Source organism: Mesorhizobium sp. WSM4837, assembly GCF_055811435.1.
This window is the reverse complement of sequence record NZ_JBVVQE010000046.1, coordinates 1-54978: the sequence shown is the minus strand read 5'-3', so window position 1 is coordinate 54978 and position 54978 is coordinate 1. Positions and strand designations below refer to the sequence as shown.

Genomic DNA, 54978 nt, shown 5'->3' with positions numbered 1-54978 from the left:
GCCACAGCTGAACAAGGAGACGGAACGACTGAAAGATCACCTTGACAAAGATTAGCCCATACAAGCGAGCGAGCGGCTTTGCGGTCGTCATCGATACTTCGTCGGTAAGGTCGGGTTGCTGACCCAACTAATTCGAAGGACGATCGATGACCGACGGCATGGTGAACCTGCGCGCTCGTGGAGAAGGCTCCGGATCCCGATCTCTTGCGCGAGGTGATTTGTATGCGGTCGAGCGCCTGAGCGAGTCGGAGACGGGGCCGCGATCGGCCGCGCCTATGGCAAGAAGAGGGCCCCACGTCCGCCGGCGCCGAGGCCATCAGGGCGCCCGCAAATAGCTCACTGCGGAGATCGGCAGCCCCAATTCTTCTGCGTCAGGATCACATCGGCCTGGCGAGGCGATCGCCTCGTGGGGGTATCTGCTGGTAGCCGGAGAAATCCTCGACCGCACTGGTCGCATCGGCAACCTGGCCGTTGACTGCTGTGTTGCTGCTCTTGGCAAGAATCTAGCCGCGCTGAGCCGAGAGCGCAAACAGGATGCGCTAAGCGTTCCTTGATAATGCGGGCTGCTTTCGGGCGGCAGCTTTGCATCCGTCTCGGACGTTACCTTTTCGAGCTTGGCATGAGACGCCGAGGGCTCTTGCCGGCGAAGGATCATTCGAGATGCCTTTGTGGAGGCCGTCCTCTGGAATCTTGACGGAGGGACCAATCGACTTCACTTCGAGCAATTCCTCCCGCCCGCTGCCGTACATCTGGGATGTTGGACAATTGACCGACAACACACCCGTCCGGGCAGCTGACGCATTTGCCTGCATTGAGTAGCTTTACCGCGGAGTTCAGGTTGTGGCTCATCGCAACGGGAGCAATGATGGCGATCCTCGCCAAGCGCGGTGGTCCTCGGGAATGGCGCCGTCGATCGAGGTGATCCTCGGCGGGCCGCAAAAGGCAGCTGTGCCCTCGTTGGCCTCGGCAGGCAAAGCGGTGGTCAGCAAAATCCAGAGTAGCGGCGCATGCCGAGCGAAACGGGAATCGATATGCATCGGCCTCACCTCAAGCGGCGGTTGAACGGGGAATGCGCGGCAGGTTCTCGGCCAGTAGCCGCCAGTCGTGGCGCTCGGGTTCGCCTTCCTTGCGCGTCCCGAAGAACTGGACGATCATCTTGCCATTGGCGCCATAGGCTTCGAGTGACGTGACGTGACCGTCCCTGGTCGGCTTGCGCACGGCCCAAACCTCACGGATGTGGTGGGCCCTGAGATGCAGGTGGAAAGTCTCGTCGAGCACATTGATGCAAGGCCCGATCTGCTTGACCGACTTGATAGGGCCGGAATGAATCTGGATGCAGCCACGATTGCCGACGAAGCACATGATCGGCATCTCGTCCTCGGCCGCACGATGGAACATGGCGCCAACGGCAGCATTGTCGAGCAGCCAGGCGTAATCCTGGCCGACCATGCGCACCGCCTGGCGGCGGCTGAGGTTCAGGGCCTTCAGCATGCCGAAGAACTGGTGCACGTCGGTCAGCCGACTCCAGTGCTCCCGCAGGTCATCGACTGTAGCGGCTTGGTCCGCAATCTTTGCGAGGTTTTCGGCTGACCTCCCCTCAACCGACACGATCGGCTCCTGGTTCGAGGATTGGAGCTCGTCTGTCAGTTTTTGATAGGCATAGAGGTTGGAGGACGACCTCAGATGCACCTTGTGCACTGCCTCGCCTGCGGCGTCGAAGAATTGCAGGCTGCGGTGGATCTCCCCGCCATCGCGTGCCTCGACCGCAAAGCCGTGCGCCCACACGTTCGCGAAGATGCGCAAATCAATGTCCTTGCCGAGCACCATGGCGTGACGCTTTCCGGTGAACACCTTATCGTAGATGCCTATCTTCTCATGCACGGCACTGGCATTGCGGGTCAGCGCCATCACCTCGCCGACCGCCTCGAGACCGGTCAGCATATCATTAACGCGTGGCTGGATGCGCACCGTGCCAAAACCGCAATGTGCCGCGGAAAGCTCCGCTTCCGAAATGCCCAATTGGGCGGCGAGATCGTGGTCGCGGATTTTGGGGCTGTCTTCGCGTGCCCGCCGGATTCTCTCCGGCGACGGTTTCTCGTGCTGGTGCATGTCTTCACCCCTGCTTGCGCATACTGTCGGTAGGGCGTCTTCGCCCTCGCCAAAAAAGAGCTCAAAAGTCGTGCCAATTTCTCGAAGCGTCTCGGAAGCCCGGCTGACGAGCCAGTTCAGAGGGAACTCGAGCCCACCCCCCTGTGGCGGTCTCGACAAATCCGACAATGCTGTCGGTTGCCCAACGCCTTCGCGGCAACAGCCGAACCAGAATCGTGGCCGCGTTGGCGATGTCGCACTGTCCGGAAACGGTTTTTCCCATTGGCACGGTCCATGCACGGTGATGCCCAAACCGTCACGCACTGAGGAGAAACGAGCAATGATTACGCTCACCGACAAGGCCGTTGCCGCCGTTAAAACCGCTCTTTCCGCCGCTAGTGAGCCGGCAGAAGGCTTTCGTATCAAGGTCGAGGCCGGCGGCTGCTCCGGCTTCAAATACTCGATGGGCCTGGAGAGCGTCCCGCGCGAGGGCGACGCGATCATCGAGACAGATGGGATCAAGGTGTTCGTAGACGCCGGCACCCAGCCGCATGTAGCCGGCATGGCCGTCGACTTCGTCACGGGTCTCGAAACCTCCGGCTTTGTCTTCGACAATCCGAATGCGAGCGGGAAGTGCTCCTGCGGCAAGTCCTGTAGTTGATTGCCGAAGAAGGAGAGAGTGCGCCTGAGGTGAGCTTGTCGGTGCGATGGCGGCCCAATCTGCGCCAATTTGTGGGGCACCTGCACCGCTTCTGGATCGTCTCCGCCAGCAACGGCATGCGCAACGCTCGATGCGACCGGGTTTGCGCCTCCCTTCCACTCCATTGAGGACCACAGCCCATGAAAGTTGTCTATCTCGACAACAACGCAACGACACGGGTCGATCCTGAAGTCTTTGAAGCGATGTTGCCGTTGCTTACGGATCAATTCGGCAACCCTTCGTCGGCGCACGGTTTTGGCGCCCTTGCCGGTGCCGCGTTGAGAAACGCGCGGCGCCAGCTGCAGGCGCTGATCGGCGCGGAGTTCGACGACGAGATCACCTTCACCTCGGGTGGAACGGAAAGCGACAATGCTGCCATTCTTTCGGCGCTCCAGGTGATGCCTGACCGAACAGAGATTGTGACTTCCGCCGTCGAACATCCGGCCGTTCTGACGCTCTGCGCGCATCTCGAGGAGACGCGCCGCGTCAAGGTGCACAGGATCCCGGTGGATTGCCAGGGCCGGCTCGACGTTGACGCTTACCGGGCTGCTCTCAGCCCAAACGTGGCAATCGTCTCGATCATGTGGGCCAACAACGAGACTGGTACGATCTTCCCTGTCGCCAAGCTCGCCGAATTGGCCAAGGAAGTCGGCGCCCTTTTCCACACTGATGCCGTGCAGGCAGTCGGCAAGTTCCCGATCGACCTGAAATCAACCGCCATCGACATGCTGTCGCTCTCCAGTCATAAATTTCATGGACCAAAAGGGGCCGGCGCACTTTTCGTCAAGCGCGGCGTGCCGTTCCAGTCCCTGATCAAGGGGGGTCACCAAGAGAGCGACCGGCGCGCGGGCACCGAAAACACGCCCGGCATAGTCGGGCTCGGCATGGCCGCCGAACTCGCCTTGAAATTCATGGATGAGGAGACCCCACGGATAAAGTGGCTCCGCGACCGGCTGGAGAACGGGCTTGTCCAGCATGTCCCAAACAGCTTCATCAACGGCGATCCCCTGGAGCGCTTGCCGAACACCGCAAACATTGCCTTCGAAGGTTTTGAAGGCCATGGAATCCTGCATCTCCTCAACCGCGAGGGTATCGTCTGTTCCTCCGGGTCCGCCTGCACATCGGGCTGTGCGGAGCCAAGTCACGTCCTGAGGGCGATGAAAATGCCACATGGGGCGGTCCGCTTCTCTTTCGCGCGTGACAACGGACAAGAAGAGGTAGACCGGGTGCTAGAGGTCTTGCCTTCAATTGTGGAGAAGCTGCGCGACGCCCACAGTTCCGGGTCGAATATACGGAGCGCCGAAGGCCTTCAATGCGTACCAGGTCTCAGCGGCAGATGAACCGGCGTCCATTCATGAGCGGTCGGGTCTTTCTCAAGGATACTACCCTGCGCGAGGGCGAGCAGGCATCCGGCGTTGCCTTGACGGTGGCGGAAAGCTTGCGATCGAGATCGACGCAATTTGCGCCGTGGTCGCACGGAGTGTTCCGGTGCGGTTCACGGCAGGGCGCCGGATGACCTCACGGGATTTCCATGCATCAGTCGAGAGCGGCGTCCGTGCCCTCAATCTGTCGTTGCCTGCATCGGATTTCCAGCTTGCCACGAAGCTGGGGCTAGTCCGGGAAGGAGCGCTAAAGCTCATCGAGCATATGGTCGGGCGCGCGGCCGCCAGCGGCTTTTTCCTCGCCCTGGGCTCTGAGGATGCTTCGCATACCAACCAGGACTATCTCGCCCGCCTTATTAAGACGGCGGCGCGCGCCGGCGAAAGCCGCGTCAGCCTGGCCGATAGTGTCAGCGCCCTCGATCCCTTTTCGACCTTCGAGCTTGTCACCCCGCTCGCAGCGAAGTCTCCCGTCGACCTCGAATTCCATGCGCATAACGATCTCGGCCTCGCTACCGCCAACACGGTGGCCGCGTTCCGCGCCGGCGCGCGCCATGCCTCGGTCGTCCTTGGAGTCGGCGAGCGCGCGGGCAATGCCGCACGCGAAGAGTTGGCCGCCGCGATGGCTGTCCTTCAGGATGCAGATACCGAAGTCGGCCTCACCGCATTGCCCCCCTTGGCGGCCGAGGAGACCTCGGGCGGGGCCGAGCGCCAGGTCGAGGGCCAATCCGGAGACAGTCGAGCCCATCCCGCTCGGGCCCTGCGGGCCCTTGCGTCAGCCCACCTCGCTCGCTTCCAAGCGGGGCCGGCTGCCTCCATGGAGATCGACCAGTTGTACCGCGCGCCACGTCCGGCCTCGGCACCGGAGGCAGTTGTGTCGACCAGGCGATTGCCGCGCTGGCTCAGCGCATTCGTTCATCAAACCGCGGCTTTCGGGGCTGCATGTCGAATGTGCGACCAACGCACCAGAACCACCGTTTCCGACAAAGGGAGAACGCAATGAGTTGTTCCGCTGACAGCAGTTCCATCGACGTCACCAACATCCTCACGCGACTGAAAGGCCTGTCGTCCGCGGAGGAGTTCTTCGCTGTCCTTGGCGTCTCGTATGATCCGAAGGTGCTCAATGTCTCACGGCTCCACATCCTCAAGCGTGTGGGCCAATACCTTGCCGGGGAAGATTTCTCCGGTCTGCCCGACCAGGTGATCGCCGCGCGCATGCGCGCCATGCTGGAACGCGCCTACGAGGAGTTCGCGCTTTCCTCGCCGCTCACGCACCGGGTTTTCAAGGTGCTCAAAGATCACAATCCGAACAAACCTCACACGCCAGGCCGCACATTCGTTCCGTTCGACTCCGTCCTGAAGCGGTTCGGCGAATAAACGCTACATAGTTGCGACGCGACAATGTCGACAAGCCAACAATTCGGGCACCGAAACCGGGGGGCCTCAGAAATGATCAATGGAATTTAAAAGGAAAGACGCTCGCAAAACACTTGGCACGAATGATGCAAACAAGAACTCGCACCGCCAGCTCGCCTCGGGATAACAGCATAGAGAACGCCAATGCACATTGTCGTCAGCATCAAGCAGGTGCCGGACTCGGCACAGATACGGGTCCATCCGGTGACGAACACCATCATGCGTCAGGGTGTGCCGACCATCATCAACCCTTACGACTTGTTCGCCCTGGAAGAAGCACTCAGGCTACGCGACGCTTATGGTGGGGAGGTCACAGTGCTCACTATGGGTCCACCCATGGCAGAGGACTGCCTGCGCAAGGCGCTCGGCTACGGCGCCGATCGCGCGGTGCTTTTGACCGACCGCTATTTTGCCGGTTCTGACACGCTGGCCACCTCCTTTGCTCTTTCCCAGGCAATCGCGAAGATCGGCGAGACGTTCGGCACACCGGACGTGGTCTTCACGGGCAAACAGACGATCGACGGCGACACCGCCCAAGTCGGGCCCGGCATCGCCAAGCGTCTCGATCTCCTTCAACTCACCTATGTCGCGAAAATCGCCTCCATTGATCTTGCTGCAGGCGAGATCACGGTCGAGCGCCGTTGCGAGGGCGGCACCCAGAAGCTGAAGAGCAGGCTGCCTTGCCTCATCACCATGCTGGAAGGCACAAACGAGATGCGCCGGGGCTCGATCGAAGACGCGCTTTGCGCCGCGCGCAGCCAGATTGTGAAATGGAGTGCGGCCGAGGCCGGCATTGAAGACCTCACCAAATGCGGCTTGCGTGGCTCGCCGACGGTCGTCAAACGCGTTTTCGCCCCTAGCGCCCGTTCGGAAAAGGCGGAGCAAATTGAGACCGCCGAAAAGACGCTGCGCGATACCGCAGACGAACTGATTGGTGCAATCTTCACCCGCCAGCCGGCGCTGGAACCGGAACTCGCCTTCGAGGGCGCGTGACGGCAAGGAGCAGACCATATGTCGAGCACGAACTCAGACACCCCTCGCCAGCCCCCCGGCCGTGCCGGGATGAAGAAGGAGCTTCCTGAGCGTTTCAGGGACTATCGGCATGTCTGGGTTTTCATCGAGCTCGAACGTGGCCAGGTCCACCCGGTATCTTTCGAACTGCTTGGCGAGGGCCGCAAGCTGGCGGACAAACTTGGCGTCCAGCTCGCGGGCGCTGTGCTCGGACCCCCGGGAGAAGCGACCCAGAACGCAGTCGCCGAGGCCTTCGCCTATGGCGCCGACCTCGTCTACTTCGTTGAGGCGCCGGTGCTCGCCGACTATCGCAATGAGCCTTTCACCAAGGCGATGACAGATCTGGTTGCTACTTACAAACCCGAGATCCTGCTTCTCGGTGCAACCACGCTCGGCAGGGATCTCGCAGGTTCCGTCGCAACCACCTTGCTGACAGGGCTAACGGCCGACTGCACCGAACTTGACGTGGATGCTGACGGCTCGCTCGCCGCGACTCGCCCGACTTTTGGCGGTTCGTTGCTATGCACGATCTACACGCTCAATTACAGGCCGCAGATGGCGACGGTGCGACCGAGGGTCATGCCGATGCCCCAGCGGGCCGACAGAGCGATCGGGCGTGTCATCCCTCACAAGCTGTCGCTAGCCGAGGATGAAATTGTCACCAAGGTGCTAGGATTCCTTCCGGACGGCCAGTCGGGTATCGCCAATCTCGCCTATGCGGATGTGGTGGTTGCGGGAGGGCTCGGTCTCGGCGGAGCGGAGAACCTGCAGCTTGTGAAGAGTCTCGCGCGAGTGATAGGCGCCGAATTCGGCTGTTCGCGGCCGCTGGTCCAAAAGGGCTGGATGTCGGCCGATCGGCAGATCGGCCAAACAGGCAAGACAATCCGGCCGAAGCTTTACATAGCGGCCGGTATTTCCGGCGCCATCCAGCACCGCGTTGGAGTTGAGGGAGCCGATCTCATCGTGGCCATCAACACCGACCCGAACGCGCCGATTTTCGATTTCGCTCACCTCGGGATCGTCACCGATGCGGTCCGTTTCCTGCCCGCGCTGACCGAGGCCTTCACCCGGCGGCTGTCACCGCACAGTCGCGACAAGCTTGCGAGCTAAGGGAGATGGAAATGATCAACGAAGAGTTCGACGCCATTGTCATCGGGGCCGGCATGTCCGGGAACGCAGCTGCTTACACTATGGCAAGCGACGGCTTGAAGGTACTCCAGTTGGAGCGAGGTGAATATCCGGGCTCCAAGAACGTCCAGGGCGCCATCATGTACGCGAACATGCTGGAGAAGATCGTCCCGGATTTCCGGGATGATGCACCGCTCGAGCGGCATCTGGTTGAACAGCGGCTCTGGGTGATGGACGACACCTCCCACACCGGGATTCACTATCGGTCGGACGACTTCAACGAGGTGAAGCCCAACCGCTATACGATCATTCGTGCCCAGTTCGATAAATGGTTTTCGCGCAGGGTGCGCGAGGCCGGCGCGACGGTTCTGTGCGAGACGACGGTGACGGAACTCGTCCGTGACGCCAAGGGCAAGGTGATCGGCGTCCGCACGGACCGGGCCGGCGGAGCGATCTACGCGGACGTAGTTGTTCTTGCAGAAGGTGTCTGCGGGCTGCTTGGCACGCGGGGCGGTCTTCGCAAGATGCTGAAACCGGAAGCGGTGGCGCTCGCAGTAAAGGAGATGCATTTCCTGCCCGAAGAGGTCATTGAGCAGCGGTTCGGCGTCAAAGGGAGTGAAGGCTGCGTGATCGAGGCAGTCGGCACGATATCCCACGGCATGGCCGGGCTCGGATTCCTCTACACCAACAAGGAATCGATCTCACTGGGCATCGGCTGCCTCGTCTCGGATTTCGCCGCGAAGATGGAGAGCCCTTACGCCCTTCTCGATGCGCTGAAAAACCATCCTTCGATCCGGCCGCTGATCGCCGGTTCGGAGGTGAAAGAATACGCGGCGCATCTCATTCCCGAAGGTGGCTACAAGGCTATTCCGCAGCTCTTTGGCGACGGTTGGGTCGTTGTCGGCGATGCCGCGCAATTAAACAACGCCGTTCACCGCGAGGGTTCGAACCTCGCCATGACCTCCGGTCGCATTGCGGCTGAGGCTATCATACAGGTGAAGAGACGCAACGATCCAATGACCAAACGGAACCTCGCCCTTTACCAGACGATGCTGGATAAATCCTTCGTAGTCAAAGACCTGCGGAAATACAAAGACATGCCAGCTTTACTCCACACTAACGCCTGCAATTTCTTCACGACCTACCCGCGGTTGATGTCGCAAGCCGCGCAAAACTTCATGCGTGTCGACGGCACGCCAAAGATCGAAAAGGAAAAGGCGACCACGGCAGCCTTCATCAAGGCGCGCTCGCGGTTGGGGCTGGTCAGCGACGCGATCCGGCTGGCATTGGCGTGGCGGTGAGGCACTGACGACATGACGAACCCAGGGACAGAATTACGTGTCGAAGACAAGCTTTACCAGAACCGCTATCTTGTGGACTCCGGCCGTCCGCATATAAAGGTGCGACCGCACAAGCAACCAAGCGCGAATCTGCTCGCGCTGACACGCGTCTGTCCGGCGAAATGCTATGAATTGAACGACAAAGGTCAAGTTGAAATCACCGCCGATGGCTGTATGGAGTGCGGCACCTGCCGCGTTTTGTGCGAGGCCAGCGGCGAGATCGAATGGAATTATCCGCGTGGTGGCTTCGGCGTCCTCTTCAAGTTCGGATGATCGGCTTTGGCACCGTTTCGGCGGGTGTGCACCTGTGTACTCCCGAACTCGCGACAAAGCGCAATCTTGCCGGCACCATCTCGCCAAATTGCGGAGCGAATGAACTTCCTGAACTGATGAAAAGGCGCTTGGGAGGAGCACCCTGGACCACAACCGCTGAGGTGTTTCCATGGCTCACATACGGCCGGATGATCGGGTCAACGGAGTAGGACCTCGAGACACCTTCCGCAAACCCGCCAGTGATGGGATGTTCGAAGCAGATGACTGGCTCAAGGGAATCTATGAGGTGTCGAAGGCGCTGACGGCTCCCGCCCGGCTGGAGGTTACGCTGGCCAATGTCGCGAACACTCTCCCGTCGTTTGTGCAAATGCGTCATGGAGCAATCTTTGTCCTGGACTCTGAAGGTGAGCCGGAGATCGCCGCGAGTGCCGGCAGCGGCCCATCAAGCACTCACCCCATCATACCAAAGGCGGCAATAGATCAAATCGTCGCTACGGGCACGCGGCTCGTCATCGCGGACCTCAGCACGTCCGAGTTGTTTCAGGCCGAGCCTCAAACACGTCCTGGTGTCAGTTCCCTCCCGATGGCCTTTATCGGCGTCCCGGTTAAGGCTGAGGACAGGATCCTTGGGACGTTGTCGATCGTAAGAGACAGCGTACACGGGTCCCGCTACGATGAGGACATCTGCTTCCTGACGATGGTGGCCAACCTCGTAGGCCGCACTATTCGCCTCCATCGCGGCTTGACTAGGGATCGTGAGCGGCGCGCCGATGAGAGCTGGACAGCGGAGAATTCGTCCGATGAGGACCGGACCGACCCCGTCCCGCATGCACCCGTCAAGATGGATGGGATCATCGGGGAGAGCCCCGCACTCAAGCAGGTGCTCGAAACCGTCTCCATTGTAGCAAGGACGAATTCCACCGTGCTCCTGAGGGGCGAGAGCGGCACCGGCAAGGAGTTTTTCGCGCAAGCCATACATAGGCTCTCGCGCCGGCGGAGGAAGTCTTTCGTCAAGTTGAACTGCGCCGCACTGTCGGAAAGCGTTCTGGAGTCGGAGCTGTTCGGACATGAAAAAGGCGCCTTCACAGGGGCAATTTCCCAGCGCGCCGGCCGTTTTGAATTGGCAAACGGGGGAACGCTGCTACTCGACGAAATCGGCGAGATTTCACCTGCATTCCAAGCCAAGCTGTTACGTGTCTTGCAGGAAGGCGAACTGGAGCGCGTTGGCGGTACCAAGACGCTGCAGGTCGACGTGCGACTTATATGCGCCACCAACAGGGATCTCGAGTCGGCTGTCGTAAGCGGGGAGTTCAGGGCCGACCTTTATTATCGCATCAATGTGGTGCCAATCATCCTGCCTCCGCTCCGAGAGCGACCGGGGGATATCCCTCGCCTTGCGAACGCCTTCCTCGAACGATTCAACAAGGAGAACCATCTCGAACTCGCCTTTGCGCCGTCGGCGCTCGAGTTTATCTCGCAATGCTACTTCCCTGGAAATGTCCGCGAATTGGAGAACTGCGTGCAAAGGACGGCCACGCTAGCGCGTTCAAGGACAATCGCTCCATCAGATTTTGCCTGCAACAATAACCAATGCCTATCTTGGCTCCTCTGGAAAAGAGCTGATCATTCGCACAGCGGCAATACCGGCAACCAGCGCTTTCGAAGCAATATAATGCCCGCCGGATTGCCGATGCCGGCCGGGCGCTTCGGCGCCCCGCAGGATAACGTGCGACCCCATACTGCCGACCCTGCAAACGATCCCGCTCTCCCTGCAATAGGCCCGCGCCTGACGGAACGCGACCGGCTGATCGGCGCGATGGAGAAGGTCGGCTGGGTTCAGGCCAAGGCCGCCCGTGTCCTCGGTGTTACGCCGCGACAGGTCGGATATGCTTTGCGCCGACACGGGATCGAGGTGAAGAAATTCTAGCGTTCTCATGAGGTGGAGAACGAGAACACTGCGCCAGCTACGCGAAATGTGTCGGAGCCCGGGCCAAAGCTGCGCGAGTGTGTGATGCTGTCACCCCTTCATCACCCGCCCTTGCCGACGTCTTGCCGATCGCAGAAAGGAGTCACCCCACTCTCCTGAATCGGAACCATGCAGACCCAAGTGAGCAGTGGCAACTTCACCGCGGACGAGCTCGCCGTCGCCGAGACCGACATCCTCGTCGGAAGACCGGTCGGGAGTTGTGCCGAGGGCGATCACGGCCGAGCGGTCGACGCGGGATTTCTATCTTGAACTGATGTCCGGCCGGGTCGTCTTCCTCACCTTCTAACATAGTCCTGTTAGAAGTCCGACAAAGCTATGTCGGAGCAACTCCATGATATCCGACGCGCAAAGCCAATTCGTGAACTAGCGCCACTTTTTCAGTTGGCATTGCTCTTGCGCTTCGAACCGCGACGTTAACCCGTAACGGAGCCGTTCAATGGCCGCACCGGCGATTTCAGTTGAGAGCCTGACCGGCGCAAGGGTCTCCGACCAGTTGCTGGTGAGCGCCAAGTCGGGTGGCTGTGCATCTTCCTCCTGCGGATCGTCGACAAGGCCGGACGATGTGGACCCGGCCATCTGGGACAAGATCAAGGATCACCCGTGCTTTTCAGAAGAGGCGCACCACTATTTCGCGCGCATGCACGTCGCCGTCGCGCCGGCCTGCAATGTCCAGTGCAACTACTGCAATCGCAAATATGATTGCGCCAACGAAAGCCGGCCCGGGGTTGTCTCGGAAAAGCTGACGCCCGATCAGGCAGTACGCAAGGTGATCGCGGTCGCCAATGAAGTGCCGCAGCTTTCCGTGCTTGGGATCGCCGGACCGGGCGATGCCTGCTACGACTGGGAGAAGACGAAGGCGACGTTCGAACGCGTCGTCAGGGAAATCCCCGACGTCAAGCTTTGCGTCTCTACGAATGGGCTCGCGCTGCCCGACCACGTCGACGAGCTTGCCGACATGAATGTCGACCACGTGACGATCACGATCAACATGGTCGATCCGGAAATCGGCGCAAAAATCTATCCCTGGATTTTTTACGATCACCGCCGCTATTGCGGCATAGAAGCCGCCAGAATTCTGCACGAGCGGCAGATGCTGGGATTGGAGATGCTCAGCGCACGCGGCATCCTCACCAAAATCAATTCGGTGATGATCCCCGGAGTGAATGACCAGCACCTGATTGAGGTGAATAAGTGGGTCAACCAGCGCGGCGCGTTTCTGCACAACGTCATGCCTCTGATTTCGGACCCGGCGCACGGCACGCACTACGGATTGACCGGGCAGCGCGGCCCAAATGCAATGGAGATGAAGGCTCTTCAGGATCGTCTTGAAGGCGGCGCCAAGTTGATGCGCCACTGCCGGCAGTGCCGGGCAGATGCCGTCGGCCTGCTGGGCGAGGATCGTGGCCAGGAATTCACGCTCGGCCACATCCCCGGTGAGCTCACCTACGATGCCAGCAAACGCGAAGCCTATCGGGAGCTGGTCGCGGACGAGCGCCGTGATCACCTCGCGGCTAGGAGCGAAGCGATCGGAATGGTCAAGACTGCGAGCTCCGGCAAGTCCCTCCTCGTCGCGGTGGCAACTAAGGGTGGCGGCCGCGTCAACGAACACTTCGGCCATGCCAAGGAATTCCAGGTGTATGAAGCCTCGGCGCGGGGGATCAAGTTTGTCGGGCACCGCAAGGTTGAGCAGTATTGCCTCGGGGGTTGGGGCGAGAAGGCCACTCTCGACGGGGTCATCACTGCGCTGGAAGGCGTAGACGTAGTGCTTTGCGTCAAAATTGGAGATTGCCCCAAGGATCAGCTCGCGGCCGCCGGTATCCGAGCAACCGACGCTTACGGCCATGACTACATCGAAACGGCAATCGGCGCGATTTACGCCGCCGAGTTCGGCGTCCAGGCACTCGCGGTGACAGCCTGAACCCATCTCATTTACTCGAATCAGGAGTCAAAATGGCTTTCAAGATCATCGCATCCCAATGCACACAATGCGGCGCCTGCGAATTCGAATGCCCGTCGGGTGCGATCAAGTTCAAAGGCGAGAGCTACGTGGTCGAGCTGCAGAAGTGCACCGAATGCGAAGGAGCTTTCGACACTCAGCAATGTGCTTCGGTGTGTCCTGTGCCGAAGACCTGCGTTCCTGCCTGAGTCCACTGGGCACCCACACAAGTGGCTGCCCCGGGGAATGCCTGCGCGCCTCATCAATGACAGTAGCTCAGAGAACCAAAGGAACCGCCATGTGGCTCGCACGCGAACAGGAGGTGGAAATCCGCAGACCCCCCCAATTTCAGCCGGGAGAGCGGGTCCGTGCCACTCGCCACATTAAGAATGACGGCACCTATCCTGGCAGGGAGATCGGCGAAAATCTCGTGCGCAAGGGCGAAGAGGGTTACGTGCGAGACATTGGCACGTTTCTCCAGCAGTTCTTCATCTACGCGGTCGAATGGATCGACCGTGGGACGGTCGTCGGCATGCGAGCGCGTGAATTGACGAGCCTCGACAAAGCCGACGCTTCCTGCAGTGCCGAAGAAAACGCCAATAAAGGAACGGCCGGATGAAAGTAATGATCCGCAGGACCGAGGCCGGGTTGTCGGCGTATGTCCCCAAAAAGGATCTCGAGGAGCCGATTATCAAGTTCGAGAACCAGGACCTGTGGGGCGGGATCGTAACGCTCAGGAACGGCTGGCGGCTCCTCCTTCCCGATCTTCCGCCGCATACGCGTCTGCCGATCACCGTCGAGGCAAGGAAGCTTTCCGACGGGGACTGATGCCGCCCGTCAATGAGAGGCGTCAAGAGGAAACGAGCATGAACACGATCCCGACCTCGGGCCACCTAGTCGTCGTCCGGGACAGTTTTGCCCGAAAGCTGCTTGAGCTGGCCAGACGAGCGTTAGTCTCCGATCAGGTGATCCCATATCTCGGTCCGGGTCTCCTCCGGCTCAGCTCTGCTGAGCCGCCTGTGCCGTGTACCCCCGAAGCCGTTGCCGAGGCACTCAACACGCGGGCGCCAGCCCCCTCGAAGATCCGCACCAATATGTGGTCGGTCGCGCAGTTCATTGAACAGCGCCGGCATCGCCGCACACTTCAAGCTTGGATGACTGATATATTTGCGGGGCCGGCGGCGCCGAGCATCCTCCACGCCTGGCTCGCAAAACTCCCGCTCTCCCTCATCATCGACAGCTGGTACGAAGGCGCCATGCGCGCGGCGCTGGCAGAGGCCGGCCGAACCGACGTCGTCGAGATACAAGGCGTTACGCGGGCGAACGAAGTTGGCGACATTTGGACCAGAACTTACGACTTGTCGGGAAGGGAACTCGAGGCTGGAGCAGCGACGAAGACGGTTCTCTATGCGCCACATGGCAGTATTAGGCCGGCCGCAAATTTCCTCATCGCCGATTCCGACTATGTCGAAGCCCTGACTGAAATCGATATCCAGACGCCTATCCCTGACGTGGTCAAGGAACGACGCGTCGACCGGGGTTTTTTCTTCGTCGGCTGCCGCTTCAATGATCAGATGCTGCGCACTTACGCCAGCCAGATCATGAAGCGCTCAGAAGGCCCTCGTTACGCGATAATGGACGGGCAAACGCTGACCAGAAACGAAGCCCGTTTCCTTGCGGCGAGCGGAATCACGGTGATCGACATGCCAGCGAGCGAAGCCGTGGCGCAACTCGCCGGCTCAGCATGTTGAGCCGATGGTGGCCAGGATCAACTTGGAGGGACGTCTTTGATGTGAGTCGACCGGCTCGCTTCCGAAGGCGGAAAATTCAGTCGGGGGCACTCGGTGGGCAGTGATGCTGTTGGCACGACCTCTCTCAAATCGTCCGCGCATGTAAAAGCGGCCGGGTGGGGCCGGGGCTTGAGCACGCTACTGCGCATTACGCGCATGAATTTGAGGCACCCGTGGCAGGTCGCGTTAGCTATCGGTTCGACGATGGTAGCCGTAATCCTGCAGTTGCTCATTCCCCAGCTTCTCGGCCGGGCTGTCGACCAGACCCAAGTAGCCATCGGGGGCGGTGTCACGGTGACGGCTGCAGAACAAGCCCTCTGGACTCCTGCTCTCCTGCTGCTCGGCGCGAGTACGCTACGCGGCCTCTTTACGATGGCGCAAAACTACTTTGCCGAAGCCGTCGGGCACCACGTCGCGTACGAACTGCGGCTTGCTTGTTACGACAAGGTCCAGCGCCTGAGCTTTTCCTTTCATGACCGGGTGCATTCAGGCGACCTGATCACCCTCGGCATCCTCGATCTCGACGGCGTGCGGATGTATTTTTCCACCGCCCTGGTTAGGTTCTTTCTGCTCACCATGCTGATCGGGATAGGCGCCTGCATGATGATCTCAACCGACCCGGTGCTCGGTTTGATCGCGCTGAGCTTCGTGCCTTTCGTAGCCTGGCGATCGTCGGTCACCCAGCTTAAGCTACGCGCCATCTGGCTCGACCTGCAGGAGCGGCTTTCCGTCCTGGGCCGCGTGATGGAAGAAAATCTCGCGGGCATCCGCGTTGTCCGGGCGTTTTCGGCACAGGCTCATGAGATGGCGAAGTTCGACATCGCCTCGACAAACGCGCTCGAACTCGCGCACGAGCAGGTTGACGTGTACGTGCCCAACACGTCGGCAATGACCCTCGCCTTCTTTGTCGCCATGGGGTTGGTCCTCTGGGTCGGTTGCGACAAACTCATCGCCGGCCAGATCAGCGTTGGAACGCTCACGACGTTCCTGACGTTCATGACGATCCTGCAAATGCCCGTCCGCCAGATCGGACTGATGGTCAACGGCTTTGCCCGCGCTTACACTTGCGGTTCGCGCCTCTTCAGTCTGCTCGACCAGGACATCACGATCGGGGATGCTTCCGGTGCAAGACCGCTCGAGATCGGTGAAGGAACTCTGCGCTTCGACAATGTCTCGTTTGCATATCCCGGCACCGGAAACCGCGTCATTCTAAAGAATATTACCTTCTGCGCCCGTAGGGGCGAGACGATCGCGATCGTGGGTCCGCCGGGTTCTGGCAAGTCGACGATTGCTCACCTGATCCCCCGCTTTTACGATGTCACTGGTGGCACCATCATGCTTGACGGGCAAGACATCCGCGGAGTCACCCTCGCATCGCTTCGCAAGGCGGTCTCGGTCGTACAGCAGGATGCATTCCTGTTCACAACCACGATCGAGAACAACATCGCTTATGGCGACCCCTGGGCGAAGGAACAGGCGATCGAGCGCGCTAGCGAATCCGCGCAGTTGCACAATTACATTCTCGGCCTCCCCGCTGGCTACAAGACGGTCGTCGGCGAACGTGGCGCCTCTCTCTCGGGCGGCCAGCGTCAGCGTCTCACCATAGCTCGCACGATGATGTTGCGCCCATCAATCGTCGTTTTCGACGACTCAACGGCCGCGATCGACGCCGCCACAGAGCAGCGCATCCGCGCGGCGATACGGCGTTTCGCCAAGGATAGGGTGACGATCATCATCGCCCACCGGCTGAGTTCACTCAAGCACGCCGACCGGATTCTGTTTGTCGACAACGGCGAGATCGTGGAACGCGGCACCCATCAAGAGCTTTTGGCCAAGCGAGGACGCTATAAGGCGCTTTATGATCTTCAGTTGCGCCCGGGAGATGACATTGCGACCACGTTTGGAGGCGCGCCCTGATGGCCAAGCGGCACGCCAACGAACTCGAAATCGAACCGAATGATAGCGGTAGACGCCCTCCGCGCGCGGTCGTCGGGTCCCATCGCATCGAGGAGGAGATCTTTGGCCGGGCTTTCGACAAGAACATCATTCGCCGCATATGGGCCTTCGTTCGTCCCTACCGAGCCATGGCGGTCGTCTCGCTTGCCGCATTGCTGATTTTCACTGGCACGCAGCTTCTCATCCCGCTGATCATCCGCTACGCGATCGACCACGCCATAACTCCGGTAGGCGCTGATGCATCCGCCCTTCTTGAGGCCGCCCTCGCGTTTGCGCTTGCCATTCTGGTTAATTTCGGCGCCGCCTACGCGCAAGAGACCGTGGTAGGGAAAATGGCCGAGAACGTCCTCTTCGACATCCGCCGCGCCATGTTTGCCCATCTGCAGAAGGTATCGCTTTCCTTCATGGACAAGACCGAGGTAGGACGCCTGATGTCTCGCCTTCAGGGCGACGTCAACTCTATCCACGAATTTCTCGAAAACTCGATCTACTCCGTAGGCGACATTGCGCTTCTCTTCGGCATCATCTTCGTAATGCTGTCGGTCAACTTCAACCTCGGCTTTCTGACGCTCTCGGTCTTGCCGGCCCTGTTGATTATCCGCATCGTGTGGCTGCCGCGTGCCCGCGAGGCCTTCATGGCTGCACAAGAGACCAATTCAGTCGTCAACGGCGCATTGGCCGAAGCGATTCAAGGCGTCCGAACCGTCCAGTCCATGGACCGCCAGTACGTCAACTTCGTATTGTATGACGACAAGGCACATGCCGACCTCACGACCCACCTGACCGCTGCCAAATATGCACAGGTCATGGTCCCGATCGTCGATGGCCTCACCGGCCTCGCCATGGCTGTCGTCATTGTGGTCGGCGGCTCCATGATCATGAATAGCCGCGTCGATGTGGGCGTATTGGTTGCCTACATATTCTATATCCAACGCTTCTTTGACCCAATTCGCTCACTTACTCTGCAATATTCCGTCATGCAGCGCGCAATGGCCTCCGGCAAGCGCCTGACCGATGTGCTCGACGTCAGGATCGAGGTCCAGGACAAACCGGATGCCAGGATCCTTGCGCCCGAAATGGACGGCTCGGTCGAGTTCAGGAGCGTCACGTTCGGGTACGATCCCAAACAGCCGGTGCTGAAAAACGTCTCCTTCCGGGTCAATCCCGGCGAGACGGTCGCCTTAGTCGGGCCGACCGGCTCTGGCAAATCGAGCGCGATGGCCCTCGTCCACCGCTTCTATGATATTCAGCAAGGCCAAGTGATGGTCGGCGGACATGATGTGCGCGATCTCACCCAGGAATCGCTCGGCACTCAGATCGCTATGGTGCTGCAGGAACCGTTTCTGTTCACTGGGACGGTTTTTGAGAATATCCGCTACCACAAGACGGAAGCCACGAGGGAGAAAGTGATCGAGGCCGCCAAGGTGGTCGGCGCCCACGACTTCATCATGAGACTTTCCGACAGGTATGAAACCCAACTCGGCGAACGCGGCGGCAACCTTTCTCTCGGCCAGCGCCAGCTTGTCAGTTTCGCCCGCGCTCTCGTCGCCGACGCCAAGATCCTTGTTCTTGACGAGGCCACCGCCAACATCGACAGCTACACGGAAATGCTCATCCAGAAAGCTCTCAGAAAACTCCTGGAAGGCCGCACCGGGCTTGTCATCGCCCACCGTCTCGCCACAATCCGTGGTGCCGATCGCATCATCGTGCTTCAGAACGGCCAGGTTATGGAGACCGGCAGCCATGACAAACTGATGGCTATGGGCGGGCTCTATTCCAAACTCTACAATCTGAACTACTCGTCATTCGACGACATTCCCGAAGAGGAAGCCGATCCGACCGGACAAGCCGCCTCTCGTACCTGATGCTCCTTGCGAGCAGTATCTGACCGTCCAGGGCCACCGGCGAAAGCGCGGACAGCGATTGCGCTAAATCCCGGACGGCCATGGGAACCTGATCATCACAGGCCAGATCGGAACCGGCAAGTCGTGGCTGGCCGGCGCCTTCGGCCGGCAAGCAGCAGGGCTCGATCGTTTCGTGCTCTATGTGCGCGTGGCCATGTTGGAGGATTGCGCTCCCCCATCTCGATGGACGCTTCCCACGCCTCTTCGACAAACTCACCCGCGCGCCTGCTCGTCCACCGCGATCTTCTCTCCATCCAGAACCCGCGCGACGAATTTCAGCAGCTCATCCATTTGGCTACACTCCTTCCAAGGCACCCTTGCTCTCCTTGCAAAGGGGCCGAAAGTGTAACCCATGTCTCCGGAATGAACTGAAGTGCATCTCTCGGGAAGGGCACAGTCGCTTAGCTGGGCTTTCGAGCAAATCTGCCACTTGGTCCCACACCAAATCTCCCACCCAGCGCCAAATGCTGCTAGAAGCTGGTGACTTCCATAAAGGGGACTTTCAGGGCGGCACAGAGGCTTCTCATTGACGAGGAGTGGAGTCCGTTATCGCCGGATACAAGGTGGCATGGCGGCTTAGCGCCATTTTGCGCACAATGGACGAGCGCTATGACGGGGACCTTTTCGTTTGCGGCAGCGTTTAACCGATGCCCTGAGGTCATAAAGATTTCATTGAGTGCGCCAGCGGCGACGTATACATCGGAATCGAGTTCGACAATTTCGATGTCCGACTCCAATATTTCATCGGCCAAGCTTTTGTCGAAGATGCGAATCTGGTCGAAAACCTCTTTGGGTACCGCAATGCGTTCGACTATGGCTCGTTGGAACAGAGCGGCTTTCAGGTTTCCGCCAGCTTCGCTAAAATAGAGACATGCCTCTAGATCCAGCACAAAATTGATGCCGCTATAGGCCATGCCGTTATGGCCCCAGCCGGTTAACACCGATGGCGGCGATCTGCTTTATCGTACTTGGCTTCAGATTGGTGAGCCGGTACGCATCGAACTGAGAAATTGCCTTCCTGTCGACGGCGGCAGTGAGCATGTTAGGCAGAAGATATCCGAACCTGGCAATCTGCGAGCTGATCCCACCGCCCCCGCTGGTTTCCTCACCTTCATCTTCTTCTTCGATCATGGGGATTTTAGACGGCAGCGTCGCAGACCACGCCCCGTAAAAGCCTTTGCTCAAGTCCAGATCAGAGACGCGTAAGGCGCTCGCCTGCTTACTGGCGCCAAATCGTCTGGAAAGGATATCAACGACGGCCCTGGGATCCCTTCCCGCGACCCTTTTATACGCTTGGGAAAATTCCTCTGCAGGCATCATGACCGAGGCAGTTACCGAGTTGCAGAATCTTTCAACCTGGTTGTTGAGAATGGCCGGGTCCGAAACTCCCGTTTTGCCAAGGAGCACATGCACTACTTCATGCATCAGTGTGAACAGCTTGGTAGCGGGCCGCTGTCCGGTTGTGTTCACGAAGATGATAGGAAAGTCACCGGTGGGAGAGTAACAAAACCCACGGAACGGGTCCGCTACCCTATCGCAGAGCACGATGATGCCTTTCCGCTCTAGCGATACACGCGTCTCTCTGAACGTCAGGGTCGGATCTACCGATCCGTCGGGGCGCTGGACGGGGACATAGAGCGATTTCAGTAGCTTTTGCGCGGTCGACTGCTGATTGATGGTCACGCTATTCGTATTGGCGAACCTGGTGCAGTCTTCGAACGCTCGGTCCGCCAGGTAGGCGGCAATAGAACGAGCGCGCGCGATTCGCGTCAGTCCTGCCGATGTAAGAACCGCTGGCCTGTTATTGGCGGTGCGAAAATCGGGCATATTGGCGTCGATTTTTACGTCTTTGGCGAACAGGAACTGGACCGGTACAGCCAGAGCGGAGGCAAGTGAGAACGCCACCCGCTTGCTCACATCGGTCGGGGTCGTTTCAATTTCGGTCAGCAAATCTGGTCGGATATTCGCCTCAATCGCGATCGCTTCGATTGATAATCGTCGCGCGCCGCGGATGCTTTCGACGGCCGAAGGTCGGGGGGTAAGTTTCAATGGCATCTCAGTCGCTCGCAATAGAGTGTTTTCGGCTCAATGAGTTTTCCGGACTGCTTCAACTAGCATTCGGATTAAATTTGGCGCTGTCGATTTTCAAAGAGCTAGCAATTGTCCCTCGAGGCCCGCTTGCACGCCAGATCGCGGCAATCGAAACGTTAATCGCATCAAGAAAGGTGAGAAACCCCTCATCAGCCGGCAGCCTTCGGGCACGTTTGGAATCGGCAAAGCGAGAGATCGTAATCAATGACGATAGCTTGGCCACCTGGGTAACGTGTTGCGCGGCCGTCACATCCTTGTTCGGGCTGACGGCGCTATATTGGTCGTTCTACGCTGCGGTGGACCAATCTTGCATGGGCGAGCCGCTTGCTCTCTTTACGACCATTGTGCATTTCGTTCCCCTCCCATTGGCTATTCTAATCCTCTACGCCAGAGCCCATTTTGTCTATAAAGACGTTTGGCAAAAGATCAATTTGCTTAAGCAAGATGCACTAGCATAGCGCTTGGCTGACTCTAACACAGCGTCTCGCATGCCCTTCCGTCGCCATCGCGGTCCAGCCTGCCACCCCACGGACAGTTGCTGAGATACCACTGGGCTTCATCGCATGAGCTGATTTTCGAGCAAGTCCGCCGCGGCTGGCACGAGTAACTTTGCACTACCTGTCGGCTGATGATGCCGAGAGGCTGGCTGACGGCCGGTCGGGCATGGTCCGCTTGCTCAGCGCGCCAATCCCATGGCGCCTCGAACTCGCCAGCCCAAAGACCGACCTTCGCCGCCTTGGCCTTCGCCTGCTGCCCTGCATAGCCGCCTCGGCTGTAACGGGGCCAGTCGAGCGCCTGGCCGTTCTCCACCAGCCACGAGGCAACGCTTTTCCCGTCGGCCCGCGAGCAGTCGGCAACAAAGCGGCTGTAGCGGTCCCAAGCGACAAAAGTGCACCGGACCGGCCTCGAGGCTGCCAGGAAGGTGTCAAGGGCGGCGGCGGACTTCGCACCGCACTGGTAGCGGAAGCCCTTGGCGTCATCGCACTGTTGCGCGGCCTCCGGGGCGTCGATTCCACTGAAACGAATATGCTGTCCGCGGATTTCGATCGTATCGCCGTCGATTACGGAAGCAACACCCGCTATCGGAGCGGGCGCCGGGCCGATCCATTTCACTGCTTCTTGGAAACCGTCGGTGTGCTGCAGGAAGTACTGTGTCGCGAATGCGGCCACTGCCGCGATGGTCACATACACCAGCCGCATCGGCACGCCCGAGAATAGTCGCGCACGATACCGCCTTAAGCCAGCGCGCTTCCTCCACTGGCCAGACCGATTATTATATCGAGATTTGTCCAAGTCCCCGCTCCCTCGGGAACAATGCGTTACTGGCTCCGGAGAGTCCAGTGGCCCTTCACGGTCGCGCGGACAGGTCCGTGGCAAGAGCGTTCGGCTTCGTGGGCATGAAGCCATTGACCTCGTGGTCGCCGGGACCACCTTCCTGGGCCTTGCGCCCCCCCAACAAGGAACGCGACGGCCCACCCGATCGTTGACGTCTTTTGGTCGAGCCGCCGTCATGCCATCCCTGGATACGCAAAACGGCATACGATCCGGACAGCAGAATCCTTTCCGTGTGGCTCGTCGCCAGCGGCAAACGATAAGTTTGAGGACATCCCACCGGAGACCTTTGCCGCGTTCAAGGCCGCGTTTGCCAAGGGCCGCTTCTTCAATGACCACATCCGCAATCACTTCCGCTACCGTCTGGTTGGCCCCGCGGTCGGCTGAGCAGCATCAGCGGACGATCTCTCTTTTGGCAGTGAGGCGGCTCATTCATCGCGGCTCCCCGGCCCAACCCTTTGCGAGGCAAGGTCGGACATCGGAACGAAAGGCGGATTCGCGAATTTCTACTGCTAGATAATCGGAATCGTCGCCCATGAGGCTCGCGACCCTCCACCTTGAAAATACGGCGATCTATATCGCGCGGAAAGGCTCGCGCGGTTGAGGCAGCAATGATCCGGCACATCAAGCGCACTGACGCCTCGGCTCAAAAAGTCGAGCAGTTTGGCCGAAGCAAACGCACCCATGGACCGGCTCGCGCGGCATCAGTAGGGCCGCTCCTATGTGCGCTCACCCCCGACGACGTAAGGAACGAGGCTGCTGCCAAGGAGGAGGGGCTGCTACGCTCCTCTACCTAGCGCTCGATACTTCCAACTGCCGGTTGGTAGACGCGTCCTGACGGCGTGCATAGGTTTTCGGTTCACCGGGCACACTACCCCCGCCCACACCCCTGCGCCTGGTGAACGCTGAGAAGTCTCGCCCGCGGTGCCGAAAGGTGCGGCGGGCTTTTTTTGTTGTCCGAGATGTCCTGAATCGTATTAGTTGCGCAGAATTTGGCCGGAGGGGGTGGTATGCCGATTAATCGAAAGGCTAAAGAATTTGGCGTCTTCAGTGCATCCGAAGTAGCTACGCTGGGCCGCGTGTTCGACCGGCTCAAGAGGGAGGGCGACTCCGAACACCTCCGTGAGGCTCTCGCGTCCCGGATCCTGGCAAATTATACGGCCGGTATCACTGACGAGGACGAACTTGTCTCAGCGTCAAAGCTGCCGTTGGGTCGGTAGGCGCACGCAAATAGGTCCTGCTTTCACCGCTTTTTTCGGCGGAGGCCATCGATCCCGCGCGAATGGGAACGCTGGCCGGCATGTTTTTGTTTCCGCAGCCCTGCGGAATCACGTTCCGTTCACTCTGGCTAATATAAGCTTGGTGCCTAGAATCGAATAAGTGCGTAAAATTGTAAGTACCGGCGTTGGCCGGCTTGAGTTCATTCCGCCAATGATGCCTACCTTGGTGGCAAAGCCGCCCCAAGGCGACGACTGGATGCATGAAGCCAAATTCGACGGCTACCGCTCCCAAATCATCATCGACGCCGGCGGTGTGCGGATCTTCACCCGCCGCGGGCTCGACTGGACATCGAAGTACCGCGATCTGGTCGAGGCAGCCAAAGGTCTCAACTTACAGAACGCCATCATCGACGGCGAAGTCGTCGTGTTGAATGAGGCTGGCCTTTCGGATTTTGCCGCGCTGCGCAAGGCAATCACCAGGCGCCAGCAAGACCTCTATTTCGTCGCGTTCGATATGCTGCATCTCAATGGCCACGACTTGCGCGACATGGCGCTTGAGGATCGGCGGGAAATCCTCGCCGGCCTTATAGGGTCTGATAGCCGCATCCAGTTCAGCGAGACCATGCCGGGAGGCTAACGCGATCTATCATCTGATCGACGCGGCCGGCCTGGAGGGGATGGTATCGAAGCGTCGAGACAGCAAATATCGCAGCGGGCCGACCACCAATTGGCTGAAGACAAAATCCTTCACCGAAAGCGAGTTCGAGCTTCTTGGCGTCGAACGCGAGCGGGGTAAGCCGGCCTTTGCTCTGATGGCCGAGCCGGAGACCCGCAAGTATGTCGGCAGCGCGTTTGTCAGTGTAAATCGCGAGATGCGGGAGCGGCTTTGGAAACGCGTCCAGGAACATGCCGGGCCACCGCCAAAGGACATGCCAAAGCGGCCGGCAACGCAGTGGGTCAAACCGGGCATCAAAGCCCGCGTGAAGCACCTCAGAGGCGAGGAAGATCTTCGGCACGCATCGCTGCAGGATTTTTGGGATGAAGGAATTTAATGCGCTCCGTCCGAGCGCCTAGCGCGAGGCAAGGGACGGGCGCTAGAAGGGAGGCCCTATGAAACGCAAGCCCAGTAAATCCGGATTCAACAAACTTCTCGACGTCGACACCACACTCCTATCAGCAGAGCCTTTGATCGGATTCCTCGAACTGGAGACCGACACCGGCACGATCGAGCTGGCTATGAATAGGACCTTGGCCGAGCAACTTCTATTTGCCATCGCAAGGGAGATGATGCCCCAACATTTGCGGTCGAGCGTTCGCAATAGGGTCGCTGAACCGATGGCCGGCAACAACTGGCAAGAAGATATCGCGGCCCGCTGCGCCAGCGCAGTTGATGAGCGAGATCAGTCGTCTTCCATTTCAAGAGTCCGATACTCGCCGCTTTCGTTGTCGTAGACCTCGACTTCAACTGTCGATCCGTGTCGCCGGATACTTTCGACGGTTACGTCTCGATATTCGCCAGCACCACTATCAAATATTTCGATGTCCCTGCCCGTCCTGACAAGATTACCCTTGCCAATCTCAACAGACTCGCCAGTCGTCGTATCCGTCCCATCCCAAGCATATGCATCGGACGCGCCGAAAACGAGTCCGATTGCGAGCGCAAAACATTTGATCATAGTAAGCCGCCCTAATGGCAGTGATATTGGCCAGTTTTATGATTCGTATGGCAGCCGTTTGAGTCTGTTCCGCCGCCATGGCTGAACGCCGGGGCAACGCTATAGGCGCCAAAAAGAACACTAAGAAAAATCAGATATTTCATTCCGCCCTCCCAAGTAGATGGCTATTCGGCGCTCAATCTTGGCGAGAGTCAAGAGAACACGGAAAGGCGGTCTGTGTGGCGGGCTCGTCGACGATCATAGACGAGTTGCGCTCGATCGGTGCCGTAGGACTTCTGCGCTTGCTCGTGATCCATGCTTGCGACCTGGGAGCGTTCATTCGATCAAATGGGTTCAAGTTCCACCAGGAATTCCGGCATGGCTTCGGCTATTCGACTGTACGCAAGTTTCGAACAAGCCGAACGAGCCAAGCAGCGCATTGGCGATCATGTCGACGGTGCTCTTTGTATCCCTCAATCCGCGTCCGAAATCTGTCAAATACCGTGCAGGGTCGGGCTTGGAATATTGTCCGGCGACGCCGGACCAATTCGGATGTGCGATTTCACTCAGGCTCTCGTAGCTGGCAAGCACCCCGGGTACGGCTTTGTCCATGCGGTCGATACAGCTCAGGATTTGCATGGCCTGTGGCCCATCCGGCCATTTACGTGAGTCCACGAGCAGCCGTATCAGCAGATCGTTCAGGTCTTGCGGTGAATGGGTATGCCGCGCATCGAGAATTTCCCAGAGTTTCCACACCAGGGCAGCATTCTCGGTGAGCCGCTCGGGTCAAAAGGGCGGCAACGCTCAGGTCCTCGCGTCCAAGAGCATCGCATGCATTGCGCGCCAGCTCTTCGCTCCGCCAGATCAGCGCTTCGCGTGGGCACAGCAATTGGAATGGCGCTTTGGACCAAACCCCTAAAGCGGCAGCGTCGATACGAGCCTGGCAGATTTCGCGCAGCCTGTTTGCAAACTCGCGCGCTTCGACAAGCTCTGCAGAGACCATGTTTGGAGCGCCCTTCATTCTACCTGCCCCATCTTATCTGAGTCCCGCCGATCGGCGAACTCCGGCCAAAGATCGGCCAAGTATCTCGCAATCTGAAGGCCAAGTTCCTCGACTTAGAGAACGCCATCCGGCACTCGCTGAAGTCGTTCGGCACCCGCTTGGGCAAGGTCGGACGCGGGGCGTTCGAGCGGTCGGTGCGCCAAGCGGTGGCGGACGATCCGCTGCCGAGCGAACTGTTGGACGCGATGCTGGCGGTGCGCGACGCGGTAGAAACAGTATTGCCGGCTGCACGATCTCGTCGTGCAGATTGTCGGGCGTAGTGAGCCGTGCCGGCGTTTCATGGCTATCCCAGGTGTCGGTCCGGTGACGGCGCTTTCGCTCATGACTTCGATCGATGATCCGACGCGCTTCCGTCGCTCGCGTGACGTTGCGGCCTACTTCGCTGACGTCGCGGCGCTGGCAGTCGATGGCCATGAAGCGCCGGCACCGCTTGCTGCGAGATGCAGCAAGAGACCTACCCATCAGCACGCCGGCTAGCATCAGCCGGGCGCAGCTGCTCACCCAAAAGGGCAATCGCCAGAAATGCCCCGATAAACGGCGCGGGCGAATAATAAGCGCCGCTTCGATGCGAATGGTTGTTGCTCATCGGCCATCCCAAACGACATAGAAGGCGGCAATCTATACCCCACCTTTCCAGCGCAACAGCCGCATGGCGTTGGCTGTCACCAGCACCGTCGCGCCTGTGTCGGCGAGAATGGCGGGCCACAGGCCGGTGATGCCGACTACGGTCGTCACCAGGAACACCGCCTTCAACCCCAACGCCATGGTGATGTTCTGCTTGATGTTGGCCATGGTCGCCTGAGACAGTTTTATCATCGCCGCGACATCGCCGACGCGGCCATGCAGCACCGCCGCATCTGCCGTCTCCAGGGCGACGTCGGTGCCGCCGCCCATGGCAATGCCGATGTCGGCCGCGGCGAGCGCCGGCGCATCGTTGATGCCGTCGCCGACCTTAGCGACCGTCAGCCCCTGCCCTTTCAACTCGCCGACAATGCGCTGCTTGTCTTCGGGCAGCAGTTTCGAGCGCACCTCGATACCGAGCTGCTTGGCGATTGCCACCGCCGTGCGCTGGTTGTCGCCAGTCAGCATGACAGTCCTGATGCCAACATCGGTCAGCGCCTTGAGGCCGGCCTGCGCGTCCGGCCGAGGCTCGTCGCGCATGGCGATGAAACCGGCCAGCACATCGTTGATCAGCAGCACCGACACCGACTTGCCCTGGTCGTTGAGTTCGGCGATGCGGGCCGCCTGCTCGGCTGGCAGCGCGACCTTCTCGCCTCCAGCGATCGGCGAGCCCAGGAAGACGCTCTTGCCGCCAATGCGACCGACGACGCCCTTGCCGCCGAGCGCCTTGGCCTCCGCCGCCGGCGGCACCGGCACGCGATCGGCCTTGGCCTTTCGCAGGATAGCCAGGGCAAGCGGATGGCTCGATCCGGTTTCGAGTGCAGCGGCCAGCGACAGCACCTCTTTTTCGCTGATCCCGATGGCCACGACATCCGTCACCACGGGCTTGCCTTCAGTCAGCGTCCCGGTCTTGTCCAAAGCCACGGCGGTGATCTTGCCCAAGCCTTCCAGCACCGCGCCGCCTTTCATTAAAAGACCACGCCTGGCGCCGGCCGAGAGCGAGGCGGCGATTGCCGCCGGCACCGATATGACGAGCGCGCAGGGGCAGCCGATGAGCAGCAGCGCCAGGCCTTTGTAGATCCATTCGTTCCAGTCGCCGCCGAAGGCCAGCGGCGGGACGACGGCCACCAGAGCCCCCACGGCGACGACGGCGGGCGTATACCAGCGTGAGAAACGGTCGATGAAGCGTTCCGTCGGCGCCTTGCTTTCCTGGGCCTCCTCGACCAGCTTGACGATGCGGGCGATGGTGTTGTCGGACGCCGCAGCCGTGACGGTTATGCGCAACACGCCGTCGCCATTGATGGTGCCGGCGAGTACGTCCGCGTCGACGCCCTTGCGCACCGGCACGCTTTCCCCCGACACCGGCGATTCATCGATAACGCTTTCGCGCTCGATGATCTTGCCGTCGGCTGGAATGCGATCGCCCGGCCGCACCAGAATGATGGCGCCAACCCCAAGGGCTTCGGCCGGAACTTCGCGCGTGGCGCCATTCTCCTCCAGGAATGCCGTCTTGGGCACCAGCGTGGTCAGCGCCTGGATGCTGGAGCGCGCCTTGCCAGCGGCCACGCCTTCCAGCAACTCGCCGACGAGGAACAGGAAGACCACGGTGGCGGCTTCCTCGCCGGCACCGATGATGACGGCGCCGATCGCGGCGATGGTCATCAGCATTTCGATGGTGAAGGGAATGCCGGCGAGCGCGGCCATCACAGCTCGCCGTGCAATCGGCACCAGTCCGATCAGCATGGCGGCAATGAAAAGCCAGACGCCGGTGGCCGGCCAGACATAGTGAATCGCAAAAGCTGCGGCCAATGCGGCGCCGCTGGCGATGCTCAGTCGGCCTTTGGCGCTGTCCCACCACGGCCCCGTGGCCGGCGTGTGGTCGTGGCCGTGCAACCCCTCCAGGTCGTCGTGGTCATCTTTGGCTGTGCCGGCATGGTCGCGGCCAGCATGGTCGTGGCCAGCGTGGTCATGGCCGCCTTTGGTGCCGTACCCGGCCGGCTTGGCAATCTGGCCGGCTTCGCTCGTGAGCTGAGCCACAGAATAGCCGAGACCCGTCACCTTCTTTTCGATCGCGGCGAGGTCGCTTTCGGCAGTGTGCCTGACGGTCATGGTGCCGGCAGTGACCGAGACGTTCACATCCTGGACGCCATGCATGCGCCGCAGCGCGCTATGGATTTTCGTCGCGCAGCCTGCACAATCCATGCCTTCGACGCGATAACGGGTTTGTGCGGCGGTTGCAGCCATCGTCTCACTCCTTGAACCATTCCAGCGGCACGCTACATTCTCTAGCGACTAGAGGAGCAAGCGAAAAATCATGCGCAGTATCCCGATTGGCGAAGCGGCACGACAGAGCGGCGTGAAAGTGCCGACCATCCGCTACTATGAGCAGATCGGCCTGCTGCCCGCGCCGAACCGCAGCGAAGGCAATCGACGGCACTATGAAACCAGCGATTTGCGCCGGCTGGCGTTTATTCGCCATTCACGCGAATTGGGGTTCGGCATCGAAGCCATCCGCACCCTGCTGACGTTGCAGGATAATCCCAGCCAGCCCTGCGCCACGGCCGACACCATAGCCCAGGCGCGGCTGGCCGACGTCGTTCAGCGGATACGCAGCCTCACGGCATTGAAGGCCGAACTTGAACTCATGGTCGAAGGCTGCCGGCACGGGAAGGTCGGCGAATGCCGGGTGATTGAGGTGCTGGCCGATCACAGCCAATGCGAACACGCCCGGCACTGACTGGACCCGATCTCGAACGATCTAATCATTCGTGAGCCGGCCTTTCCGCCACCATCCAGGTCATGAGGCGCGACTGCACGGCGAGGTGATGATTTTGACCCCGGCTAAGCCACGAGCTGAAGTGCGGCTTGCACTCCGGCAATTGTCCGGAATCGGTAGCAGCGGCCCTCTATTCCTTTGCATCGGCGCGTCAGAAGGACGTGATTTGCTTTGCCCATGTAACAAACCAGATGGGCCAGACCGAAGGTGATTTTGAGAAAGGCGGAGCGGCACCGCCGATGCGTTGGCCGTATCGCTTCGGTCGCCCGAATGCCATGAACATTGCCGACACTTGAAGATAAAAACACGCTGGGACCGCAACCGTTGCCCTGAAATTCTCAGCGAAATGCAGACGGGCCAGTTTAAGTCGGACTTGGTGCGCTCAGGCTTTGCCCAGCGCGATCCTGAATTCATAGACCTTTTTGCTCAAAACTTCGCACGTGTCGCTGCGCGAGTAAGGTGGCAATAAATCCGTGCTGCGGTTTACCTGCGGTCATCCAGAATGTTCAGGGCGTAACGCGTGTGTCGCCGTTCGCCAGTTCTAATCATCGCGCCCTTGGAAACGAGGTCTTGCAGATCTCTTGTCGCCGTCGCGCGCGATGCTTGAGTGATGGCGATATAATTCTCGGCGCTGAGCCCTCCTTTGAACCCGTCGATGCCTTCGCGGAACATTCGGGCGATGACCTTTTCCTGCCGCTCGTTGAACAGGTTTCGGTAGCGTTCGTAAAACTTGGCTTTAGCTACGGAGAATTCGACGCGGACCAGCGTTACGCGTTGCGCTTCAAGGATCGTGTTGGCAAAGTAGAGCAGCCAATTTGTTACCGCGTTGCTCTTATTGCTGGCCTGCAGGTTGTCGTAGTAGGCCTTGCGGTGGCGTTCGATCGTGTATGCCAAAGCGATGAGACTTGGTTCACCCAGGCTTTGAGCAAGCGCCTTTTCGCAGAGGGCACGGCCTATGCGGCCGTTGCCATCCTCAAATGGGTGGATGCTCTCGAAATAAAGGTGCGCGATACCGGCTCGCGTCAACGCCGGGAGCGGCGTCTTACCTTTAGGCGCGGTATCGTTGAACCAAGCGGTGAAAGCATCCATTTCGGCTTTGACCCGCGCTGAGGGAGGTGCCTCGAAATGCACTTTGGGCTTATCCAGCCGATTGGAAACGATCTGCATGACGTCGGCATGCTGGCGGTAATTGCCAATGGTCTCAATACGCCGTTCCCCCGACATCACCATCTTGTGCCAAGCGTAGAGAGTGCGATGCGAGAGGGCATGGCCAAAATGTAAATACACGTCGGCCATCATTTCCGCGATGCCGCGCTCGGCACGCGGAATGCGCCTGTTCTCGCTGCCCAGCCCAAGTTGCTGGCGCAGGGATGATTGCAGACTCTCGCGGTTGAGGTATTCCCCTTCAATCGCGGATGTCTTCAAGGCCTCCTCACTGATAAGATCGATGCGTATCTGGTCGCGATCGTCAGAACCGACGTGCCGAAAGACACCCAGGAACTCACCCGATCGGAGCAGGAATTCGCTTTCCAGCGGTTCCAATTCTTCCTTATCGTAGGTAAAATGCGGCCAGTCAGCCTGCTCCCAATTCCATACCATGAGTTATAGCGTACCTTTCTATAACTCATAGTGCCTTAAATAATGAGCTATAGCAATCCTCTCTATGCCTCAGAAACCGGGGTTTTGCCCTGGTACGCACAAGTTCGCCCTCTCTCGCGAAACGAAATCGGGGCGATTTCTTAATCGGCAGGCCGGTCGCTCCAAGTATCTAGGGCCTCCACAAGCGTGCGCGCCCTCCACCCACACACCAAGCACTATATCGGCATCATGCGCGGGACCGGGAAGGTGATGGTGCGCCGGAGAAAATTCAACTCCGAAGGCGGAGCGCGCATTCCACGTCAGGTAACTCGAGCCATGATTTCAGATTGGATCGTCCTTGCGGTATATAGCGATGCGTCTAAGGACAGATTCCCAAATGCAAGTTGGCAAAGTAGATAATTAGCACCGGCCTCTTCGAGCTGATCAAGAAGAGCTTGTCGCGCGGAAGATGCCGTTCCCACCACGCACAATTCGCTTTCGATTGCTGCATCCAAGCTCAGCGGCAGATTTGGGGGCGTCTGGAGCGCATTGAGGTCGTAGAGGAACCTGAAGCTCTTGAGCCATCGTTCGTAAGCGGGTGCCGCGAGCGCATATGCATCTGTTTCCGATCGCGCGATCACGACCATGCGGAGCATTCCAAGAAATGGCCCTCGCTCGTCCGCGTCGGCACTGCGCTCCCGGCAGGCTCGGAATGCATCTGTAATTCTGCGAACAGAAGAGGCAGGTCCAAGGCACGCGATATTGGCGCCACTTGAAGCGGCCCAGCTGGCCGACTCGGGTCTATTGGTGGCGATCCATGTCGGTGGATGGGGGCGCTGATAAGATCTCAGCGTCAAAGGGACGTCATTCAGCTCAAAATGGCGGCCGCTATAGGACAGCGTGTCGCCCTTCATCGCCTTGATAAGGATTTCGCTGGCTTCCGCATAGTGACCTGGCGCCGCCTCCGCAGCAATCCCGAAGTAACCCAGTTCGACTGGGAGAGAGCCGCGCCCTATACCCAGTTCGACCCTGCCACCACTCAACTGGTCCAGCATGCAGATCTCCTCGAACGCACGCAGCGGATGATAAAGGGCAAGGAGCATTACCATCGGGCCGACGCGGAGGTGCCGGGTGCGCTGGACGACGCTAGATAAGAACAGATTCGGCGATGGGCCCCTCCCGTGCGGAGTGCAGTGGTGCTCTGCCAGATGATATGCGCAGAAACCAAGGTGATCGCACGCCTCTGCCAAACTCAGGCGATCGGCGTATTGTCGGGCAATCTCGCAGCCATCCTCGTCCAGGTGGTCGAATATGCCGAAGGTCAGGCCCAGGGGGAAGGCATTCTTCACGCGATTTCTCCAACTCTTTGCAACAGTTCATGGCTCGCAATGATGCAAGCAAATTCAAATTATCGGTGCGCTTAATGGCCGGGGAACTATCGACTGGTTAAGGCAGAAGCAGCAGCCGCTGACGGCCGGCACAGCGGGATCGTTTTCTCCGCCCTTCCAGCTATCTCTCTGGCGGCCTCAAGGAATTCATCCATCTCGGTTTTCGTACCGATGCTGATGCGGATGTAATTTTCCAGCCCTGCATCCGGAAAGAAGGCGACGAGTATCTTTTGCCTTTCCAAGGCTGCTTGCCACCATGAGCCTTCCTGCCCCGGTGGCACACGCGCTAGCAGGAAATTTGCGTGAGAAGGTATTACGGAAAATCCGAGTTTCGACAGTGCCACCGTCACTCGCTGTCTTTCATCCCTGATGTGCTTGTGGTTCTCGGCATAGGCGCCGCGGTGCCCAAGCACACTGATGCCAACAGCCTGGCCGATCACGTTCATGTTGAAGACGTTCTGGAGATCCCGCAGCCTGCCAATGACTTCGGGGTGGCCAAGTCCGAAACCGACGCGAATGCCGGCGGTGGCATAGCTTTTCGAGAATGTTCTCAAGATCAGGAGGTTTGGATAGCGATCGAGGAGATGCAGACCATTGTCCGGTGCAAAATCGACATAGGCCTAATCCAAGACAATCAGACGGTCTGATTGTGATACCAGGCGTTCAACATCGGCCACAGGAACAAACGTTCCGGTCGGATTGTTTGGGTTGGCCAGCAGAATGAACTTGGCATCTTTTGCCGGTCCCAAAAGCAAGTCTTCGACGGGCAAGGAATGATCTGCGCACCATCCGATTTCGAGAAATTGAGCACCCTGCAAACGGGCAAGTTTGCGGTTGAACGAAAACCCCGGCGACATCATCGCCATTCTGTCTCCTGGAACCAGGAAAGCTCTGTAGATAAGCCCGAGCAGTTCAGACGATCCGTTTCCGGCGATCACCTGATCCTTCGAGACGCCGTAGGCTTCCGACGCTGCTTGCCTTAAGCTGACGTTGTCGTCTTCTGGATATAGATATTGCCGTTCAAGAGCCGCCATCGCACTTTGCATTATGGCTTTCGGCAACGGAAACGGGTTCTCGTTCGTGTTTAGCTTGACGCAACAAGGATCCGGCGCCGGTTTGTCGGACAGCAGAACATCTAACTGTCCCGCTACCTGCGAAAGGGAAGAAAGCACAGTTTGCAGTTTTGCATCAGACATCAATTTTTCTCCGTTTCAGTCTCAGTGCGTCCGGCACGAGCTGGTGATCAAGACAGGGCCTGGACCACCGACGATAGCGCTGCCGTGAGACCCGGGTGCACGGTGGGGCGACGACCGCGGGGGCAGCGCGGTCTGTGCGATCGGATCGGAATTGCAGGAGCCCCGCATCACTCCTCAAGGGCGCCAAGGCACGAATACTTGATTGTCCCAGCTACTCGGCTCGGTGATTTGTTCAAAGACGTTTGATCACGATGCCGTATTTCCTCAACACGTAGCCGATCTGGCGCGGCGTCAGTCCGAGCAGGCGTGCCGCCTTTGCCTGGACCCAGCCACATCTCTCCATCGCCTGGATGACACGTTCGGCATCGGCCATTCTCGCAGAGTGGACTACCCCGACTGGGTCCAGCGGCGGCTGCCCTTCGGTCGCTGACGGCGGTGGGACGGCGGCAGAACTAACCCCAGCAGCCGGCGGTATGGCCCGAACCACTGGTAGCGGCCCGATCGGCGAAGGTTGCAGCGCGACTTTGCCAACTCTGCAAGTATGCAGCGCCTCGGCGAAGCATTTGCCCTGGCAGCATGCAAAGTCGTCTTTCCCGATTGATGGCCCCGCCGCCAGAACCGCGGCACGATACACGCAGTTTTCCAGTTCGCGAATGTTGCCGGGAAAGTCACAGTTTATCAGTACTTCGATCGCGCTCGGATCGAAGGTCAACATAAGGCCATTCTCATCGTTGAAATTCTTGAGAAACTCAGCTGCAAGTAGCGGAATATCGCTGCGCCTTTCGCGAAGCGGCGGCACCAGCAAGGGAACAACACTGATGCGGTAGTAGAGGTCGGCACGGAACTCGTTTCTGGCAACTGCCTCTTCCAGGTTCTTGTTCGTGGCGGCAATGATGCGGACGTCGACTTTAATGGTCTGGTTGCCCCCGACCCGCTCAAACTCCTGCTCCTGCAGCACGCGCAAGAGCTTTGCCTGGAACGAGGCCGAAATCTCGCCAATCTCGTCTAGGAACAATGTCCCCTTGTCGGCGAGCTCAAAGCGCCCCTTGCGCGAGTTGAACGCACTTGTGAATGCACCCTTCTCATGGCCGAACAATTCGGATTCCAGCACAGTCTCGGGTAGCGCCGCGCAATTGAGCTTGATGAAGGGCCGCTTGGCGCGCGGGGACAACTCGTGGATAGCCTTGGCGACCAGCTCCTTACCGGTACCGGATTCGCCTCGCAACAGAACCGCAATCTTGGCCTTGGCTACGAGCGCGACCTTCTCAAGCAGACCTCGCAACGCCAAACTGTCGCCAATCATCCCCTCCACGTGAGTGTTACGCTGCGGGGCCAGGCGCTTCTGCTTTGGCAGGGAGTCCTGCTTTGCCATCGGTTGCTCGCGGTCGCCCTCGAAAGAGCGATGCGACTTCACTGCCTGCCCTACCAGGTTGGCGACTAGCGGGAGCAGACAGAGGCTGTAATCGAGCCAAACTCTTGAGCCATGGCGCAGTACGTGGTCGATAGTCAGCGTGCCCACGACATTTGCATCGACGCTAATGGGAACGCCGATGAAGGACACTGGTATGTCGTCGGAAGCCCCGAGCACGTCCATGTCGGCGGCGGTGAAAGCCGGATGAACCGCGATGTTCTCGGTGGCCAGGGGCTTGTCCGTCGCCAAAACCTGGTCGATTGCATTCCGCGGAAGGTACGTCCGGCAGCGCTCACTGCAGCTCTCGGTCCGGCCAGCGCCTGCGATGATTTCCAGTTCGCCATCACCGTCGAAAAGAGAGATGATGCCGTGCCTCATCTGCAGAAACGATCGCAGCAGGTCTACAACCTTGGCCAGCCTGACCTCGAGCCCGGAGGGGGCGGTGAGCGCTTTCGAAATTTCGTAGATGCCGGCAAGCGCGCTCGCGCGCGACGGCAGAATGGCGGGTTCCAAGTCATCCCTTTTGGTGTCGTGGAGTGATGTGCAGCTTGACGAAGTCTGCTCAGCACTTTCTTCAGATTGGCGACCATTGTCCTGATCTAACATGTCATCCTCGATCTTGGGGCGCGACAGCAACGCCGCGCCATCTGGATCTGCGATGTCCCCGGCGTAGACGCATCGTCAGATGGCATCAGGGCCCGAGCCAACGATGGCCGGCACCAACAAGAATTTCTTCGCCCCGCGAGCCGCAGCATGATTGGCGCACTTGCTTGCGGGTGGGAGCCGCTTACCGGAACGCTTGAGACGTTGATGCAGGTAGTCGTGAGGTGTCGGCGGCAGGACGCCAGAGTTCCGCAGGCGACATACTGCCTTGCATAAGATCAAGTGTGGGTCACGGTTTTGGGCGTCGGTCAGGCCCTGACGAGGGGCAAGCCCGAAAGACGCCGGAGGCAAGGCTTGATGCATGGCTCGGCTATTCCTTACTGAACTGGGGCGCGGTTCAGGCTTCCGGAGCGCAGCCACACGTTGCCCTACAGAGCGGGAATGAGGATGGCTAGTCAACCGAGCTTTCCTCGCATTTCTGAAAGGAAAGCACGAGGACATGATAGAATTCCATCAACTTAGATTTGCCGACGGATGGACATCGAACGGCAGAGTAACCGCGGCGTGTTCACGGAGGACCGGCGCGGTGAGCGTACAAGGTCGACGCCCCCGGGATGCTGTCGGCATTAGGGCGGCTGCGTCGACACTACGGCCCGAAGTGTCGTCGAGCGGCTAAAGTGTTCGCGCTATGAAGCATCTTCTGAGTCGCACCGATGCGCACCAAGTCCCGTGAATCATTCCGTCTTATCGACGACCCGTCGAGAAGCCACGGCTGCAGCGGGAGCGCGGTAAGAGCCCGCTCGTGTAGGGAATCCTCCACTTCCGTGCCCGGCCGGGTCGCAAATGCGACAAAGAAGCGAGCGGGCACAGCGGATCGCAGAGTTACCGACTGGTGGCTGTCAGGCTAAAGCAATGGGTGCAAAGCTGGCGTTAGTGCGGGATTTCGCCCGAGATGACGGCAACAGTGCGGAAGCTCGCACAACCCGCCCTTACTGAGGCTGCCTCACCGAGCGGAGGAATACCTTATTGGGCGCGGGCCTCCACTTGGCACAACACTTGCTGTCGACATGCCAGCAGCGCGTGACCGGAGCGCCGCGATGGGAGAAGCGCGGGAAGGGAGGAGGCCCCACCCCGATCCGGTCAGGGAGAGAAAAGCTGTTGGCTCCACCAATCCGAAGCGCGGGTCCCGTGCCCCGCAAGGCCTTCTACGCCCAGCTCTACATTCAGGTGCTTACCGCCATCGCCCTCGGTGTCGCAGTTGGCTATTTCTACCCGGAGGTCGGCGAGAGCCTGAAGCCGCTCGGCGATGCTTTCATCAAGCTTGTCAAGATGATTATCGCGCCGGTGATCTTCCTAACCGTGACGACCGGCATTGCCGGCATGAATGACCTCAAGAAGGTCGGCCGGGTCGCCGGCAAGGCAATGATCTATTTCCTCACCTTCTCGAGCCTCGCATTGATTGTCGGTCTCATTGTCGCAAATGTCGTTCAGCCGGGTGCCGGCCTGAACATCGATCCGGCGTCGCTCGATGCCCAGGCCGTGAAGGGCTATGCCGCCAAGGTCCACGAGCAGTCGGTGACCGGCTTCCTGATGAACATTATTCCCTCGACGATCGTTAGTGCCTTCGCCGAAGGCGACATCATGCAGGTCCTGTTCTTCTCGGTGCTGTTCGGCATTGCCCTGGCGATGGTTGGCGACACGGGCAAGCCTGTGCTTTCTTTGCTTCAGGCGCTCCTCGCGCCGGTGTTCAAGCTGGTCGGCATTCTGATGAGGGCCGCGCCCGTCGGCGCTTTCGGCGCCATGGCCTTTACCATCGGCAAATATGGCATCGGTTCGGTGGCCAACCTCGCCATGCTGGTCGCCACGTTCTATTTCACCGCCTTCCTCTTCGTATTCGGGATTCTAGGCGCGGTCTGCCGATACAACGGCTTCTCGATCTTTTCTCTCGTGTGCTACATCAAGGAAGAGCTGCTGCTGGTCCTAGCAACGTCCTCCTCGGAGGCCGCGCTGCCTTCGCTCATCGCGAAGATGGAGAACGCCGGCGCGAAGCGTTCCGTCGTGGGTCTCGTCATCCCGACTGGATATTCCTTCAATCTGGACGGCACCAATATCTACATGACGCTCGCCGCCCTCTTCATCGCCCAGGCAACGAACACGCACTTGTCGATTCCCGATCAGATTTTCCTATTGCTTGTCGCGATGCTTTCCTCGAAAGGTGCCGCAGGTATAACAGGGGCCGGCTTTATCACCTTGGCTGCTACGCTCTCCGTAATACCAAGCGTTCCCGTTGCTGGGATGGCCCTCATCCTTGGCGTGGACCGCTTCATGTCCGAATGCCGAGCGCTGACGAACGTAATCGGCAATGCGGTGGCCTCGCTGGTTGTCGCCCGCTGGGAAGGCGAACTGGATGAAACGCGCATGAAAGCTGCCTTCTACGGGAGCTTGCCGAGAGATTAAACCGACCACGCGCCCCAGCAAGATTGCTGCAGCGCGACCAGCCAAGTCGCCGGCTCATCAGCCACCAAACAATCGGCTCGCCGGGTCTAAACAGCGGTTCGCGGGCCACAGATCAGAAGCATCAAATGCGGTGAGGACAAGAAACATGGACGCCCTATGGAAACGGACCGCAGACCGAGACGCGCCCGGGTGCGCCTGGAGCGCTGATCAATGTATAGGCCGTCGATCGGGGAGGATGCCGAAATCACTTTGCCGCCCCAATCCGTCGCCGGCATGCACCGGATGACGGAGCGCCAGCCGATCAAAATCGGAGCGACGGCAAAGCGCCCTACAATTGCCGATCTCGCCCGCGAAGCGGGGGTGAGCGTGGCAACGGTCGATCGGGTGCTGAACGCTCGCCTTCCGGTGCGGGAGGAGACCGCGCGTCGCGTCCACCACGCGGCCCACGCGATCGGCTATCATGCTGCGGGACTTATCAAACAGCGCATGGGAAAGGACCTGCCCCGCTACCGGCTGGGCTTCATCTTGAGGAAACCGGCCCAGCATTTTTACCAGGAGTTCGCGCGCGAGATCGAGGCGTCGGTCAGTTCGGCCCACTGCTTCCACGGCATTCCGCTCATCGAATTCGCGCCGTCACATTTGCCTGGGGATCTGACGGCACTGCTTAAGGATCTTGGTAGCCGATGCCACGCAATCGCCATGGTGGCGCCAGACCACCCGAAGATCACGGCAACAGTCGAGGAGCTCAAGGCGAAAGGCATCCCCGTCTTTTCGCTACTTTCTGACTTCGCCGCCGGCGTGCGCGAGGGCTACATAGGTCTCAATAACCGCAGCGTCGGTCGGACGGCAGCTTGGATGTTCTCCAAGGTCGCTAAACGGTCTGGCAAGGTGGCCGTGTTTGTCGGCAGCCACCGTTTCCAGGGTCATGAGCTGCGGGAAAGCGGGTTCCGTTCCTATTTCCGTGAGAACGAGCCAGCATTCGAGGTGCTGGATACGCTCGTCAATCTTGAGAAGCGACAGATCACTTACGAGGCGCTGCTGGATCTTATGCAGCGGGAACCTGAGCTCGTCGGCTTCTACATGGCCGGCGGTGGCATGGAGGGAGCTATCTCCGCGCTCCGGGAAGAGGGCAAAGGCCAGGATCTCGTTGCGATCGTGAATGAAATCACGCCGGAGTCGCGGGAGGCCCTCGCGGACGACATCATCACGATGGCGGTGGCGACGCCACTGCGCCGACTTTGCCAGGAGCTGATGTTGCTGATGGATCGCGCCATCAAGACCGGCACCGCGGAGACGCCGGGGCAGACATTTCTCCCGTTTGACATCTATCTGCCGGAAAACATCTGAAATGATGTGATCTATCGCCATGGCCGACATTCCTTTCATGAATGCCTCGCAGTCCACTCCACTCGGGACGGTGTGCGCATTTCAAATGAAGTGTTCGCTCTGCTCATTCAGATCGAGAGCGAAGCCGTGCTGGGGGGATCTCCTCAATTCAATCACGTTAGATGAAGCTAAGCGTGAAGCTCTTACAAAGGAGCTTCGTCAGTTGTGGGAGCAGCGCTGCATTCGGCTGCATCCCTCACAAGCTGCTCGCGTCCGTCAAGGCGCCGATCGTTTGCTGGACGAAGCATAACGGGCCCACCAAAATGGCTCTTTCGCTTCATGCGGTGTTCCGAACAGGAGCGGTGTGTTGCCCAGAGTCGGCCCGCTCACTAATGGTCAGGCGACGCCGAGGCCGATCGGGGGCAGTTTTTGGCGCCGTTTTGCAGCAATGCTTGCTGATGGCTCAGCGAAGCCCCCCGTGATCGCCGGGCTGCCGGAGAGGCAACCAGGCGTGCGCCCTTCAGCATTCCCAAACCTGATCGTCGTCGGCCTTGAGAACGCGCCATCGATCGAACGCGAAAAGCGGGTTGGCCGGCCTTCAGGAGGAGGCGAACACAAGTGAAGCGGCTTGAAGCTCGGCGTGAAAGGGGAAACAACTTTTCCGGACATATCGTGAGCGCGGCAAACTCGCTCCCAAGAAGTATAGCGGCCCGGTAAAGGCTCGGGGAATTCATGCACTCCGCGGGCCACGAAAACGTCCTGCCCAGGGCAAGCCTATATTGGCTTTCCCGATTGCGCACGACGCCGCTGCGTGGCTCCGCCAAATCCACTCGGTCAGTACCGGGACGACGTTCCGACCAGGCGGCCGCCGCGGTACTCGTGGAAAAAGGGTCGCCCCAGCGACGACTGCGACGACGAGTAGCTTCGGTCAGGCTCCGTTCTTGTCGAAGGAGCCTGTCATGCTCTGCCGCTGCCGGACGACGCTCGATGCGAGTTCGACTCGGCTCGTGCCCTCCACTCTCCCAGCGCGCCAATTCTGCGCAGCTGTCCGTTCTTCTGCGCCAACCGATGTCGGTTCATGTTTTTAATCAGCGGGCTAGCGTCGGTAGCACCGGCCTTCGGAGGGTATGCCGTCCTGCACTGCCAGCGCAGATTGGATCGCAGCTCTTGAGCAGCTCCTTTCAGTTCGGATGCCAGCCGTCGCTCTACCATCGAAAACACGGGAGATAGCTTTTGCATGCTGCAGGAATCCACCACCTCCTCGGTCCCGAGATGGCATTGCTACTTGCTCTTAGGTGCTCATAGGAACCGGTCTGTTCCGGGGTGTGCGTCGCCAGCGGGGCTTGCTCGGGCGGTCGGATGCATATAGCTCGGCTACAGAAGAAGCGGCCAGACCTTCATTCGCCGTCTGCCGCGACTTCCTGCATAATTCGTGTTCACAAGGAACGACCTATGAGGCGGCAGCCCCGAGCATTCACGGTGGAGATCAGACAGAAGCGCAGTTCTCAAAAACGGAGTCGTTCGATCTGGAGCGATGTCGATCTTACCGCAGCAATGGCCGAGACAACAAGGGAACTCGAGGAGATGGAGTTGCCAAATGGTCGCCCTGTTGACTCAAGTGTTGTAGCGCTTGATGCTGAACGCTTGCACAAACCGCGAGCGGAGTATCTCATGGCAAATCCCCTGGACGCAGAACCAGAAATAACTGCAACGCAACCGGCAGCGAAGGTAGAGGGGCCTCAAAAGAAGAAAGCCAAACGGTCGCCGAGAGCGAAGGCTGAGCCTAGGCCGCCTGCTCGGAAAGCGCCCAATGCGGCGTCTCAGGCGGAGGAAGCACCAGCAGCGACCGTGCGGGCCGGACGTAAGATCTACTCTGAAAAGGAGCGCGCCCAGATGCTCGCCCTGATACAGAAGTCCATCAGTGGCGGCGCCACCATCAAGAGCGCCGTAAAGCAGGCCGGCATTTCGGAACAGACCTACTATCAATGGAAGAAAGCTGCGTTGCCCGCATCGGTTGGTGACGATCTGAAGGACCTCGTCGCGCTTGAGGAAGAAAACAAACGACTGAAGAGCCTGCTCGCGGAACGCCTGCGCAAGGAGAACGCGGAACTGAAGAGGAAGCTGGGGTTTTAATAACGCTGAATCGCAGATCGGAGCGCCAGAATTCTTGTCCGACGCGCTATCGAGAGCTCATAGCTACGGGTCTGGTATCGGCAGTTCTGGCCGGAGGAAGCGGTCGTCGGTGATCCCGGAGAGGCCGCCGAGGTGAAGCAGCAGCTGCGCGACCGCGGTCCTAGAAAAAGATCACCTCAGGACCACCTGCGGTTGGCTCGCGCACTCGCCCTGTCCGCCACCAGTTGCTCTTCGTCCGAAAATTCCGATAGTCCGCCGCCCTCAGCATCAGATCCAACCATCGCCTTGCGGGCCCATCGAACTGCGCGGCCGCCCAAGGCAGTCCAATGGCCAGTCTTGACAATGGTGATCCGGCAAGCATCCGCATGAGCGGGATACAGGAGCGATCTCGAAATGACTTCTCCGCTCAATTTGCCTACGCGCCTTAGACCGGCACTCGCGCCAGTAGCCCGTGTCGGATGAGATCGATGCTGGCGGCAAATGCGCCTGCAGTGTCATTCAATGCGTGGACTTCCTCGACGAGCTCAAGAGAAAAGGGACCCGTATAGCCGCCATCAAGTAGCGCCCGGATCTGGCTGCAATTGTCGGAACCTCCCAGGAGGCGATCCGGGTGAACCCACAAGGTTGGATCGTTTATGCCTGAAATGTGCACGAGACCGGTCAGATCGCAAAAGAAGGACGTCTCGCCGGCGAGTGTGTGGTGGAATGTATCGTGCACAAGCCGGAAGACGGACTGGCCATCAACCCAGGCAATAGCGTTAGCCGCTTCGTTCTTCGACCGAAGCGAGGAGGTCTGGAAGCCAAGCGGTTCGATGAGCCCAATCAGACCCCGCGACTGAAGTATCGGCTTGAGCGCCTTCAAGGCGACGCGGAGATTGCCATTGCGCTCGCCATTGGCGGACCACGAACCGTCGTTCACCGGCACCAGCATGAGCGCCTGGGCGCCACAGGCGGCCGCATAATCGGCGAGCTTGCTGGCCTCGGCCTTGCGGGCGGGAGTCCATTCGTTGAACCGCTGTAGAGCGTTGACTGAGATGATCGTGACGCCCGCTTCGGCAGCGGCAGACCGAACATCCGCCGGCGGCTTGCCGCGCACAACAGCCTTACTGCAGGGATTATTCCGGATTTGCACGTCGGTCAGACCGAGATCGCGGGCGAGCGCGAAGAACGTCCTGACGTCAAGCCCGGGCGTCGCCATGTAGTCGAGTGCAATCCGAAGTGGCGCCTGGCGCACGGAGTGGCTTTCCTTCATGAAGGCGGCCGCCATTCTCGGCTGACTGGCTTCTGCCGTTTGTTGATTTACGAGGCCGAAATGATCGGCATAGGGAGGCGAGTCAATCAAACTGACCCGCTCTTCATTCACACGATTGTGCTTCATTGTGAGCCGACTTTCACGCAACGCATACTACCGCGCCTCTTGAGAACATTGATCTGCTAGGCGAAATGACCGAAGATCGATCGAGGCTATCCAGCTGCTTCCGCAGAGTAGGCGCCAACCCGGAAAGATGCTGAACCGATCCGGAGCCAAACTGATGTGGCAAGCTGCGAAATCGATATCATCATCTCGGAAGGCCGGAGGGGTGTGTACATCGGGGAACTTCGTGTGTGCGTTGCAGGTCAGATACTTGCAATCTGGCCCTCTGGAAACAGCCAGTTCGTTGCAATTGAAGCCGTCCAGTTGGTGAAGTGGCATGGCGGGGGATCATCGGGCTAACAATTTGGGCTCCAACAATGAGGCCCTCCGGCTTCTGCGCCCCCGACATCTCTTGGCTTCGCCCAACCGTCCGTGGCTCCGCCGTAGCCAGCGTGGCCCTACCGATCGAGTTGCCGGCGATAAAGATAGAATCAGGGGCAACCTTGCTGGCGGCCCTGATGGGGTGCTGTTGAAGACACTTACCCGGAGATGGCGCATCTCGTGCGGCTCGTTCAAGGGAAGGAGGAGCGGCCAGTGCATTATGGCCCACGGTCACAACGAGCGCATGCTGCTGCCGATCGAGCGTGGCACGGCGCACGGTGCCGTGATGCCATGCTGTCGGCCGGCCGGCTTAGCCAACTGCGCTACTGATGGAAGGTCGGGCGGCAGCAGGGGTTCGCCGCGGTGGCTGGCTGTTCCCGGGGCAGCACGCGATTACCCGACGCTGCAGATCCATCGGATTGTCGCCGAGAATGCAAAAGCGCCAACACCGTCAAGGAGCCCGGCCGGCACACGCTGCGTCACAGCTTCGCCACGCCTGGAGGGCCGGCGTCGATGTCGGAGTTACCCGGGTCCTGCTGGGGGACGCAAGCTCGACACACGGCCCTCTAAGTAAGCTCGACCCGCAGATATGCTGCAGGCCAGTCAGCTCGAGAACTTAGCCTTTTCAAGGAGGCGGAGAGCTCGCCCGACGGGTGAGCGTGCGGCGACTCGATCGAGATCGCCGATATGCTCCGTGCTGCCCGGCTTGCCTATCAGGTCGCGTATGCAGGCCAGCTCAGCCTCGGCAGCTCAAGGTCATTTCGGCGATCGAGCACTGCCGCACGGCAGGCGTACGCGGCCAACGGCGGATCGGGCACAACTGCCTTGGTCGTCACACACGTCGATGAGGTAGGCGGAAATAAATCGTCATCCGCATCCCCCCTCGGCGGAGAGCCACGAGTCTGCCCATGCATGGCAGATGTCTCGCAACCGCTTCGATCCGAATTAATCCGGCTTTCGCGACGAGATGTTATGCTGGCTCGGAGTGCCAGGACTGAAGCTCGCCCCGGAGCGTCTGACGTCGAGATTGATCAAAGCAGCAACCCGAAAAGGTGCGCAATCTTTGGACCGTGGCTATCCTGGGTCGATTCGAATTATGAATGCGGTGCACCTTCCGCTGGCCTGCTGAGTACGAAATGGCCAGAGGCGTTACCTCCTATCGACCTTCGCAGCCCCAGGAGACCCAGCTCGCAAAGGAACGCAGACTGCTTGCGAGTGAACCGATTATCATCGGGGCGGGCACGTTCCTCAACCGACCCGCCTGTCGAGACTAGCGACCGAGGCTTTAGCGGTGGTGATTTCCTGCTTGTAGACCTTACACCCTGGTGCCAGCTCTCTCAGACCGCTCACGAGCATCTTAGCCGCCTGCTCGAGCGCCTCTTCCGGCATCGCTGCCAAGCTTTCCAAAATAAACCACATGCGGCCGCCCACCGTCTCCAACCGGGTGCGCGTGCCCTGCCGCCAATTCCAGCGGCGACATGTAGCTCCCAGATCGTCGCGCCAGATGACCTCCCCCTTGGAAGCGCTTTCGACGACTGCTTCCCCATTCAAAACAGTGTGGAAGGACTCCGTTCCTACGGCAATCGTCAGCCGCGGTTTGCCGACATATGCATCGAAATTTTCGCCGCCAATGGGTATTGAGAAACGCAGGCTCACTGCATTGTAGAGGTCAACGACAGGATTTATTGGTGGGATGCGGCCATCCTTCTCCACCCGTTTTTTCAATGCCTGCGCCGAGCACGGCGTCCGGTTTGGTTTCGCGCCGAACCGGACGTATGCCTCCGCCCAATTGGCCAAGTGCGCTTCTCCCCAGGCGGGTCCCCCCGCTCGGGCGAAATCGCAAGCCTCTCCCAACACGTCCCGAGCCATGACGCCTCGCGCACTGTCCTCTGCATCAACAAGAATGCTGATTGCGCGAAAGTCAGGTGCGATCTCTGCTATTTCTTCGTCGATCAGCGGAAAATCCAACAACGCTTCCTCCTTTAAGCCGGCCGCGACGGTGCCTTGCTTCCACCGGATTTGACAGTATCCTCAAGAATTCCTTTCCCGAAATCGACCAGGACTGGCCGACAGAGCCAGTCCTGGCAAGTCTTGCTGATTCAGTCTGCGATCAATGCCGGCGCGACTCTGGGGTCACGAGCCAGGCCCGCTCGCTGTCAGGGCGGGTATTGAGCATCTTGCCGACTCTTCGGCAAAGTTTCTTACCCGTTGGATAGCTCCAGTAAGGAGCCGAACCCCATTCTCGATCTGCCGAATGGTCAGGGCGGAATAGCCCATCACCAGTCCAATCCGGTCAGCACGGCCTTCATCTCGGATGTACAGCGATGAAATCGGATGGATGCCCACCCCGACCCGCCGCGCCTCTTCAACCAGGGCGTTCTCCAGCGACCGAGAAAGATCCTTCAACCAGACGACGACATGCAGCCCTGCATCGGCCCCCTCGATGGCAATACTGTCTGCGAACGCGCGTCGAAGGACGGCAAGCAGCGCCTCTCGCCGCTCGCCGTTAAGACGGCGGACGCGGCGCACATGGCTTTCATAACCACCGCTCTCGATGAGTGAGGCCAGGGCCTCCTGTTCCGCAACCGGAGAATGCCTGTCGAGAAGCTGCTTGGCCATCGCAAAGACGTCTTGCAACTCGGCCGGAACCACCAGGTAGCCGATGCGCAGCATCGGCGACAGTGTCTTGGAGATCGTGCCAACATAGATTACGGAACTGCGGTCTTCCAGCTTATGCAGCGGGGGCACCGGTCGAATGTCGTACCGGTACTCGCCATCGTAATCGTCCTCGATAATATAGGCGTCATTGCGCCGAGCCCATTCGAGGAGCTGATACCGCCGCGAAATCGACAAGACGGCGCCGAGCGGGAACTGGTGCGACGGGGTGACATAGGCCAGCCGCGCTGGGATCTCCTGCAGCAGCTCGGTCTTCATGCCCTCGCTATCGACGGCGACAGCGACGGGCGTGGCTCCTGTGCTGGCAAAGACTTGGCGCGCCATTCTATAGCAGGGATCCTCGATCACGAAGCTGTCAGAAGGATCGAGCAGCAGGCGCGCGCACATATCGAGGCACTGCTGTGATCCGCTGACGACGAGGATCTGCTCGACCTGGCAGCTAAGCGCTCGGGCACGCCACAAATATCCCTGCAGCGCCTGGCGCAAGCGATGCGAGCCGCGTGGATCGTGATAGGCCAGCCTTCCGGGGCTTTGTGACATCGCCGCGTTCATCGCACGCTTCCACGTCAGCGCCGGGAAATCAGATGGGGCGAGGTCGCCATAACGGAAATCGACCTTGAGGCGGTTGGGGAGGTAATCGCGCCGTGGCGGACTGGCGCGCAGTCGCTCGCCGTAACAGGAAAGGTGGATCGGGCCAGTCCGTTTCGGCACCGCGCTGGTCTCTTTACTTCGGACTAGCGAAGAGGCAACGCGAGGTCTTGCGCCTTGAATGACCTCGATGAAACCTTCGGCGACCAGCTGATCATACGCCACGGTGACCGTGGTTCGCGACACACCGAGTTCATTTGCGAGGCCACGTGACGACGGCAGCTGGCTGCCCGTTTCATAGATCCCACCCAGGATCTGCTCGCGAAGAGCTTCGCAGATCTGGCGCGCGCCGAGACCTTGCGAGCGAGCTGTCGACGCGGCAGGAGAAGGCTGGACCATTTCTTTCATCGCCAACTGGACGTTCCATCTGAGTTAGTGTGACGGCATTGTCCCCGAAATCAAGAGGGCTAAAGCCGATGGCCAGCGCCGAAGATCAGCTTGAAGCCGAGGCAACGTCAACGCCGTCCCGGAACGACGTCGGTCTCGCATTCGCCACCCGGGCCATCCATCATGGCTACGATCCGGCCGGCTTTTCCAATTCCGTTCAGACGCCGGTGTTTCTTACATCGACCTACGGATTTGAAAGCGTGGCAGCAAACGAAGCCGTCGCCGCGCTTGGCGGAAGGCTCTACGCACGCGAATACAACCCGACCACCGAGATCCTCGAAAGGCGGCTCGCCAATCTCGAAGGAGCCGAAGCTGGGCTGGTACTCGCTTCGGGGATCGCCGCCTTCGGCACGCTGATCCTTTCGCTGCTTTCGCAAGGTGACGAACTCATTGTCCACAAGACACTCTATTCGAATACGCTCGCCATGGTCGAACAGGGGCTGCCGCAGTTTGGCATCAAGGTCGTTGCCGTCGACCTGTCGAATCCGAGCAATCTCAATGGCGCCATCACTGACAGGACCCGGCTCGTGTTCTTCGAGACGCCAATCAACCCGCTGAGCCGTATCCTCGACATCGCTGCCATTGCCGAACACGCCCATTCTCGCGGCGTGAAGGTCGCCGTCGACAGCACCTTCGCCTCGCCCGCCCTCCAGCGTCCGCTGGAACTCGGAGCCGACATCGTGATCCATTCCCTGACCAAGTACATCAATGGCCATGGCGATGCTCTGGGCGGTGTGATACTGGGCGATGCGAAAACACTGCACCTGCTGCGCGAAACTGGCCTGCGCTATCTCACCGGGGCAGCGCTCTCGCCCATGTCGGCGTTCCTGATTTTGCGCGGGTTGAAGACACTCACCTTGCGTATGGAGCGTGCTTGCGGTCGCTCAGGCGCTCGAGGCGCACCCGGCTGTGGCTTGGGTTAGCTATCCATTTCTCGGCTCTCATCCCGACCATGAGATCGCGCGCAGACAGATGTCGCAAGGCTCGGGCATGTTGGCTCTCGGCCTCCAAACGGGGTTCGAGGGCGCGCGCCGAATGATGGACCGGCTCAAGCTGATCATCAGGGCGGTCAGCCTCGGCGACGCTGACAGTCTTATCTATCATCCGGCAAGCCTGACCCGCTCGCGCAAGTCAATCCGCAAGGACGCGCATTTGCCTGACGGAGTCGGCAACGACCTCATGCGTCTGTCGGTAGGGCTCGAAGACGCCGCCGATTTTGATCGCGGATCTAGAGCAGGCGCTGGACGGGATCTGATGCCCAACGCTTCACCCAATGTAACAACGGGAGCTTCAGCATGACTTTCCTGAGCGGCCTTTCGGCCTTCCCAATACCGCCAAGCGACAGTGACGGCGGCGTCGATGTCCTGGCGCTTCGAAAGCTGATAGCGCGGCTTTGCGCAGCAAAGGTGGATTCCATCGGCCTGCTCGGTAGCACCGGCACCTACATGTATCTGTCGCGCGCGGAACGCCGCCGGGCGATTTGCGAGGCGCTGGACGAGACGCGTGGACGAGTCCCGCTCGTGGTGGGCGTGGGCGCTTTGCGCACCGATGAAGCGGTACACTATGCAAGTGATGCGAAGGCCCTTGGCGCAGCCGCGGGGTTGCTCGCGGCTGTTTCCTACACCCCGCTCACTGACGACGAAGTTTTCGAGCATTTTTCGACAGTGGCGCGCGAAAGCGGCCTGCCGATCGTGATCTACGACAATCCTGCAAACACGCATTTTCGCTTCACGCCAGCGCTCATCGAGCGTCTGGGACAGCTGCCTGAGATCCTCGCTATTAAAAACTCAGCCGACCGGGGCGATGCTATCAAAGGCCAACTTGCGCACCAGAAAAAAATTGTGCCGAAAGGATTCTCGATCGGCTACAGCGGCGACTGGAACGCCACCGAGGCCCTGATCGCCGGCGCCGATACATGGTACAGCGTCCTCGGTGGCATCTTGCCCGACCCCTGCCTGAGGATGGTCAGAGCCGCTCAGCACGGCGACCACGCAGAAGCACACCGGATCGACGCCACCCTGGCCCCGGTGTGGGAGCTTTTCAAGACGTTCTCGAGCCTTCGCGTCGTCTACGCAATCGCCGAGCTCCTCGAAATCTGTTCCGCCGAGCCCCCACGGCCAATCAAGCCGCTTTCCGCTGCGGCGAAGGGCCAGCTCGCCGGCGTCTTGGACCGTCTAGGATCAGGCGTCGGATCGTAAGCCGCGCGACTTCATATTGCCGAGGGAAAAATGTACGCACCGACCCTTTCGATGACTAGCCGAGATGTTCTCCATATCTGATCGGGAACAATGCGCGCGGCGTGCTGATCACCGATGGATCGACAGGCCTCGACGCCAATCACGTCCTCGTCAACGTGTTCGATTGGCAGAACGTCTTATCGGCGAGGGAGGTAGGCGTCCGGGGCCGCCAACGCCTACATTTCTCCGGAAGAGTGTGCAGGCCAGACGACTTCCACTCGAAGCATCAAAGCCTTGATGCGCTAACAGCATTCAATCGCTGCGCAGGATCTTTGCTTCAAGCGCGGCTGCCACAAAAGCCCTTCGGGCAGCTGGTGGATGGGCCTCACCACGCAATACTTGCAGACAAGCGTCCATCGCTACCCTCCGTTTCTCGGTCCGATGATGAAGAGCACGGATCAGGATAGCGGCCGCCTGGTTGACATCGAATACGATACGCTCAGAACTGTGGCGGCCAACCTGAACAACGACCGCCCTCTCAAATCTGTGCAAGCCGGTCATCTCTCCGCCCCCCAAGGCGATCATCCGTCAATAGGGCCCAGCTCGTCTTCTTTGCCGAGCCGACACTGCATCTGTGAGCCGAGACAGCGCTAACCTCACACGCGCTTAGCCGCTCTGTCCCGCTGCCGATCTGCAGGCGGGATCCATCGGTTGTCGGAGGTTGTTCCTCCAACATGGCGGCGCGATTCAAAAAGCCGAATAGGCCTTTTGGGCGCTGCCCTCGCCATCGAAAATCTTGTCGATGACCTAAAGAGTAGCTTGATCAAGGAAGGCTCTCTTCTAGCGCGACAACCTTCGTGCTCAGCACGCGCGCTCGGTGCCGAGGGAGCGCGGCACCTCCCGTGGCGCGGGTGATGTGTGACCGTGCACATCCTTGCCCAGCGCTTGCGGTGGCCAGGCCTTCTACAGTGCCGCACAGCGCTGCCTCGCAATTCTGGTGATTTTTGCGTGTCAGCCATTTGTTTTAGATCACGCGGCAGACCTTATCATTCATCGCGCGAATGCCTCACATCCAAACAATCTAATTTACCGGTTCCTCATGATCCTGCATAGCGCGACATCAAAACCAACGACCACGTTTTCCAGCCGTTTCCTGCGGTTGCTCTAGGTCACCTCGACAAGGATCTGCTATGCGCATTTGCGGTATCAAGCTGACGCACGACGGGGGAATCGCTGTCGTGGAAGACGGCAGATTAGTCTTTTGCATCGAGCAGGAGAAGCTCGACAATAACCCACGATACCAACATATCGAGCGGCTTGAGACGGTCGCCGCCGTTTTGGCGGAAAACGGGCTTGCTCCGCGCGATATCGACCGGTTCGTTATTGACGGATGGGACGGTGAAATCCAGTCAGAATTCCAAGTTCTGAGTAACGGCTCCCCTATCACTCTCAACGGCGCGCCATATGTGGAGCGGTACGCCGAAAATCCTCTGACAGCCTATCAAGGTTCCGGTCTCATGCTCGACAATGGGGTATGTTCTTATGAAAGCTACCCGCATGTTGTTGGGCACGTAGCTTCCGCATACTGCACCAGCTCATTCGCCAAAGCAGAGGAACCGGCATTTTGTCTGGTATGGGACGGCTGCATCTTTCCGCGGCTTTACTACGTCGAGCCAAGTGGAGTCCGATTTGTTGGGTGCCTGTTTCCGATGATAGGCCATGCCTATGCGGCCGCGGGCCAACATTTCGGTCCTTACAGGCAAGAACTGCGGACTGGCTGGAATCTCGGTATCGCCGGCAAGTTGATGGCCTATATTGCGCTCGGAGTGGTCCATGAACACATCGTGAATGTGTTTCAGGAGCTTTACGACGACCATTTTGCCTGGGATACGGACCTTGCTTTTGGCTACGGGAACAACAGCCACAGCGAAGACGCGTTACTCACGGCTGTGCACGACTTCTTCGATGCAAGCGCGTCGCGGTTAATCCCCGAAACGCCCGAGGACATACTTGCTTCCTTCCATGCCTTCGTGGAGCGTCTTCTCGTCCAGGGGATGACAAGGGCGCTGCTTGGGTACTCAGTCCCCAAAACCCGAAACCTGTGCATAGCCGGCGGATGCGGGCTGAACATCAAATGGAACAGCGCTCTTCGGGCGAGCGGTTTGTTCGACGCAGTCTGGGTGCCTCCGTTTCCAAACGACAGCGGATCGGCGATCGGTGCCGCTTGCTGCGCGCTGGCCGCCGACAAAGGTTTCGTGCATCTCGACTGGTCAGTTTACAGCGGGCCAAATGTGAGCCATGGCAAGGTTCCGCCTGGTTGGCAATCTGCTGCTTGCAGCCTGAAAGAACTTGCCAGCGTGCTCGCCGACAACAAGCCTGTGGTGTTCCTTGCAGGTCGCGCAGAGCTTGGTCCACGTGCTTTGGGAGCCAGAAGCATCCTGGCGGCCGCAACTTCGCCGGAAATGAAGGACCATCTCAACAAAATCAAAGTTCGAGAGCACTTCCGACCGGTAGCGCCAATATGCTTGGAGGATCGTGCACCTGACATGTTTGACCCCGGCACGCCGGATCCTTACATGCTGTTCGATCACCGAACCCGTTCGGAGTGGAAAGAAAAAATCCCGGCGGTCGTCCATCTCGACGGGACTGCGCGACTTCAGACAGTTTCGAGAACTTCTGAACACCCAATTGCAGAACTTCTGATAGAATATGAGAAACTCACGGGCATTTCGCTGCTCTGCAACACGAGTGCAAATCTCAATGGACGTGGTTTTTTTCCGGATGCGGCTGCCGCCTGTGAGTGGGGATGCGTAGACCACGTTTGGTGCGATGGGTTGCTGTTGACCAAGACAGGTGCAAGTCAATTCGAGGGCTGAGCGGCGGGCTGTAACGAACTTGAGTTACCGCGCTCTAGCGCTGCAATCGCCGGCAGCATAGCTGAGGGAGCCGGATAATGCGGGTGTGTGCGGTTACGGCCCTTGAAGCTGCCCTGATCTGACGAACGAATCTGATCGTCATGGCCGATAAAGCGCCGAGACTGTGCTGTTGAGCTGGCAAGCACGCGAATGCTTTTGCTTAGCGATGTGAATGGAGGGTTCGAACACCAGGGCCTGCACGGCCCTGCCGACCGGCATGCCATTCGTCTGCTGCGGTGGTGGCAAGCTTGAGCGAATTAGCTGTTTGAGCTCCTTCTGCCAACGGAATCCCGCATTGCCTGCGCCAGCCGCGTTAATCCCTGGGAGCGTCCGCCTTGCCGTCCGCGACTTTGCTCAGCACCGAACCACTCCGCCATGGCGCCGGGCATGTGGCCGACCACGTTGACCCCGACACCCTCCGTCAGTGTCAGCAAGTCGGAGTAGAGGTCCACATTCTCGAGCACGCTCCTTGCAGGACCCATAAGTGCGAGATCGGTTGCAGCAACCCGATGCCGAAGGGCACAATTGCCAGCGCACGGTCCTGGTGCCGTCGCGGGGTCACTGCCGGTTCTTCTGACCGCCCGCGTCGTGCTCGGAATAGCGCTCGGAGGCTTCTGGTCGATGTCGGCAGCGTTGGCGATGCGGCTCGTTCCAGGTCACCTCCTGCGGCGCGCCATGTCGATTATCCTCACCGGCGTACCGTCGGTCCAATCGGCGCCTATGTCGGCGACGTCTGGGGGTGGCGAAGCGCCTTCATGATCGCTGCAGTCTTCGGCGCGTTACACTGGTAGTGCAACTCACGGCTTTTCCGAGGCTGCCTCCGATTGGAGCGGCCAGCTTCCGCAGTCTGCTGGATGTGGCCAAGAATCCGATGATCAAAGTCGCGATTTTGGTCGTCCTGCTGGTCGCTTCCGGGCACTTCGCCGGCTCCATCTATATCCGCGACTTCCTTGAGAATGTTCCCGCGCTCAACATCGAGACGATCTCGCTCGTGTTGCTCGCCATTGTCATCGGCGGCTTCTTCGGCAATTTGGCCGGCGGATCTTGGCCGAGCACAGCCTCAAGGCAGTCGCGGCCCTGCCGCCCCTGCTCATAGCGATGGCCGCTGTCTCGCTGCTGACGTTGGAAGCATCGGCCTGGGCCTCGGCGGTTGCGGTACCGTATGGGGCTTGCCTTCGGCGCGGTGCCGGTGGGACTGCAGAAAATGCATGGTGCTGCGCGCCGCTCCCGAGCAGGCCGAAAGCGCCGGTGGGCTGATGGCCGCAACGTTCCAAGTGCCATCGCCACCGGCGCGATTTTCGGCGGACTGCTGGTGGACAATACCGGCGTTGCTAGTGCCTTTGCCCACAGCGCCGTTGCCTCGTTCCTCGCTGCCCTGACAGTGTTCTTGCTCGGACCGATTTGCGAACCCTAGAGCACCTGACACAGGCCAGTGCAGCACGGCGAAAGATGCAATCGCATCAGCCGCGCGGTCCGATCCTGCTCACGATTTTTTGGCGGTTGCAGCCATCGTCTCCGCGCGATCGCACGTTGTTGTCCGGTCGATTTCGACCAGCGGCGGCGTTTTGAATGATGGTGCCGACGAGAGAAGCTAAGAGTGCCGGACCGAAGCGGACCGCCTCGCCGTCGACCGCTCGCCTCGTACGGCTATTAAATACAAGGGCGAACCCGTGCTTGATCCGTGTGAGGCGGCTTTTCCATGCCTCCGGGCCGAATCAGCTTTTGAAATCATTGCATTCCCGGCAATTGGGCGCGGTGCATAGGGTAGACCTTCAGACTCGCACAGCCTGCGGCAAAAGTACTTCTTCCACTTCATGGTTTTGGTGTTGCCGGCTATCAGCATCGGAAATCAGCACCACACTGTCATGCAAAAATCATCGAATTGGAGTCAGACTCAATTTTTGCGTGCCGTTCGCCAGGAGCGCCCGCGGCTTCACATGCGGGATGCCTCCTGCAACATTATCTGCCGCATCCAGGTGCTTGCCGGATCACTGTTGTGAAGGGTGGGCCATTGGACGGCCTCAGTGAACGTGGGTAGTGGCAGGGGAAGTTCGACGATCCGCAGAGGGAAAGTCTTTTTGAAATGCTGAACCAGCCGGAAGGGCATGGTCGCTATACGATCTGTGCCTGAGACCATCGGCGGGATAATGCTAAAGGCCTGCACGATAATCTCGACACGTCTCTTGAGACCATGTTCAAGCAAAAACCGTTCCTCGATGGATGGCATCTGCGGACGGCCGACCCTGAACGCAATGTGCTTCATCGACACGTACCTCTCGAATGTAAGCTGCTGTGGCAGCTGCTTGTTCGTGGGGCAGCCTACGCACACGAATGTCTCGTCGAACAGCGCCGCTCTTGGATGCGCGCTCGACATGAACAATTCCGGAAGAATCAGAAAATCGACGTCACCGCGCCGGAGAAGCTCATCGAGATCGTCGTCGAGCGGCAGCAATTCGAAGCTGACGGCGGGTGCTTCCCGTGCAACACGCTCCACGACCTTTTCTAAAAACACGAGTGTGGCGAAATCGGAAACCATGATCCGGAAGCGGCGATCGGATTGAGCCGGTTTAAACGGATCCCAAGAAATAATCGAGCTCTGGATTTTCAAGAGTGCGCCGCGAACAGCGGGGGCGAGTGTTTCCGCACGTGGGGTTAGAACACGTTCGCGGCCGCTCATCGTAA

At 59.5% G+C, this 54978-nt stretch carries 45 protein-coding genes and 5 pseudogenes; 32 read left to right on the top strand and 18 right to left on the bottom strand.

Features of this window, described 5'->3' with window-relative positions:
• Positions 1-1047: 1047 nt before the first annotated feature.
• Positions 1048-2109 (bottom strand): hemin-degrading factor, encoded by a 1062-nt coding sequence (locus AC0L3D_RS24100; RefSeq protein ID WP_473629450.1) that lies wholly within the window; start codon positions 2107-2109, stop codon positions 1048-1050.
• A gap of 319 nt (positions 2110-2428) precedes the next feature.
• On the opposite strand from AC0L3D_RS24100, the gene AC0L3D_RS24095 reads away from it, so the two are divergent.
• From AC0L3D_RS24095 to AC0L3D_RS24015, 17 genes are all read left to right on the top strand, one after another.
• Positions 2429-2749, top strand: a complete 321-nt coding sequence (locus tag AC0L3D_RS24095) for a HesB/IscA family protein (protein WP_473517689.1) — start codon at positions 2429-2431, stop codon at positions 2747-2749.
• 179 nt (positions 2750-2928) lie between these two features.
• Positions 2929-4128 (top strand): cysteine desulfurase NifS, encoded by a 1200-nt coding sequence (nifS, locus tag AC0L3D_RS24090; protein ID WP_473629451.1) that lies wholly within the window; start codon positions 2929-2931, stop codon positions 4126-4128.
• Between the two features lie 172 nt (positions 4129-4300).
• The gene (locus AC0L3D_RS24085) at positions 4301-5170 is read left to right on the top strand and encodes a beta/alpha barrel domain-containing protein (protein ID WP_473646010.1); all 870 of its coding nucleotides are present in this window, start codon (positions 4301-4303) and stop codon (positions 5168-5170) included.
• Entirely contained in the window at positions 5167-5544 is a 378-nt protein-coding gene (gene nifW / locus AC0L3D_RS24080) for a nitrogenase stabilizing/protective protein NifW (RefSeq protein ID WP_473629453.1), read from the top strand. Before AC0L3D_RS24085 ends, nifW begins: the two co-directional genes overlap by 4 nt.
• Positions 5545-5727: 183 nt before the next feature.
• Positions 5728-6576, top strand: a complete 849-nt coding sequence (locus tag AC0L3D_RS24075) for an electron transfer flavoprotein subunit beta/FixA family protein (RefSeq protein WP_473629454.1) — start codon at positions 5728-5730, stop codon at positions 6574-6576.
• An 18-nt stretch (positions 6577-6594) separates the two neighbouring features.
• Entirely contained in the window at positions 6595-7704 is a 1110-nt protein-coding gene (locus tag AC0L3D_RS24070) for an electron transfer flavoprotein subunit alpha/FixB family protein (RefSeq protein WP_473517693.1), read from the top strand.
• An 11-nt stretch (positions 7705-7715) separates the two neighbouring features.
• Positions 7716-9023: an FAD-binding protein gene (locus tag AC0L3D_RS24065; protein ID WP_473629455.1), complete on the top strand. Its 1308-nt coding sequence runs from the start codon at positions 7716-7718 to the stop codon at positions 9021-9023.
• A 12-nt stretch (positions 9024-9035) separates the two neighbouring features.
• On the top strand, positions 9036-9335 hold the full coding sequence (locus AC0L3D_RS24060; RefSeq protein ID WP_473457739.1) for a ferredoxin family protein: 300 nt from the start codon (positions 9036-9038) through the stop codon (positions 9333-9335).
• 247 nt (positions 9336-9582) lie between these two features.
• Complete coding sequence (gene nifA, locus AC0L3D_RS24055) at positions 9583-11262, top strand: nif-specific transcriptional activator NifA (protein ID WP_473480608.1); 1680 nt, start codon at positions 9583-9585, stop codon at positions 11260-11262.
• 180 nt (positions 11263-11442) lie between these two features.
• The gene (locus AC0L3D_RS24050; RefSeq protein WP_280952227.1) at positions 11443-11571 is read left to right on the top strand and encodes a hypothetical protein; all 129 of its coding nucleotides are present in this window, start codon (positions 11443-11445) and stop codon (positions 11569-11571) included.
• A 187-nt stretch (positions 11572-11758) separates the two neighbouring features.
• On the top strand, positions 11759-13240 hold the full coding sequence (nifB, locus tag AC0L3D_RS24045; RefSeq protein WP_473646008.1) for a nitrogenase cofactor biosynthesis protein NifB: 1482 nt from the start codon (positions 11759-11761) through the stop codon (positions 13238-13240).
• A gap of 32 nt (positions 13241-13272) precedes the next feature.
• Positions 13273-13467, top strand: coding sequence for a 4Fe-4S dicluster domain-containing protein (locus AC0L3D_RS24040; RefSeq protein WP_008878193.1), 195 nt, complete (start codon positions 13273-13275; stop codon positions 13465-13467).
• Between the two features lie 89 nt (positions 13468-13556).
• Complete coding sequence (locus tag AC0L3D_RS24035) at positions 13557-13877, top strand: nitrogen fixation protein NifZ (RefSeq protein WP_473480610.1); 321 nt, start codon at positions 13557-13559, stop codon at positions 13875-13877.
• Entirely contained in the window at positions 13874-14086 is a 213-nt protein-coding gene (gene nifT / locus AC0L3D_RS24030; RefSeq protein WP_473480612.1) for a putative nitrogen fixation protein NifT, read from the top strand. Before AC0L3D_RS24035 ends, nifT begins: the two co-directional genes overlap by 4 nt.
• A 38-nt stretch (positions 14087-14124) precedes the next feature.
• Positions 14125-15009 (top strand): SIR2 family NAD-dependent protein deacylase, encoded by an 885-nt coding sequence (locus tag AC0L3D_RS24025; protein ID WP_473480614.1) that lies wholly within the window; start codon positions 14125-14127, stop codon positions 15007-15009.
• Positions 15010-15102: 93 nt separating this feature from the next.
• Positions 15103-16965, top strand: coding sequence for an ABC transporter ATP-binding protein (locus AC0L3D_RS24020; protein ID WP_473480616.1), 1863 nt, complete (start codon positions 15103-15105; stop codon positions 16963-16965).
• Complete coding sequence (locus AC0L3D_RS24015; RefSeq protein ID WP_473480618.1) at positions 16965-18869, top strand: ABC transporter ATP-binding protein; 1905 nt, start codon at positions 16965-16967, stop codon at positions 18867-18869. The genes AC0L3D_RS24020 and AC0L3D_RS24015 overlap by 1 nt, the downstream gene beginning before the upstream one ends.
• 509 nt (positions 18870-19378) lie before the next feature.
• Here the strand turns inward: AC0L3D_RS24015 and AC0L3D_RS24010 are convergent.
• Positions 19379-19822 carry a hypothetical protein gene (locus AC0L3D_RS24010; RefSeq protein WP_473646006.1) on the bottom strand — a complete coding sequence of 148 codons (444 nt, stop codon included), beginning with the start codon at positions 19820-19822 and terminating at the stop codon, positions 19379-19381.
• 4 nt (positions 19823-19826) lie between these two features.
• Positions 19827-20957 (bottom strand): ImmA/IrrE family metallo-endopeptidase, encoded by a 1131-nt coding sequence (locus AC0L3D_RS24005; protein ID WP_473646004.1) that lies wholly within the window; start codon positions 20955-20957, stop codon positions 19827-19829.
• Here AC0L3D_RS24005 and AC0L3D_RS24000 point away from each other — a divergent pair.
• The gene (locus AC0L3D_RS24000; RefSeq protein ID WP_473480625.1) at positions 20957-21457 is read left to right on the top strand and encodes a hypothetical protein; all 501 of its coding nucleotides are present in this window, start codon (positions 20957-20959) and stop codon (positions 21455-21457) included. The genes AC0L3D_RS24005 and AC0L3D_RS24000 overlap by 1 nt on opposite strands.
• 13 nt (positions 21458-21470) lie before the next feature.
• Here AC0L3D_RS24000 and AC0L3D_RS23995 read toward each other — a convergent pair whose 3' ends face one another.
• Complete coding sequence (locus AC0L3D_RS23995; protein ID WP_473480628.1) at positions 21471-22199, bottom strand: thermonuclease family protein; 729 nt, start codon at positions 22197-22199, stop codon at positions 21471-21473.
• A 279-nt stretch (positions 22200-22478) separates the two neighbouring features.
• Here AC0L3D_RS23995 and AC0L3D_RS23990 point away from each other — a divergent pair, with 279 nt between their 5' ends.
• From AC0L3D_RS23990 to AC0L3D_RS23975, 4 genes are all read left to right on the top strand, one after another.
• Positions 22479-22718 carry a KTSC domain-containing protein gene (locus AC0L3D_RS23990; protein WP_473646014.1) on the top strand — a complete coding sequence of 80 codons (240 nt, stop codon included), beginning with the start codon at positions 22479-22481 and terminating at the stop codon, positions 22716-22718.
• 1089 nt (positions 22719-23807) lie between these two features.
• A complete protein-coding gene (locus AC0L3D_RS23985; protein ID WP_473646002.1) occupies positions 23808-24188 on the top strand; it encodes an ATP-dependent DNA ligase in 381 nt (126 codons plus the stop codon).
• Between the two features lie 40 nt (positions 24189-24228).
• On the top strand, positions 24229-24603 hold the full coding sequence (locus AC0L3D_RS23980; protein WP_473646001.1) for a hypothetical protein: 375 nt from the start codon (positions 24229-24231) through the stop codon (positions 24601-24603).
• Positions 24604-24661: 58 nt separating this feature from the next.
• Positions 24662-25003, top strand: a complete 342-nt coding sequence (locus tag AC0L3D_RS23975; RefSeq protein ID WP_473480633.1) for a hypothetical protein — start codon at positions 24662-24664, stop codon at positions 25001-25003.
• On the opposite strand, the gene AC0L3D_RS23970 is transcribed toward AC0L3D_RS23975, so the two are convergent.
• The 3 genes from AC0L3D_RS23970 to AC0L3D_RS23960 all read right to left on the bottom strand — a co-directional run bounded on the left by AC0L3D_RS23970 (position 24952) and on the right by AC0L3D_RS23960 (position 25962).
• The gene (locus AC0L3D_RS23970) at positions 24952-25227 is read right to left on the bottom strand and encodes a DUF5334 family protein (protein ID WP_473645999.1); all 276 of its coding nucleotides are present in this window, start codon (positions 25225-25227) and stop codon (positions 24952-24954) included. The two genes, AC0L3D_RS23975 and AC0L3D_RS23970, sit on opposite strands and share 52 nt — an antisense overlap.
• Positions 25228-25238: 11 nt before the next feature.
• Positions 25239-25370 carry a YHYH domain-containing protein gene (locus AC0L3D_RS23965; protein ID WP_367185466.1) on the bottom strand — a complete coding sequence of 44 codons (132 nt, stop codon included), beginning with the start codon at positions 25368-25370 and terminating at the stop codon, positions 25239-25241.
• A 190-nt stretch (positions 25371-25560) separates the two neighbouring features.
• Positions 25561-25962 carry a hypothetical protein gene (locus AC0L3D_RS23960; RefSeq protein WP_473480636.1) on the bottom strand — a complete coding sequence of 134 codons (402 nt, stop codon included), beginning with the start codon at positions 25960-25962 and terminating at the stop codon, positions 25561-25563.
• Positions 25963-26301: 339 nt separating this feature from the next.
• Between AC0L3D_RS23960 and AC0L3D_RS23955 the strand changes: the two are divergent.
• A pseudogene (locus AC0L3D_RS23955) lies at positions 26302-26675 on the top strand (transposase); the annotation flags it as partial.
• 212 nt (positions 26676-26887) lie between these two features.
• Here the strand turns inward: AC0L3D_RS23955 and AC0L3D_RS23950 are convergent.
• A complete protein-coding gene (locus tag AC0L3D_RS23950) occupies positions 26888-29134 on the bottom strand; it encodes a heavy metal translocating P-type ATPase (RefSeq protein ID WP_473645997.1) in 2247 nt (748 codons plus the stop codon).
• A gap of 70 nt (positions 29135-29204) precedes the next feature.
• Between AC0L3D_RS23950 and AC0L3D_RS23945 the strand changes: the two genes are divergently transcribed.
• Together AC0L3D_RS23945 and AC0L3D_RS23940 are read left to right on the top strand one after the other, a co-directional pair.
• The gene (locus AC0L3D_RS23945) at positions 29205-29627 is read left to right on the top strand and encodes a MerR family transcriptional regulator (RefSeq protein WP_473645996.1); all 423 of its coding nucleotides are present in this window, start codon (positions 29205-29207) and stop codon (positions 29625-29627) included.
• A gap of 128 nt (positions 29628-29755) precedes the next feature.
• Positions 29756-29962 carry a hypothetical protein gene (locus AC0L3D_RS23940; RefSeq protein WP_473638751.1) on the top strand — a complete coding sequence of 69 codons (207 nt, stop codon included), beginning with the start codon at positions 29756-29758 and terminating at the stop codon, positions 29960-29962.
• Between the two features lie 187 nt (positions 29963-30149).
• Here AC0L3D_RS23940 and AC0L3D_RS23935 read toward each other — a convergent pair whose 3' ends face one another.
• From AC0L3D_RS23935 to nifA (AC0L3D_RS23920), 4 genes and pseudogenes are all read right to left on the bottom strand, one after another.
• On the bottom strand, positions 30150-31265 hold the full coding sequence (locus AC0L3D_RS23935) for a Fic family protein (RefSeq protein WP_473645994.1): 1116 nt from the start codon (positions 31263-31265) through the stop codon (positions 30150-30152).
• A gap of 299 nt (positions 31266-31564) precedes the next feature.
• Entirely contained in the window at positions 31565-32593 is a 1029-nt protein-coding gene (locus AC0L3D_RS23930) for an LLM class flavin-dependent oxidoreductase (RefSeq protein ID WP_473645992.1), read from the bottom strand.
• An 86-nt stretch (positions 32594-32679) separates the two neighbouring features.
• Positions 32680-33828: pseudogene (gene hisC / locus AC0L3D_RS23925) on the bottom strand (histidinol-phosphate transaminase).
• A 232-nt stretch (positions 33829-34060) separates the two neighbouring features.
• Positions 34061-35845 carry a nif-specific transcriptional activator NifA gene (gene nifA, locus AC0L3D_RS23920; protein WP_473645991.1) on the bottom strand — a complete coding sequence of 595 codons (1785 nt, stop codon included), beginning with the start codon at positions 35843-35845 and terminating at the stop codon, positions 34061-34063.
• A 1152-nt stretch (positions 35846-36997) separates the two neighbouring features.
• On the opposite strand from nifA (AC0L3D_RS23920), the gene AC0L3D_RS23915 reads away from it, so the two are divergent.
• From AC0L3D_RS23915 to AC0L3D_RS23905, 3 genes are all read left to right on the top strand, one after another.
• Positions 36998-38299 carry a dicarboxylate/amino acid:cation symporter gene (locus AC0L3D_RS23915; RefSeq protein WP_473480736.1) on the top strand — a complete coding sequence of 434 codons (1302 nt, stop codon included), beginning with the start codon at positions 36998-37000 and terminating at the stop codon, positions 38297-38299.
• A gap of 282 nt (positions 38300-38581) precedes the next feature.
• Positions 38582-39646 (top strand): LacI family DNA-binding transcriptional regulator, encoded by a 1065-nt coding sequence (locus AC0L3D_RS23910; RefSeq protein ID WP_473518206.1) that lies wholly within the window; start codon positions 38582-38584, stop codon positions 39644-39646.
• Positions 39647-41104: 1458 nt separating this feature from the next.
• Positions 41105-41758, top strand: coding sequence for a transposase (locus tag AC0L3D_RS23905; protein WP_473645989.1), 654 nt, complete (start codon positions 41105-41107; stop codon positions 41756-41758).
• Positions 41759-42182: 424 nt separating this feature from the next.
• Here the strand turns inward: AC0L3D_RS23905 and AC0L3D_RS23900 are convergent, their stop codons facing one another.
• The 3 genes from AC0L3D_RS23900 to pdxR all read right to left on the bottom strand — a co-directional run bounded on the left by AC0L3D_RS23900 (position 42183) and on the right by pdxR (position 47165).
• Positions 42183-43025 carry a TIM barrel protein gene (locus tag AC0L3D_RS23900; RefSeq protein WP_473646012.1) on the bottom strand — a complete coding sequence of 281 codons (843 nt, stop codon included), beginning with the start codon at positions 43023-43025 and terminating at the stop codon, positions 42183-42185.
• Positions 43026-44741: 1716 nt separating this feature from the next.
• Entirely contained in the window at positions 44742-45464 is a 723-nt protein-coding gene (locus AC0L3D_RS23895) for a B3/B4 domain-containing protein (RefSeq protein WP_473480648.1), read from the bottom strand.
• Positions 45465-45626: 162 nt separating this feature from the next.
• Entirely contained in the window at positions 45627-47165 is a 1539-nt protein-coding gene (pdxR, locus tag AC0L3D_RS23890; RefSeq protein ID WP_473646011.1) for a MocR-like pyridoxine biosynthesis transcription factor PdxR, read from the bottom strand.
• 68 nt (positions 47166-47233) lie between these two features.
• Here pdxR and AC0L3D_RS23885 point away from each other — a divergent pair.
• Positions 47234-48459 (top strand): annotated as a pseudogene (locus AC0L3D_RS23885) (trans-sulfuration enzyme family protein).
• 40 nt (positions 48460-48499) lie between these two features.
• Positions 48500-49402, top strand: coding sequence for a dihydrodipicolinate synthase family protein (locus tag AC0L3D_RS23880; RefSeq protein WP_473645987.1), 903 nt, complete (start codon positions 48500-48502; stop codon positions 49400-49402).
• Positions 49403-49693: 291 nt separating this feature from the next.
• On the opposite strand, the gene AC0L3D_RS23875 is transcribed toward AC0L3D_RS23880, so the two are convergent.
• Positions 49694-49942 (bottom strand): DUF982 domain-containing protein, encoded by a 249-nt coding sequence (locus tag AC0L3D_RS23875; RefSeq protein ID WP_082982706.1) that lies wholly within the window; start codon positions 49940-49942, stop codon positions 49694-49696.
• 629 nt (positions 49943-50571) lie between these two features.
• On the opposite strand from AC0L3D_RS23875, the gene nodU reads away from it, so the two are divergent.
• Together nodU and AC0L3D_RS23865 are read left to right on the top strand one after the other, a co-directional pair.
• Positions 50572-52257, top strand: coding sequence for a nodulation protein NodU (nodU, locus tag AC0L3D_RS23870; RefSeq protein ID WP_473630455.1), 1686 nt, complete (start codon positions 50572-50574; stop codon positions 52255-52257).
• A gap of 591 nt (positions 52258-52848) precedes the next feature.
• Positions 52849-53710, top strand: a pseudogene (locus AC0L3D_RS23865) (MFS transporter); the annotation flags it as partial.
• Between the two features lie 301 nt (positions 53711-54011).
• On the opposite strand, the pseudogene AC0L3D_RS23860 reads toward AC0L3D_RS23865, so the two are convergent.
• Together AC0L3D_RS23860 and AC0L3D_RS23855 are read right to left on the bottom strand one after the other, a co-directional pair.
• Positions 54012-54145: pseudogene (locus AC0L3D_RS23860) on the bottom strand (nitrogen fixation protein NifQ); the annotation flags it as partial.
• Positions 54146-54229: 84 nt separating this feature from the next.
• On the bottom strand, positions 54230-54978 hold a 749-nt coding region (locus tag AC0L3D_RS23855; RefSeq protein ID WP_473645985.1), incomplete at its 5' end, for a LysR substrate-binding domain-containing protein.

Coding starts and splice junctions, on each gene's coding strand:
- AC0L3D_RS24025 (WP_473480614.1), top strand. CDS start 14,125: ATGAACACGATCCCGACCTCGGGCCACCTAGTCGTCGTCCGGGACAGT.
- AC0L3D_RS24010 (WP_473646006.1), bottom strand. CDS start 19,822: ATGGCCTATAGCGGCATCAATTTTGTGCTGGATCTAGAGGCATGTCTC.
- AC0L3D_RS23985 (WP_473646002.1), top strand. CDS start 23,808: ATGCATGAAGCCAAATTCGACGGCTACCGCTCCCAAATCATCATCGAC.
- AC0L3D_RS24060 (WP_473457739.1), top strand. CDS start 9,036: ATGACGAACCCAGGGACAGAATTACGTGTCGAAGACAAGCTTTACCAG.
- nifA (WP_473480608.1), top strand. CDS start 9,583: ATGTTCGAAGCAGATGACTGGCTCAAGGGAATCTATGAGGTGTCGAAG.
- AC0L3D_RS23975 (WP_473480633.1), top strand. CDS start 24,662: ATGAAACGCAAGCCCAGTAAATCCGGATTCAACAAACTTCTCGACGTC.
- AC0L3D_RS24070 (WP_473517693.1), top strand. CDS start 6,595: ATGTCGAGCACGAACTCAGACACCCCTCGCCAGCCCCCCGGCCGTGCC.
- AC0L3D_RS24015 (WP_473480618.1), top strand. CDS start 16,965: ATGGCCAAGCGGCACGCCAACGAACTCGAAATCGAACCGAATGATAGC.
- AC0L3D_RS23945 (WP_473645996.1), top strand. CDS start 29,205: ATGCGCAGTATCCCGATTGGCGAAGCGGCACGACAGAGCGGCGTGAAA.
- AC0L3D_RS23910 (WP_473518206.1), top strand. CDS start 38,582: ATGACGGAGCGCCAGCCGATCAAAATCGGAGCGACGGCAAAGCGCCCT.
- AC0L3D_RS24035 (WP_473480610.1), top strand. CDS start 13,557: ATGTGGCTCGCACGCGAACAGGAGGTGGAAATCCGCAGACCCCCCCAA.
- AC0L3D_RS23935 (WP_473645994.1), bottom strand. CDS start 31,265: ATGGTATGGAATTGGGAGCAGGCTGACTGGCCGCATTTTACCTACGAT.
- AC0L3D_RS24000 (WP_473480625.1), top strand. CDS start 20,957: ATGGCATCTCAGTCGCTCGCAATAGAGTGTTTTCGGCTCAATGAGTTT.
- AC0L3D_RS23875 (WP_082982706.1), bottom strand. CDS start 49,942: ATGACCGGCTTGCACAGATTTGAGAGGGCGGTCGTTGTTCAGGTTGGC.
- AC0L3D_RS23995 (WP_473480628.1), bottom strand. CDS start 22,199: ATGCGGCTGGTGTATGTGACCATCGCGGCAGTGGCCGCATTCGCGACA.
- AC0L3D_RS24065 (WP_473629455.1), top strand. CDS start 7,716: ATGATCAACGAAGAGTTCGACGCCATTGTCATCGGGGCCGGCATGTCC.
- AC0L3D_RS23965 (WP_367185466.1), bottom strand. CDS start 25,370: ATGAAATATCTGATTTTTCTTAGTGTTCTTTTTGGCGCCTATAGCGTT.
- pdxR (WP_473646011.1), bottom strand. CDS start 47,165: ATGAAAGAAATGGTCCAGCCTTCTCCTGCCGCGTCGACAGCTCGCTCG.
- nifA (WP_473645991.1), bottom strand. CDS start 35,845: ATGTTAGATCAGGACAATGGTCGCCAATCTGAAGAAAGTGCTGAGCAG.
- nifT (WP_473480612.1), top strand. CDS start 13,874: ATGAAAGTAATGATCCGCAGGACCGAGGCCGGGTTGTCGGCGTATGTC.
- AC0L3D_RS24040 (WP_008878193.1), top strand. CDS start 13,273: ATGGCTTTCAAGATCATCGCATCCCAATGCACACAATGCGGCGCCTGC.
- AC0L3D_RS23980 (WP_473646001.1), top strand. CDS start 24,229: ATGGTATCGAAGCGTCGAGACAGCAAATATCGCAGCGGGCCGACCACC.
- AC0L3D_RS24095 (WP_473517689.1), top strand. CDS start 2,429: ATGATTACGCTCACCGACAAGGCCGTTGCCGCCGTTAAAACCGCTCTT.
- AC0L3D_RS23950 (WP_473645997.1), bottom strand. CDS start 29,134: ATGGCTGCAACCGCCGCACAAACCCGTTATCGCGTCGAAGGCATGGAT.
- AC0L3D_RS23900 (WP_473646012.1), bottom strand. CDS start 43,025: ATGGCGGCCGCCTTCATGAAGGAAAGCCACTCCGTGCGCCAGGCGCCA.
- AC0L3D_RS24085 (WP_473646010.1), top strand. CDS start 4,301: ATGACCTCACGGGATTTCCATGCATCAGTCGAGAGCGGCGTCCGTGCC.
- nifS (WP_473629451.1), top strand. CDS start 2,929: ATGAAAGTTGTCTATCTCGACAACAACGCAACGACACGGGTCGATCCT.
- nodU (WP_473630455.1), top strand. CDS start 50,572: ATGCGCATTTGCGGTATCAAGCTGACGCACGACGGGGGAATCGCTGTC.
- AC0L3D_RS24100 (WP_473629450.1), bottom strand. CDS start 2,109: ATGCACCAGCACGAGAAACCGTCGCCGGAGAGAATCCGGCGGGCACGC.
- AC0L3D_RS23880 (WP_473645987.1), top strand. CDS start 48,500: ATGACTTTCCTGAGCGGCCTTTCGGCCTTCCCAATACCGCCAAGCGAC.
- AC0L3D_RS24075 (WP_473629454.1), top strand. CDS start 5,728: ATGCACATTGTCGTCAGCATCAAGCAGGTGCCGGACTCGGCACAGATA.
- nifB (WP_473646008.1), top strand. CDS start 11,759: ATGGCCGCACCGGCGATTTCAGTTGAGAGCCTGACCGGCGCAAGGGTC.
- nifW (WP_473629453.1), top strand. CDS start 5,167: ATGAGTTGTTCCGCTGACAGCAGTTCCATCGACGTCACCAACATCCTC.
- AC0L3D_RS23970 (WP_473645999.1), bottom strand. CDS start 25,227: ATGATCAAATGTTTTGCGCTCGCAATCGGACTCGTTTTCGGCGCGTCC.